This is a genomic window from Algibacter sp. (assembly GCF_039977455.1).
Classification (GTDB): Bacteria; Bacteroidota; Bacteroidia; order Flavobacteriales; family Flavobacteriaceae; genus Algibacter_B.
In genome coordinates, this window is sequence record NZ_JBDWDG010000006.1 from 1 (window position 1) to 57671 (window position 57671).

The following is a 57671-nucleotide window of genomic DNA, read 5'->3' on the forward strand; positions in this document are numbered from 1 at the left end:
CTACAGAACTTACAACTTTACTAGAGCTCTGAGTTCCGTAACCAACCACTACCACTTCGTCTAGTTGAGAGATGTCTTCTTCTAAAGAGACATTTAAAGTCGTTTGGTTAGTAATGGCAACTTCTTTGGTTTTAAAACCAACAAAAGAAAAAACCAAAGTTGTATTTTGGTTGGATGTGCTTATGGAATAAACACCATCAAAGTCGGTTTGAACGCCATTTGTTGTGCCTTTTTCTAAGACATTTACTCCTGGTATTGGTTGTCCGTTAACATCTGTTACAATACCGCTTACTGTTTGTTGTGATGTGTTATTGGTGTTTTCTTCAGTTATTACGGTTTTTGGTGTAAAACCAAAAGACGTTGTAAAGCACAAAAATACAAGAGCCCTCATAGTGGTAATAAGTAGCCTTTTATTTAAATGTGCAAAAAAGAAATAGAATTTAATTTTCATATTATGCGAGTTAAATAGTTGATTTTAAATTTAAATAATAAGATTTGTTGTTTTAGTTTACCGATTGAAGTGTTTATTTTTTTAGACCATATATATTGATTGCGTTTTAATGAAACTTTTTTAATTTATTTATTGACTTTAAAATTGTTTTTATGTTTTAAAAAAAAACGGATATTTTTTTTAAAGCATTCGGAATGTGTTGGTTCTTTTTTTTAAGAGGTCAATTCGAAGTTCTAAACTTAGATGTTTTTTATTCTAAAAATTTAGAAATTTCGACGAATAACCTCTGGTCTTCGTTAAAAAACTAAATAGTGTAGTGTTTGAAAATCTGTGGGTTGTAAGACAATTATAGCATGTCCTAATTCGAAAATATTTCTTTCGATATTTATAACGTCAGTATGTTCTTGTTCTTAAATAAAAACTAATACCAAGTTTTAGTTTTTATCTGTTCCGAATGGTTATTGGTCGAAATTTTAATAGGTAAACCTTGGCAATAACATAGTTTTACTTCTATAAATTTAAAGTATATATCATGAGTGCAAAACTTATTAAGTTTAAAGAGGCAGGTAAATTTGAGGATACACGTTTTGAGAAAATCCATAATGAGGTTTTCGATTCATCACAGGAGGCATCCATAATTGTGGCTCAAGAAATAGCAGATTTAATTAAGGGTAAACAAGCAAGTAACACGCATTGTGTGTTAGGATTAGCAACGGGATCATCTCCAATTAAAGTTTATGAGGAGTTGGTGAGAATGCATAAGGAAGACGGCTTAAGTTTTGCTAATGTGGTTACTTTTAATTTGGATGAGTATTACCCAATGGAAAAAGATAACATTCAAAGTTATTATTATTTCATGCATGAGCACCTTTTTAATCATGTAGATATTTTACCTGAACACATTAATATCCCAAATGGTTCTGTTAGTCATGATGATTTATATCAATATTGTATTGATTACGAAAATAAAATTAAAGCCTTAGGAGGTCTAGATTTTCAATTATTAGGTATTGGACGAACAGGGCATATTGGATTTAACGAACCTGGTTCTCATTTTAATTCGGCTACACGTAGTATAACTTTAGATCATATTACAAGAGTTGATGCAGCGCCATCATTTCTTGGTATTGATAATGTGCCTAGAAAAGCTATAACAATGGGTGTTGGTACCGTAAGAAGTGCTAAACGAATTGTTTTATTAGGTTGGGGAATTAGTAAGGCTGAAATTTTAAAGGAAACTATTGAAGGGGAAATTTCATCGCAAGTACCAGCTACGTATTTACAAGAACACGATAATACTACTTTTGTTTTAGATAAAGGAGCATCGTCTGAATTGACACGTATTAAAACGCCATGGTTAGTGGCCTCTTGCGAGTGGACTGACGAACTTAAGTTAAAAGCAGTTGTTTGGCTAAGCGAATTAACCAATAAGCCAATTCTTAAATTAACAGACAAAGATTATAACGATAATGGAATGTCTGATTTATTAGGTGTTGAAGGTACCGCTTACGATTTAAATATTAAAATGTTTAATACACTGCAACATACCATTACAGGTTGGCCAGGAGGTAAGCCAAATGCAGACGAAACCTACCGACCAGAACGTGCTAATCCCGAGAAAAAACGTGTTATTATTTTTAGTCCTCATCCGGATGATGATGTAATTTCTATGGGTGGTACTTTTGATAGGCTTGTGCAACAAGGTCACGAGGTGCATATTGCATATCAAACTTCTGGAAATATAGCTGTGTCCGATAGCGAAGCTTTAAAATTTGCAGAGATTACTAAAGCATTACATGCAGAGTCGGAAACTTCAGATAGCATTATTGAAGCCATTAATACTAAAACAGGAAACGAAGTAGACTCTATTGAAGTGCGTCGTTTAAAAGGATTAATTCGAAGAAGTGAGTCTCTTGGAGCAACCCGTTATTTAGGTTTAAATGATGTTAATGTTCATTTTCTTGATTTACCTTTTTATGAAACAGGTACCATTAAAAAGAATAATTTATCACAACCAGATATTGATATAATGTCTGCCTTAATAGAAGATATAAAACCACATCAAATTTATGCGGCAGGTGATTTAGCAGATCCACACGGTACACATAAAGTGTGTTTAGATGCTTTATTTGCTTCATTAGAAGAATTAAAACACAAGGATTATATGAACGAATGTTGGGTTTGGTTATACCGTGGAGCATGGCATGAGTGGGAATCTTACGAAATTGAAATGGCAGTTCCAATGAGCCCAGATCAAGTACTAAGAAAAAGACATGCAATATTTTATCATCAGTCACAAAAAGACGGTGTTATGTTTCAAGGTGATGACAGTAGAGAATTTTGGGTAAGAGTTGAGGATAGAAATAGGTTAACTGCAAAAAAATATAACGACCTTGGATTAGCTGATTATGCAGCAATAGAGGCCTTTAAACGATATCATTTTTAATTGATTTGATTAATAGCAGTATTAGGAAAGTGTCTTATATTGTCGAGTTTAATGTTTTTTATTTTACTTCTTCAATATAAGATCATCCTAGTACATTACGTAAAATGATGATTTTTTTTACGCTACCCTTCACATTTACAATTCATTACGGTTTATTGTTTGCACAAAGCAAGCAAAAATGAGTGGTTTCTTGACCAACTCCCTTGTATATTAGTTATTCGTCTAAAAATTAAGGTATTATCGGGTTTTATGGCTAAATTGTAGCTTAATCCCTTAAATTAATTTTATGATGAAAAAATTACTTAAAAAATTATCTTTTGTTACTCTAGTGTCTTTAACAGTTGCAACTGTACAAGCACAAGATCCTGCTGCTTTTTTGCATGTACAATTTGAAAATGATTTAACCGCTAGTACTACCGATCCTGCTGGTATCGAATTTGAGGTTGTTGGTAATGATGCCGCTGCGTCTGATGTTTTATTTAATAGTAGCACACCTAAAGAAGGTAGTTTTGCTTTAGACTTTTCTAGTTACCCTGTTGATAGTGGGGGCGCTTATACTGGCAATGAAGGTATAATTGACAACGCTGCTTCAGCTGAAATTAAAAGTACAACAGATTTGGCTATTCTAGGCAATGCTGCTCGTACTTTTGCAGCTTGGATAAGATTTGATAACATTTCTGGTGGCGGTGGGTCACATGTTATATTGAATATGGGAGACCCTAGTTCTTCCTCCCAAGGTAGAGTTACTTGGACACTTGCTGCCGCTCAAGATAGAATACAAATAGCTATTGGAGGTGGTAACGTTAACGGTAATTATGACTCTAGTGGTGTTAATACTCCAAATTTAGAAGAAGTAGGTGTTTGGCACCATGTAGCGTTTACTTATGCCGGTGGAACAACTTTGGAAGATATTATATTTTACATAGATGGTGTGGCTACTACCAACGATGGAGGTAATAGTGCTAATCCTTTCAATACAGTTAATGATAAACTTACTATTGGTAGTAGAGGTAATAATACTCTAAAATGGTTCGACGGTGGCGGTATCGACGATCTTAGAGTTTATGATTCTGCGCTTACTGCAGCAGAAATTACATCAATTTATGGTGGTGGTTACCTTAGTACAGCTGATGTAGCTTTTGGACAAAACGAACTTAAAGCTTATCCGAATGCCGTAGTAGACTTTTTAAATATTCAAACAGCAAGTAATAATTCATTACAAATTAGTGTCTTCGATATTACTGGAAAAAACATTATTAGAACCAGTGGTAATTCTGTAGACATGAGAGATTTAACTTCTGGAATGTATATTGTTAAGGTTAGAGAAGATAATAAAGTTGCTAACTTGAAAATTCTTAAAAAGTAATTATTCTGTAAAGTTTAATAATATTTTAATCCTGTTATATTTAAACGTGTAACAGGATTTTTTGTGAGCATTAATTAGAATTGCCATATTTAAGTAAAGGCCTGAGTTGGATTATTATTTACCTACATTATATTAATCATGAATTATAATATTGAGTGATTTGTCATTTCGAACGCTATGGAAAGCTATTATATTTAGTTTGAAGATGAAAAGCGCAGCTTAAGAGAACGAATCCTAATCTATATGAGATTTCTTGTGGCTCATTCTTAATCTGTACAAAGGACAAATAAACAGATTTAAATAGTTGCCTCTATAAATGGATTTTTGAATTCTTTTTTAATAGGAGTTTAGTAGAAAAAAAAGCAAGCCCGAAATTAAATTTAACGGGCTTGTTTTTATAATAGTGTAATCTCTTAATTAGTATCTTGCCTTATTTGATAATAAGTTTTAAATTACCTTGACCTGCATTATTTTCTATGCTTACAAAATAGAGTCCCTTAGCAAGAGATGATAAATTAAAGGATGTATTGTTTAATTCCTCAGAAGAATCAAAATAATAAGTCTTAATTATTTCACCAGAAACAGCTACTATATACATAACTGATTTGCCAATTGTTGTTTTGCTTGATATATGAAATATTCCATTTGATGGGTTCGGGTAAGCTAGTAATTCATAGTTTGCTGTATTATCAACTTCTTCAACATCTAACGTGCCTTGTATTAATGGCGAGTTGCTAAAGTTAATAAGTTGCCCATCTATATGGTAACGTGGATTAAATCCGTCGTTGCAATCGTCGCAGGTAACTCCAGTAACACAATCTGGATTGTTAGGACTGCAGTAATCAACATAAGTAGGGTCTAATCTATAACTAAAGTCAACCGTGCCTTTAGAAATTTGAGGTGTCATATCAATAATATCTGGAGGCGCTATTGTTCCAGGGCACCATCCGGCTCTACTATACTGCCAAGTACCTTGTTGTCCAGTACAGCTGTCAGGATTTGGATTACAATCGTTCCATAAATGTTGTGTGTAGTTTTCAACACCATCAACATCAATAAAATTTGTAGCTTCATAAAATTCTGCTGCATTTTCAGAATTATTACTCCCCCAACCATGGCCAGTATTAGATAAACGTAAATGAGAACTTACTACATTAAGATTGTAGGTGTAGTTGGCATCAGGAATAGGTTGTAGGTCACTTAGGTTTCCTAAATCCCAAGCACCGTCCCATAATTCATCAACACTAGAATATAAGTATTCGGGGGTGCCTTGTTGAAAATCAAAATCTAACGATATTTGCCATCCACCTGTTCCGTAAGTATCAATAAACATTCTAAATTCTACTTCTCCTTGAAGAAGGCTGGCATAATCGGTTAAGTCGATAGTGTGACTACAGCCCACCCCGTAAGGCGTAATGTAGCGAATAATTTGAATCCAATTGCCATCAGGTCCCAAAACATCAATATATGCTCTACGATCCCAATTATCACAATCTCCTGTTGCTGATGGACATTCTACTAATAAATTTGCAATAATTTTATTATAACTACCTACATGCTGTGGCATAGTGAATGTACCATAAAAATCACGACTATTTTCTGTTCCGAATTCAATCACATCTTGATCCATGGTTTTTACAGTTTGTGTCGAAATAGCATTAGTGACTTCTATAGTTTTTGTTATAGATGTATTGTTACCATTAGATCCACTAGCGGTAATATTAATAGTATGCATTCCGTAGGTGTTTGGAGTCCATAATGCATAATATAAATTGTTTTCGCCAATTACTGTAATTGGTGTATCATCAACGGTAATTTCTATAGTGTCGATACTAACCAAATCAGCTTCCTCAATAGAGGATGTTACGTAAATAGGGTAGGCGTAAAATGAAGGCATTTCTATTGGGTAATCTTCTGTAAGTCGAGTTGAAATAGTAGGGGAAAAAGTACTAACATCAATAACCTCAAATTGAAGGAAGGTTTCTGCAGGATTAAAATCGTCATTACCTGCTTGTTCTGCTTTTAAGGTAACAATACCAGTATTACCATCCAATGTTACAGTATTCCCACTAATTGAAGCTGGTCCAGATTCTACAGTGTAAGTTATATCGGTTAAACCAGAAGTAGACGTCGCTAAAACATTAAAAGGATCTGCGCTAGTGCTTTTTTTTCCAACGGAATCAAAGGTTATAATTTGATTTTCTTTTCCAGAGCCATCTCCAGTACCAAGTAAATCTATGGAAGAGTTAGCAATAATATGTGGAAATTCACCATTACCTGTCGTGTTATTTTCTTCAGGAGGATAATACGAAAAAGCTAAATGTGATGCAATTTCATCTGGACTTTGGTCTAAAGTTGCTTGGTCTACAATAATTGGTTTATTACCATTACCTGTACCTTCCATTCCTGAATTATTTATTCTTGGTTGGCCGTTAGCATGAATTAATATGACTACAGGCGCGTAATACGCCCCATCATCTATACCACCATTTCTATAGGTATCACTAATACCATTGTTAGAAACATTAAAAATGGTATAGGTTTTTGTAAATGTTCCATCTTCATTATCTACAGTTTCAGTTCTATAAAACCCATTATTCACATCAGCATCATTTATAAGTCCCAAATAATAATTATCCTTATCATTGGTAGCGCTCCAACTAATACCATCATCAATAGCGCCACCATTAATATCAGTGGTCGCAATACCATTCGCATATAGATATAAACGTAAACGGATTATATTATCTGCATCATTAGGAACATTACTTAACACAAACGAAATAGGCGATGCTGTTGCTAAAGTTCCATTTGGGTGAAATTCTGTTGGCTTTCCTGTGAAATTAAAACTAGCTTGACCGAAAGTAATAGTTGTTACAATGAGTAGCACGGTGTGCAGTAGGCTTTTAAGTGATTTTGTCATCATTAAATTTTCTTATTAAAGTAGAAAGAATAAAAAAATGAATCTAATTTTTTCTCTAAAGGCGGTGAAAACTTAGACGGATAACAGAACAGGAGGGCTGGATAGTAATTTTTTGAAGAAAGGTAAATTAGTTTAATAAACTCACTTTAGGCTAATTACTAGCATAAATGGGTTTTTAAACAATAAAAAAGAAGTGATTTAGATTAAAAGGATATAAGTTAAAATGTGATATGTTATTATATTGAAGAATTTAATATTTTTTGTTTTACTTCTTCAATATAGGAGCGACCAATAACATACCTTAAACCTTCAATTTCAACGCTATTTCCTTCAACAGCATCTATTTTTTTTATGGCAATGGTATACGATCTATGTATCCTAATAAAATCGCTAGATGGTAATAAATTAGTAAAGTCAGATAGCGTGCTATGGATAATGTATTTGCCCGTTGTGGTATTGATTTTTAAATAGTCTTTCAAGGATTCAACTGTTAATATTTCGTCCAAAAATATCTTTTTCATTTTCTTTTTATCAATTTTAACAAAAAGATAAGGGCGATCTTGCGAGCTTTCTTGAAAAACTTTGTTTTTGTCTAGTCTTCTATTAACCTTGTTTAAGGCTTTCATAAACCTTGGGAATTCAATGGGTTTAATTAAGTAATCCAACACATCTAACTCATAAGTTTCTAAAGCAAACTCATCATAAGCACTAGTTATAATTAATAAAGGTGGGTTTTCTAAACTTTTAATGAAATTAATACCATCTAAAACAGGCATGTTTATGTCTAGAAATATAACATCTACGGTATTGCTTTTTAAAAAATTTAAACCGTCAATAGCGTTATTGAACGTTTCAGAAATTTCAAAATCATCAATTTGTTTTAAGTAATTCTTAATGACATTTATTGCTAAAGGCTCGTCATCAATAATTAAACATTTTATTTTCATTATACTTTTATTTTAAGCTTAACAATAAACATATTGTCTTTATTTCTTATAACTAACTTGTAATCATCTTTTTTATACCCAAGAGCAAGCCTTTTTTTTACGTTCTCTAAACCTATTCCACTCGATTGATTAATAGAGTCTTTGTGCATGGTTTCTTTCGGCATCGGGTTAGTAATGGTGAAGTAAAGAAAATCTTTTCTAATAGTAAAATCTATATCAATTTTTATTTCCCCAATATTTTTATTTACTCCGTGTTTAAAAGCATTTTCTATAAAAGATAATAATAAAATAGGTGCTATTTTTTTGTCTTGTATATCCCCAGAAATAGACATTTCTACTTCTAGGTCGTCGCTATGTCTTACGCGTTCTAAGTCTAGGTAATTTTGAATACAAAGTATTTCATTTTCTAATGATTGTTTTCTGCTCTTTGTGTCATATAGTAAATACCTCATAAGTTCAGATAACTTCAATATAATTTTAGGTGTTTTATTAGAGTTTTCAACGGCTAAAGAATAAATGTTATTTAATGTGTTGAAGAAGAAATGTGGCGAAATTTGTGTTTTTAAAAATAATAATTCAGTCTCTAATTGTGCTTTTTCAAGATTAGCTACGCGTTGATGTTCCTTTAAAAAATCTAACGTAATTTTAATAGCAGTAACAAAGGTGATTACATAAAGCTCACCAAACATCATTTGTATAGTGTAATTAAGTGTCATGGTATTAGTTGCTTCCGGACCCTCTGGCCATACATCTTGACTTACAAGAAGGTAGGTGAGGTTAAACTTTATAACAACCATTACAAATATGCTAGAAAGTATAATTAAAATATAAGGGAAGTAGCGTTTCTTTAAAACAAATTTGGGCATTAAGAAATAAATATTGAAATAACTTAATGCGATATGAATGGTAAAACCAAGTAAGTTCGTTTTTAAAGAGTATAAGTAAGGGTTTGTAAAATACCTTTCAAATGCCACATCGTCAAAATAGCTGCCCCAACGTAATGTGTTTAATGTAAAATAAATTAACCAGAAAAGTAAATGGTGTTTTAAAGATACACGATATAGTAGATTTGAGTTGAAATTCATTTTTTATAAAATATTAGGGTTGGTCTTTTTTTTTGATGTTTATCTACGTTAGTATGTCGTCTGTCTAAATTAGTTTTAAAACTTGCTAAATTTATGAATTTTTATATTGTTAACGCTATACTACTATTTATGAAGAACATTATACTTCTTTTTTTTATTTTAATTTTTACCGTTGCTTGCAATAAAGACAATAGAAATAAAAATCTCAAACAAGAGTCTCTAACGCAGTATGTAGACCCCTTTATTGGTACTGGTGGTCATGGGCATACCTACCCTGGAGCAACAGTACCTTTCGGAATGTTACAAGTAAGTCCTGTAAATGGAATAAGTAGTTGGGATTGGTGTTCGGGGTATCATTATTCCGATTCTATAGCCGTTGGGTTTAGTCATTTAAGTTTAAGTGGTACCGGAATAGGCGATTTGGCCGATATATTGGTTATGCCAATAAATAAAAAAGTAGATATTACAATAACTTCAAAATCCAGAGATTCCCTGGCTTATAAATCGGCTTACAGTCATGAAAATGAAACCGCAAGCCCTGGCTATTATCAAGTTTTTCTTGAAGACCATAATGTAAATGTAGAGTTAACCACATCATTAAGGACAGCATACCATAAGTATAAGTTTAAAGATAAGGATACCCAATCTGTAATTATCGACCTAGGTTTTGGTATAAATTGGGATAAAGCAACCCAAACACATTTACAAATTGAAGATGAGTTTACTGTTAGCGGTTTTCGTTTTAGCACCGGTTGGGCAAAAAATCAAAAGGTGTTTTTTGTAGCAAAATTTTCAAAACCTATTACTAATCACACATTAGTTTCGGATAACGAAATAGTTGAAGGAAATAATACAACAGGAACAAAAACAGCTACTCAATTATTTTTTGAAGACTTAAACAGTAATCAGTTATTAGCAAAAGTAGCCTTATCATCGGTTAGCGTTGAAAATGCAAAAGAAAATTTAGATGATAACGAATTTAATTTTGAAGTTATAAAGGCAGAGGCGAAAAAGACCTGGAATGACGCTTTAAATAAAATTAATGTTCAAACTCCGGTAGATTCTTTAAAAACTATTTTCTATACCGCCATGTATCATGCTCAAGTGGCACCAGTTACATTTAGTGATAAAAATGGACAATTTAGAAAAGAAAATGACAGTATTGTAACCGCTAATGGTTACACTGCGTATTCAACGCTTTCACTGTGGGATACATTTCGAGCAGAACACCCTTTACTTACGTTAATTGCGCCAGATAAAGTGTCTGATATTACAAATACCATGTTGGACTATTACGATACTAAAAAAATACTTCCTGTTTGGACGCTTTATGCAAACGAAACAAACACCATGACGGGTTATCATTCCATTCCAGTTATAGTTGAAGCCTATTTAAAAGGTATTAAAGGATTTGACGCCGAGGAGGTTTATGAAGCCATGAAAACGACAATGATGCAGGATGAACGTGGCTTAAATCATTATAAAAAGTACGGTTATATTCCATATAATTTGTTAGACGAGTCGGTTACTATAACTTTAGAATATGCGTATGATGATTGGTGCGTAGCACAAATGGCTAAGGCATTAGGAAAAGAAGAGGATTACAAGTTTTTTCTTCAACGTTCTAAGGCTTATGAGTTTTTATTTGATTCCAAAACAGGGTTTATGAGAGGTAAAGCAGAGGACGGAAAATCTTGGCATGAACCTTTCGATCCTAAATACTCAAACCATAGGGAGCATACAGATTATACCGAAGGAAACGCTTGGCAACACAGTTGGTTTGTGCCGCATAATGTCGAAAATTTAGCTAGCCTACATGGTGGAAATGATGTGTTTACTAGTCGATTAGAACAACTATTTACTGAAAGTTCTGAAATTACGGGGACTAATACATCCGCAGATATTTCTGGTTTAATAGGGCAATATGCTCATGGTAATGAGCCTAGTCATCATATTGCTTATATGTTTAATCATGCGGGTAAACCTTGGCGTACACAATATTGGTCCCGTCATATTATGGATACTCAATACAACACAACACCGAATGGCTTAAGCGGAAATGAGGATTGCGGACAAATGAGTGCTTGGTATGCCTTAAGTTCAATAGGATTATACCCAATGAATCCAGCATCAGCAGAATACGAAATAGGTACACCTATATTTGAGAAAGCAAGTATAAATATTTCAGAAAATAGGTCTTTTTCAATTGTAGCAGAAAATGTTTCAGATAAAAATATCTACATACAATCTGCTACACTTAATGGCGAGGTATTTAGTAAATCAACAATTTCACATAAAACAATTTTAAATGGTGGAACTCTTCATTTTATTATGGGAGATACACCTAATAAAAATTGGGGAACTAACATTAAAAACCAATAAATGAGTAGTATTGACATTTTAATAATAGTTCTATATATAGTAATAACACTGGGTGTTGGAATATGGGTATCTAAGCGTGCTTCTAAAGGATTAGACTCCTACTTTTTAGGAGGGAAAAGTATCAAATGGTATTTTTTAGGCTTAAGTAATGGGTCAGGCATGTTTGATGTTTCTGGTACCGCGTGGATGGTTGGGCTACTGTTTCTTTATGGAGCCAAAAGTTTTATGTTTATGTGGATGTGGCCCATTTGGAACCAGATTTTTATAATGGTGTTTCTTGCTATTTGGATAAGACGCTCAAATATTATGACGGGCTCCGAGTGGATTTTAACCCGTTTTGGTGATGATAAAGCTGGACGCGCATCACACCTTATTGTTGCTATTTTTGCTATTATTGCATCCATAGGTTTTATAGCCTACTTTTTTGAAGGTGTTGGCAAGTTTATGACCATCATTTTACCGTGGAATGCCGAATTGGTTTTGAATAACTCAGTTATATTAACCTCTAGCCAGAGTTATGCATTGCTCATTATATTTTTAACCACCATTTATACTATTAAAGGCGGTATGTTCTCGGTAGTAGCAACCGAAGTTTTACAATATGGCATTATGGTAATTGCAGGTATTTTAATTGCTATTTATGCTTTTGTAACCGTATCAGATGTAGAAATTAATAATATTATTTCAACTGAATGGAGTAATATTTTTTTCGGAACCACTTTGGAAGGGTCTTGGACAGGTAAACTCACAGCATTTAATAATCTAGTAGATACTCAAGGCTATAAAATGTTTGGCTCTTTTATAGGAATGTGTCTTTTTAAAGGTTTTTTTGCTAGTATCGCGGGGCCAACACCAAGTTACGATATGCAACGTATACTATCTACAAGGTCGGTTAAAGAAGCTGCATACATGAGTGGTTTTACCAATCTTATTTTATTTATACCGCGTTACTTACTTATTACGGGTATTGTGGTTTTAGCTTTAGTGTTTTTGGCGCCTTCTATGGCGGTTTCAGAAACCTTAAGTCTCAGTGATTTAGAAATTATTTTACCAAATGTTATAAATAATCATGTTCCAGTTGGTATAAAAGGTTTGTTGTTAGCAGGTTTACTAGCAGCCTTTATGTCTACCTTTTCTGCCTTTGTAAATTCTGGTCCTGCCTATGTGGTTAATGACATTTATAAAAAATACTTTAAAACAGATGCTGAGCCTAAACATTATATAAAAGCAAGCCATATTGCGTCGTTTGCTATTGTAATTTTAGGCGTTATAATGGGCTTTTTTGCCGATTCTATTAATGCGATTACCTTATGGATTACCAGTGCACTTTATGGAGGTTATGTTGCTTCAAATTTTTTAAAGTGGATTTGGTGGCGATTTAACGGTTGGGGGTATTTCTGGGGAATGACTTCCGGACTAATTATAGCTACATTTCAATTTTTAGTAGATACTAATAAGGCAAATTTCGAGATGGGTACTTGGTTGTATGACTATGCACACATACCGGTTATATATGTCTTTCCAATAATATTTATAGTATCTTTATTAGGGGCTTTTTTAGGAACCTTTTTAACACCAGCAACTAATATACAAACCTTAAAGGAGTTTTATTTTAATGTTCGTCCGTGGGGTTGGTGGGCACCAGTTTTAAAGGCGCTTAAGGAAGATGATAATAGCATCAATAAAAATTCGAATTTCGCAGAAGATATGCTAAATTGTGTTGTTGGTATTGTATGGCAATCTAGTATGATTTTGCTACCTATTTATTTTATGATAAGAGATTATCCTAAAACTTGGGTGTGCTTATTGGTTTTTATAATTACTACGGTAATTTTAAAATTCACTTGGTTAGATAAAGTTAAAAAACTTGAAGATTAACGGGCTGTTTCTGCTCAAATTTATAACAAAGAAATTAAAATAATGAAGAATATACCTTGGCAAGATAAACCAAAAGATTCTAACGATGTAATGTGGCGTTACGATGCTAACCCAATAATTAACAGGTACGATATACCATCGTCTAACAGTATTTTTAATAGCGCAGTTGTACCATTTGAAGATGGATTTGCAGGCGTATTTAGATGTGATAATAAAGCAGTTCAAATGAATATTTTTGCTGGCTTTAGTAAAGATGGTATTAATTGGGATATTAACCATGATCCCATAGAAATGAAAGCTGGTAATACTCAAATGATTGAATCTGATTATAAGTACGACCCAAGAGTTGTGTTTATTGAAGATCGTTATTGGATTACCTGGTGTAACGGTTACCATGGTCCAACTATAGGTATTGGTTATACATTCGATTTTAAAGAATTTTTTCAATGCGAAAATGCGTTTTTACCGTTTAATAGAAATGGTGTTTTATTTCCACAGAAAATAAACGGAAAATATGCTATGTTAAGCAGGCCAAGTGATAATGGGCATACGCCTTTTGGAGATATTTATATTAGTTATAGCCCAGACATGAAGTATTGGGGAGAGCATCGTTGTGTAATGAAAGCTTCAAATTTTGAAGATAGCGCTTGGCAATGCACAAAAATAGGTGCGGGGCCAATACCTATATTAACAGACGAAGGTTGGTTAATGATATATCATGGTGTTATAAACACTTGTAACGGATTTCGATATGCAATGGGGTCTGCTCTTTTAGATGAAAACGAACCGGATAAAGTAAAATATAGAACGCAGCCTTACCTTTTAGGGCCTGCCGAAACTTATGAACAGGTTGGCGATGTCCCTAATGTGGTATTTCCGTGTGCTGCTTTACATGATACCGAAGAAGATAAATTAGCCGTATATTATGGTGCAGCTGATACAGTAGTTGCTTTAGCATTTGGGAAACTTAGCGAAGTTGTCCAGTTTACAAAAAACAATAGTTTGTAATTTTTAGAAGCATGCAATTTAAATTTTTAATACTATTTCTTTTTATAACATCATTAAGTTGTGCACAGCGTAATGGGGTTGATGTGCCTAATAGTTATGTCGCTTATAAAACTAACGAAGCCATTGTAATTGATGGTGAAGATCTTGATTCCTCTTGGGCTAAAGTTAAGTGGTCAGAACCTTTTATTGATATTGAAGGCCAAAAAATACCCAAGTATAAAACCCAAGTAAAAATGCTATGGGATGACACTTATTTTTATATTATAGCTAAGCTTGAAGAGCCACATGTGTGGGGTAACATAACCGAAAGAGATCAGGTTATTTTTCATAATAACGATTTTGAAGTTTTTGTAGATCCTGATGGGGATTCTCATAATTATTACGAACTAGAAATTAATGCTTTAAATACGGCTTGGGATTTATTCGTCTCCAAACCCTATAGAGACACTAATGTAGTTTTAAATGATTGGAATATTACAGGGCTTAAATCGGCAGTAAAAGTAAATGGAACATTAAATAACCCAAATGATACCGATAAAGGTTGGGTTTTAGAAATAGCTATCCCTTGGGCGGCTTATAAAACCGGATACTATCAAAAAAATGTACCTGCAGACAAGTTTTGGAGAGTCAATTTTTCAAGAGTTAATTGGGATTATCAGTTAACGAACGGAAAGTACGAAAGAAAAAAAGATGCTAACGGTAAACGATTACTCGAATACAATTGGGTGTGGTCACCTATGGGTGTTATAAATATGCACGAGCCAGAAAAGTGGGGTTATGTCTATTTTACCTCAAAGGAGGCAGGAGAAATGGTTGATTTTGAGGTGTCAAACGACGAAAAAATAAAATGGAAATTATTCGAATTATATAGAAGTCAAAAAGCATATTTTGAAAAAAATAAAAAGTGGGCCACCTCTATACATAATTTGACAACCGAAGCAATAAAAATTGAAAATACAATAATAAATCCTATACTTGAAAATCATAGTCAAGGGTGGAGTATAGTGGTGGTAAGTCCGTTTTCGGGGCAACAATTAATTATAAAAGAAGATAGTAAATTTACAGTTAAATAGAATGCATATGAGAGTGTTTAAAGTATTGTTTTTTGTGGTTTTAGTTCAATTGGTATCTTGTAATACCAAGGATAAATCTCAATTACAACCAACAGCTAAAGAAATAGATAACAAGCAAACCAATTTTAAATATTGGAGTTGGATGACGGTGGGTCATAAAAAATCAGATTCCGCTTATTCAGCACATTTTAATAAATTAAAAAGCAATGGTTTCGATGCTGTTCTTTTAAACACAGGGGCCGATCCTGGTTTGTTAAAACGACTTACACCTTTAGCAAAAAAATCTGGATTAGAAGTTCATGCTTGGATGTTTACTACCAATAGACCAGGGGATACTGTGGCTTTAAAACACCCAGAATGGTATATGGTTAGCCGTAGTGGGAAATCCTGTTTTAACAAAGACGAAAGACCTTATGTTGGTTATTATCAATGGTTATCACCAAGCCATCCAGATGCTAGAAAGCATATTTTAAGTCTAGTAGAAGGTTTAGCAAAAGTAGAAGGTGTTGCAAGTGTACATTTAGATTATATACGTTATCCAGATGTGTATTTACCAATAGGATTACTTCCTAAATATAATTTAAAACAAGAAGAAGAATTGCCAGATTACGATTTCGATTATTCTGATGCTAGTGTCGAAAAATTTATAGCACTTCATCATAAGGATCCTAGAGAAATGGAAAATCCAGCTATAGATATCGAATGGAAAAATTTTCGTTTAAATGAAATTAAATCATTGGTTAATGAAGCTTACAGTGTCGTGCATAAGCACAATAAAAAATTAAGTGCGGCCGTATTTCCCTATCCAGAAATGGCAGATCATATGGTGCGCCAGCGTTGGGATAAATGGAATGTAGATATCGTATTACCCATGATTTATTATAATTTTTATAATGAAGAATTAGATTGGATAGGCTATGCAACAAAACAAGGTGTCGAAGATTTAGAAGGGAAACCAACAGAATTACATACCGGATTATTTACACCTAAATTAACTCCTAACGATTTAAAGTTGGCCATTCAATTAGCTAAAGACAATGGCGCGAAAGGTGTGGCGTTTTTTGATGATTATGCTATGACAGATGAGCAATTTAAGGTAATTAAGAATTCAAAAAAATAAAAAGATGTCTAGTAGAAGAAGGTTTTTAAAAAAAGCGGCAATAGGTACAGTTGGAATAACAACTGTGTTTAATTGCGATCAATCTTCTAAAACAAATAAAACACCATTAGCAACAGTCACTTCCCCCAAAAAACCATTAATTATTTCTACATGGCGCCACGGGTTAGCGGCAAATGAAGAAGCTTGGAGGCAATTAAAAAAAGGAACTTCAGCTTTAAATGCCATTGTATCTGGTGTTGGAATATCCGAAGCCGATCCAAATGTGGCAAGTGTTGGCTATGGTGGATTACCAGATAGAGAAGGTAAAGTAACGCTAGATGCCTGTATCATGAATCACCATAGCGATTGTGGTGCTGTATCCTTTTTACAAAGTATTAAGCACCCTATTGCGGTTGCACAAAAGGTTTTAGAAAACACACCTCATGTGATGCTTACAGGAAAAGGAGCCTTGCAATTTGCATTATCAGAAGGCTTTAAAGAAGAGAATTTATTAACTGAAAAGGCCGAAAAACGTTGGCGAAAATGGTTAGAAGATTCAAAATATAAACCCGTAATAAATATAGAAAACCACGATACTATTAGTATGTTGGTTTTAGATAAAGAAGGAAATTTGTCTGGCGGATGTACCACTAGCGGAGCTGCATGGAAAATGCATGGTCGTGTAGGAGATTCTCCAATTATTGGAGCTGGTCTTTTTTTAGATAACGAGGTAGGTGCAGCGGCAGCAACCGGACTTGGTGAGGCTGTTGTAAGAACAGCAGGAAGCGCTATGGTGGTCGAGTTAATGCGACAAGGAAAATCGCCAAATGAGGCCTGTAAAGAAATTACAGAGCGTATTTACAATAAGCATAAAAACCATAAGGATATGGAATATCTTCAAGTTGGTTTCATTGCGGTAAATAAGCAAGGAGAACATGGCGGTTATAGTGTAAGGCCTGGTTTTAATTATGCTGTTTTCGATGATGAAAAGGGCAATCGAATGGAAAAAGCGGCATCTAAATTGTAAAGCTTTTTTATAATAGCTTTAAATTTTTTCAACACTAAGAATTTAAGAGAAAGAATATTATATAATTATGACAAATAGATTTATACCATATATCATTTTATTAGGATTTGTTTTTTTTCTGAATTCATGTGCAGTAAAAGCTGATAAGATTTATAAGGAATCGGACATTAAAATTATCCCGAAGGTTGAAAAATTACAATTAAATTCTGGTGCTTTTAAATTTAATGAAGATACTAAGTTTGTTGTTTCAAATGAAGCTGAAAAAGTAGTAGCAAATATATTAATTGAAAAGTTTAAAACGGTTGCAAATTGGGATTTACAGTTTACCACCAAGTCACCTAAAAACAATTATTTAGAGTTTAAATTTAATAAAGCTTTAAAAGCGGAATCTTACCTGTTAAACGTTAGTAAAACAGCTATTAATATTGAAGCTTCAGACAATTCGGGATTCCTATATGCTGTGCAATCTCTTCGTCAACTATTACCTCCAGCAATTGAAAGTAAAGAAAAGGTAACACAAGTAATTTGGGAAATTCCTAGTGTGCAAATAGAAGACGGTCCGCGTTTTAAATGGCGTGGATTAATGCTAGATTTATCGAGACATTTTTTCGATAAAAATTACGTTTTAGAAACCATTGATGCCATTGCTTTACTTAAAATGAATGTATTGCATCTTCATTTGGTGGATGATCATGGGTGGCGCATTGAAATAAAAAAATACCCAAAGCTAACCGAGGTGGGCGCATGGCGAGTGGACCAAGAGGACGTACCTTGGGCTTCTAGAACAAAAAATAATCCTGATGAAAAAGGAACTTATGGTGGTTTTTTGACCCAAGAAGAATTAAAAGAAATAGTAGCTCATGCACAGTCTAGAGGTGTTGATGTTGTTCCAGAAATTGAAATGCCAGCCCATGTTTCAAGTGCTATTGCCGCTTATCCGGAATTGTCATGTTTCGAAAAACCAATTGGCATACCGTCTGGGGCTTTGTGGCCCATAACAGATATTTATTGCGCTGGTAAAGAACATACGTTTCATTTTTTAGAAGATGTTTTAAGCGAAGTTATGGATATATTTCCTTCCAAATATATTCATATTGGTGGAGATGAAGCCACAAAAACCAATTGGGAAACTTGCAAGCATTGCGCAAAACGAATTAAGGATGAAGGGCTTCATGATGTGGAAGAATTACAAAGCTATTTTGTAAAACGAATAGAGAAATTTATTAATTCTAAAGGGAAAAAGCTTATTGGTTGGGATGAAATTTTAGAAGGTGGCCTTGCTCCAGATGCTACAGTTATGAGTTGGCGTGGTTTTAAGGGTGGTCTTGAGGCGGCAGCACAAGGTCATGATGTTATTATGACCCCTACTGGCTTTTGCTATTTTGATTATTATCAAGGAACACCAAAATACGAACCAGTTGCAGCAGGACCAGTTACAACCCTAAGTAAGGTGTATCAATTTGATCCCGTGGTTGATACCATGACAGAGGCTGAAGCAAACCATGTATTGGGAGGGCAAGCAAACGTATGGGCAGAACATATTCCCACCGAATCACATTCACAGTATATGATATTTCCTAGGTTAACAGCTCTAGCAGAAACTGTTTGGAGCACTAAAAAATCAAGGAATTGGAACGATTTTTCAAATCGTATACCTAGTATGTTTAAGCGTTTTGAATACCTTGGTGTTAATTATGCTAAAAGTGCTTATTTAGTTACATCTAAAGTAAAATCTAATCCTGAAAATAAAACAGTGTCATTAGTTTTATACAATGAGTTTCCAGAATCTGATATTAGATATACTTTAAATGGAGAAGATTTAAATACTAATGCAGTACCATTTTTATCACCTATCGTTATTGATAAAACTACAACTGTTAATGCCTCATTGTTTAAAAATGATAAACCTGTGGGTATTATTTTTAAGGATACCATTAAGTTTCATAATGCAGTATCTAGTAGAGTCCATTATGCATCTAATTATCATGATAGATATCAAGGTTCGGGAGCATTTAATTTAGTCAATACGCTGCGGGGATCTAAGAATTTTCGAGACGGCAGATGGCAGGCTTGGTTAAATAAAAATGCAGAAATTACTATCGATTTGGAGACCGAAAAAACTATTAATCTAGTGACTATTGGTAGTATGGAAAACCAAGGTAATGCAATTTTTTATCCTACAAAAATAGAAGTATGGACTTCCACAAACGGAAAGGATTTTACAATTCAAAACACAATTAATAGAGCTTACTTACCAAATACAGAATCAGAACTTAAGTCGTTTGTCATAGACCTTGAATCTCATAATGCAAGGTTTGTAAAAGTAAAAATTAGCTTAAACGAAAAGGTTAGAGAACGTGGCGAAGGATGGATTTTTGTAGATGAAATTTTAATAGATTAACCTTAAATTAAGCACTAACTTTATATAATGAAAATCAAGTTTTTTTTAATATGCTTATTATCTAGCCAATTAATTAGTCAGGCTCAAGAACTAACTAAATTTGTAAACCCATTTATTGGTACTTCAAATTTTGGAGCTACCAATCCTGGAGCTATTGCACCTAGAGGCATGGTAAGTGTATCGCCGTTTAATGTTGCAGGCAAACAAAATACATTAGAGAAGGATAGTCGATGGTTATCCAACCCGTATGTTAAAGAAAATACATTTTTAACGGGCTTTTCTCATGTTAATTTAAGTGGTGTAGGTTGTCCAGATTTAGGAGTTATTTTATTAATGCCAACTACGGGCGAATTAGAAACTAATCATTTAAAATATGGGAGTACTTATACCAATGAAGTCGCTAAGGCTGGTTATTATAGTACCAAATTAGAAAAGTATAATATAAACGTGGAAACTACAGCATCACTAAGAACTGGAGTTTCGCGATATACTTTTCCTAAAGGAAAATCTAATATTTTATTAAACCTAGGTTTAGGGTTAACTAATGAGGAAGGCGCTTCGTTAAAAATTGTGTCGCCAACCGAAATCGAAGGTATGCGAAGTGTAGGGTCGTTTTGCTATTATAAACCAGAAGAAGCTTATCCTGTATATTTTGTGGCTAAATTTAGTGAACCTGCTGCTCGTTTTGGAGTTTGGAAAAAACCAAAAGCTTATACCGGTGAAGAAGCAAAATGGATGCCATACAATGGTGAAACCCGAATAATGGAAGGCTATAGAAAAGACGTTGTAGGCGATAGTATTGGGAGCTATTTTAGTTATGATTTTGAAAAGCAAACTGCTGTAGAAGTTAAAATTGGTGTCTCTTACGTAAGTATTGAAAATGCAAGAGAGAATTTAGAAAAAGAGACCTTGAATGCTTCCTTTGAAGACGTATATAATAAAACCAAATTGGATTGGAATAATCAATTGTCTAAAATTAAGGTTGAAGGAGGATCAGAAGATCATAAAACCATTTTTTATACCGCTTTGTATCATACGTTAATTCATCCAAATACTTTAAATGATTTCAATGGGGAATATCCAAGTATGGCAACACGAGAAACTTTAAAAACAGATGGTACCCGGTTTACTGTTTTTTCATTTTGGGATACCTACAGAAACTTACATGCCTTAATGTCTCTAGTGTACCCAAAACAACAATCTAACATGGTAAAAAGCATGTTAAGTATTTACAATGAAAGTGGTTGGTTACCAAAATGGGAATTAAATGCTACCGAAACCACAACTATGGTAGGAGACCCAGCAGGAATTGTTTTAGCAGATACTTATTTAAAAGGGATTCACGATTTCGATATTGAAAAGGCTTATGAAGCTATGCGAAAAAGTGCTACACAATTAGAAAATAACCCTTTACGCCCAGGAATAAAAGAGTATGTGTCTAATGGATATTTAACAACTAAAAATAGCGGTTCGGTTTCAACCACACAAGAGTATAATATTAGCGATTACGCCATAGCGTTGTTAGCAAAACGATTGGGTAAGAAAGCCGATTATAAACGCTTTATTAAACAATCCATAACCTATAGAAATTTATACGATAACAATTTAAAACTATTAAGGCCTAAAAAACCCGATGGCTCTTGGTATGAACCTTTCGATCCCTTGGCTGGTGCAAATTTCACCAAAAATATTGGTTTTATAGAGGGTAATGCATGGCAATATGCTTTTATGGTTACGCATGATACTAAAGGTTTAATGAAGTTAATGGGCGGTAGTAGTAGCTTTACCAAGCAACTTCAGCAAGTATTTGATTCGAATCAATTTGACATGGCAAACGAACCAGATATTGGCTATCCTTATTTGTTTAATTATGCAAAGGGAGAAGAATGGAGGAGTCAAAATATGGTGAGAAAATTAGTTGCAGAATATTTTAAAAACACACCCGATGGATTGCCAGGGAATGATGATACCGGAACCATGTCTGCTTGGTTAATTTATAGTATGATGGGGATTTACCCTATTTCTCCAGGCGAGCCTTTTTATACAATTACGGCACCCATGTTTGACAAAGTGACTATTCAGTTAGATAAAACTTATTATAAAGGAACTCAATTAATTATTACCAAAACTGGTAATGTGGACGGTAAAATAAATAATATTCAGCTAAACGGTAAAACTCATAAAAGTTACTTTGTAGATCATTCCGACTTAGTAAAAGGAGCAGTATTAAATATAAATTTGAAATGAAAAGAAGCCTATTAATTTTATTAATATTGGCAATTAGCCAATCTTCTTTATGTGCTCAAACGGGGCTAGAGAAAAAAGTATTTACAGATCAGTTAATTAATTTTGGCAAACCTGATAGTACAAATATAGATCCCGAGGTCATAAGGCTTCAGGGCGGTAGGGTAGTTTTAAAAAAAGTTACTGTTCCTGTTTTTTCTGAAGGTACCGATGTTAATTTGAAACTCATATTAAAATCTAATGGTGATAAATGGGATAAATCAGGATCTTGTTTTGTAATAACCAATCCAGAACTAATATCAATTATTGACGCTTCAAAAGGGGCTGCAAAATTCCCTAAAGGCTCTTATATGAGTGAAAAACACGGTGGTGTTTTATCAACGGAAAATTATAAAGCTCCTTTAGAGTTATTACGTTTTATGACGCCATTTGGAGTAGGTCACTATAGTGATAATAAAGTAAAATATAGAAGGCCTGTATACATTCCAAAATGGGAAAAAGAAGTAGTTTGGAATCAGGATATTTCGCATTTAGAAGACGTAACTACTGGAACCTTTTATATAGGTGTTTTCATCGATTGTTGGGTTAAGGAAGGCTATAAAATAGATTTAAGCTTAAGTTATTCCGGACGCGCAAAAAAGAAACAAAAAGCAATGCCTTTAGTAAACGCCTTAAACTATGTTAAAGGGCAAGGCTTACCTCACTTTTTTGCTGAAAAACCTTTAAATTATGAGTTTAGTGTGGATAAAAACATCAAAAATGTCAAGTTACACTACATCACAACTGGACATGGCGGACATAGTGGTGGCGATGAGTTTATTAAAATTAAGAATAGTGTTTATTTTAATAATGAATTAGTTATAGATACTATTCCTTGGCGCGATGATTGTGCTTCTTTTAGAAGATTTAATCCACATTCTGGCGTTTGGATACGTAAAGATTCAACGTATACAAGGAATAGGGAAACCAAACAAAGAGAGTTAATCGAAATTAAAGAACGTTTAGCGTCTTCCGATCTTTCAAGATCTAATTGGTGTCCAGGTTCTAAAGTAGAGCCTTTTGAAGTAACATTAGGTAATTTGGTTGCTGGTAAACACCACTTAAAAATAAGTATTCCTGCAACTAAAGCAGAGGAAGGTAAAGCAAATCATTGGTTGGTTTCTGCATATATTACTTACGAAGAAGAATAATACCATACCAACACCTTTTCAGATTTGTTATTGGTCGAACTAATTTTTGTTAAAAAGATTTTGTTATTTAATTTATCTTTTCATTTATAGTTAGTTTTGTTTTAATAAATAGTTATCTGAAAGGAGTTTTTTTAACAGATTTCTCCTTTCATAACTATTTAGAATTCATTTCTAAACCAATAAAAATATCAAGCCTATGGTGTCCTTAAGTACTTTAGATTACTTCTTAATAATTTTATTTTTTACCATAACATTATCCATCGGAATAATTGTTTCAAAAAAAGCTGGTAAAAATTCATCTGAGTTTTTTTTATCAGGTAAAACAATGCCCTGGTGGTTATTAGGGGTATCGATGGTAGCAACAACCTTTTCTACCGATACACCAAATTTAGTAACCGACATTGTAAGAACAAACGGCGTATCTGGAAACTGGGTATGGTGGGCATTCTTAATAACCGGACTTCTTACCGTATTTGTGTATGCTAAACTTTGGAGAAAATCTAATGTAAATACCGATATAGAGTTTTACGAATTTAGATACGGAGGTAAACCAGCGAGCTTTTTAAGAAAGTTTAGAGCTATTTATTTAGGGGTTATTTTTAATATAATAACCATGTCGGCTGTAACCTTAGCAGCCATAAAAATAGGTGGTATTATGTTGGGTTTAGAGCCTTGGCAAACTGTAATTAGCGCAGGAGTTATTACGGTGGCTTTTAGTGCCCTTGGTGGTTTTAAGGGAGTTGTTTATACCGATTTTATTTTATTTTTCGTGGCTATGGGTGGTGCAATAGGCGCTGCTTATTATTTGGTAAACCTTCCTGAGGTTGGTGGAATTCAAGCAGTAATGGCAAACGAAAATGTAGCTGATAAACTCTCAATCTTACCAGATTTTAGTAATAAAAACGCCTTAATAACGTTATTTATTATTCCTTTGGCAGTGCAGTGGTGGAGCTCATGGTATCCAGGAGCAGAACCTGGCGGTGGTGGTTATATTGCGCAACGTATGTTAGCTGCTAAAGATGAAAATCATGCTATTGGAGCCACGTTCTTTTTTAATATTATGCACTATGCTTTACGTCCTTGGCCATGGATTTTGGTAGCTTTGGCATCTTTAGTTGTTTTTCCAGATTTAGCAAGTATACAAGAAGCGTTTCCTAATATTGCAGATGATAAGCTAGGGCACGATTTAGCATACTCAGCAATGTTAACTAAATTACCAAGCGGATTATTAGGCTTAGTATTAGCATCTTTAATTGCGGCTTATATGAGTACGATTTCAACACAATTAAATTGGGGATCATCCTATATTGTTTTCGATTTCTACAAACAACAAATAAACCCAAATGCATCAGAAAAAAAGTTAGTAGCAGTAGGTAGGCTTTCAACCATCGTACTTATGGTTTTTAGTGCCGTTTTAGCATTGTTGTTACAAAATGCGTTACAATTATTTGAATTGCTATTAGTATTTGGAGCGGGAACAGGCCTTATATTTATTTTACGTTGGTTCTGGTGGAGAATTAATGCTTGGAGTGAAATAACAGCCATGTTTGCTTCAGGTATAATTTCAATATTATTGAAACTTACACCATTAGGCGCTTTCTTATTCGATTCAGAAACTGGTGTGTTTGAAGATTATTTACAGTATCCATTTGTGGTGTTGGTCACTACAATTATATGGTTGGCAGCCACGTTTATGACAGCTCCAGAAAGCAAAACTGTTTTACAAGGTTTTTATAAAAAGATTCAACCAGGTGGTCCAGGTTGGGAAAAGATAGTAAAGGAAGCCGAAGCCGAAAATATCAATATAAAAGATACAAATGAATCTTGGAGTGTGCCTTCAGGGATTTTGGCTATGCTTTTAGGATGTGTATTAATTTATAGCTGCATGTTTGCAACAGGATATTGGATTTATGGCGATTATACTTATGCTATAGCTATTACCATTTTAGCAATAGTATCAGGACTGCTGTTAAAACAAACTTGGAAGAAAATTAAAACAAACATTCTATAAAACTATAATGATGCAAATTCTTAATCAAAATAAAGGAACTTTTTTAAGCGCATTGCTTTGTGTGGTATTGCTTTTTAATGGTTGTAAAAATGAAACTAAAGAAGAAGTAGAAGTTGCTAAAAAACCAAATATTGTTTTTATAATGAGCGACGATCATGCTTACCAAGCTATTAGTGCTTATGGTCATGGTTTAAATAACACACCAAACATTGATAGAATAGCAAAAGAAGGCGCAATTTTTAATCGAGGTTTCGTAAACAACTCAATATGCGCACCAAGTAGAGCCGCAATGCTTACCGGTAAACATAGTTTTAAAAATGGTAAAGTAGATAATATTCATGCTTTTAACTGGGATCAAGATAATTTTGCTAAAGCCTTGCAAAAAAACGGATATGAAACAGCATTAGTAGGTAAAATACATTTAGATGGGTTACCACAAGGTTTTAATTATTCAAATGTACTTCCTGGACAAGGGCAATACTATTCTCCAGAATTTATTGAAAATGGTGAGAAGAAAACCTATCCAGGTTACATAACACATGTAACTACAGATCTTGCTTTAAACTGGTTAGACTCTAAGCGAGATAAAGACAAGCCGTTTATGCTAATGTATCATCAAAAAGCACCTCATAGAACATGGATGCCAGAAGAGAAATATTTAACTTTAATGGATAGTGTAACTTTTAATCCTCCGTCAAATTTCTTTGATGATTATAAAGGTAGGCCAGCAGCAGCAGGTCAAGAAATGAGCATCTATAAGGACATGGACTTGGTTTACGATTTAAAAATGTTGGATAAAGAAGGTGAGCTTAAAACGCAATATAGAGGAATGTTCCAAAAGAAATATGATAGGATGACCAATGAGCAAAAAGCCGCTTGGGATGCTTATTATGAACCTATTATTGCTGATTTTAAATCGAAAAATTTAAAAGGTAAAGATTTAGCCATTTGGAAATATAATAGATACATGCACGATTATCTAAGAACAATTCAATCTGTAGATGATGGTGTTGGGCAAGTTTTAGATTACTTAAAAGAAAATGGTTTAGAAGAAAACACGATTGTTGTTTATACTTCAGATCAAGGTTTTTACCTAGGAGAACATGGTTGGTTCGATAAACGCTTCATGTATGAAGAATCTTTTAGAACACCAATTTTAATGAAATATCCTAAAGAAATTAAACCAGGAACAGTAATTGATGAGTTAGTTCAAAATATTGACTTTGCACCAACATTTTTAGATTATGCAGGTGTAGAAATAGATGAATCCATTCAAGGAGAATCGTTAAGAAAATTGGTAAATGGAGAAGCTAGCGAATGGCGAGATGCTATTTATTATACCTTTTACGAATATCCTGCAGAACACAAAGTAAAACGTCACTACGGTGTTAGAACCGATAAGTATAAGTTAATTCATTTTTATTATGATATTGATCAATGGGAATTATACGATTTAGAAAAAGACCCTACAGAAATGAATAACGTATACGAGGCTTCGGAATATGCTTCAGTAAAAGAAGAGATGCATAAGCAACTTGAAAAGATGAGAACAAAGTATGGTGATAGCGATGCTTTAAACCAAGAAAATTTAGATAAGTACTTGTCTAAAAAAGGAATTAAAAAACACTAAAAATAAAATAAAGCTAAAAACGTAAGACTACTCGATATGAAATTAAAATTAACAGGTGTTTTCGTAGGTATATTTTTAATATCAATAAAACTATACAGTCAAGATATATCTGTAAATCAGTATAATGTTTCATGGACCGAGAAGAGTAAAATAGCATCAGATGCGATGCCTCTAGGTAACGGGACAACCGGAGCTTTAATTTCTGTTCTAGAAAACGGTAATATCTGGATTTCTGTTAGACATATTGATGCGTGGTCTGAGGCTCACCGACTATTAAAATTAGGAGATGTCGAAATTAAGGTATCTCCAAATCCATTTAATACGACATTCAAACAGGATTTAATTTTAAGCGAAGCAGCAATTTACTTAGAGGGTGAAAATGGGTTTAAATCTAAAATATGGATTGACAAAAATAACAATGTTATTCATGTTGAAAATGATTCTGATTCAAAATTTAAGCTCGATGTAAAACTTCATAATTGGAGAGATGAAGCTAAAATTATTAATGAAACCAACCTAAAAGGTATTCCTGATGGTATTACGGAATCTCCCGATGTTATTGTTGATAATAATGAAAAGGCTATTACATGGTATCATAGAAACGAATCGACTAAAGCTTTTGATTGGACCATTAAAGCTTTAGAAATTCCAAAGACTGAAAATCTAGATAATGTTTTAGAAAATCGAACTTTTGGTGCTATGGTAGTAGGCGATAAAATGTCGAATACATCAGATACAACAATGATGTCAAAAGCAGGAAAGTGTAATCATTTAAAAATTTATACACTTAATAAACGTACCGAAACTGCTGATAATTGGATTCAAGAAATAAAAAAATCATCTTTAACAAAAGAAAACCTAAATGCCAATTGGAAAGCCCATACCACTTGGTGGAATAACTTCTGGAAAAGTAGTTACATTCAGCTAACAGGGTTTAAAGAAGCGAAACAAACAAGTGCTGGCTATGCTTATACCATGTACCTAAATGCTATGGCAGGAGAAGGTGAATTTCCAATAATATGGAACGGCTCTATGTTTGCTCCAGATTTAAATGAAGTTCTACAACGTAATCATACAGGTATAAAACATTTTAAAGATAAAGACCACCGTTCTTGGGGTAATTTAATGCTGCATCAAAATGTGCGTTTGCCGTTTTACTCTATGAATGCAGCGGGACAGTTTAAATATACAGATCCTTTTATAAATACTTACATGAGAGGTTTTGATTTAATGAAAGAACATTCTAATACCGTTTTTGGTCACGAAGGAACTGTAATAAGAGAGTCTACAACACTTTGGGGAGTTATAGCTCCAGGGGTTTATGGTGTAGATAGAAAAGGGTTAGAGCCAGGGCAACAACAATCGCAATGGCACCGAACACATTGGAATGCAGGTTTAGAAGTGGCTTGGTATTTATCGGAGCGTTATGATTATACGTTAGATGAAGATTTTGCTAAAAAAGAATTTATACCATTTGCCTCAGAAATAGTTAAGTTTTTCGACGTGCATTGGCCACATAAAGATGGCAAATTATATTTCCCAGATGTGCATGTTTTAGAATCATTTAGAAAGGCAGATAATCCTATGCCATTTATAGCAGGATTAAAATCTGTATTACAACGTTTATTAAAACTACCGGAGCATTTAACAACAGAAGTAGATAGAACGTATTGGAAGGCATTATTAACACGAGTTCCAGAAATTCCAACAAGAGATAGGAATGGTATTAAAATTTTAGCTAATGCGGAAGTTATAAAATCTAAAAAAGCAAATGTAGAAGTAGCCGAATTATATGCTGTATTTCCATATCATTTATATGGTGTTGGTTTGCCCGATTTAAAAATGGCGCAAGACACTTATAAAAATAGAACCACTTTGGTTGATGATGTTGGAGGCGAAAATCCAAAATGGGCACCAGGTTATATTCGTGGTGGTTGGCATCCAGAAGCCATTATGGCAGCCATGGTTGGTTTAACGGATTCAGTTCAAAAAGAGGTAACATGGGCGTTATATAGACCAGTTCCAGAACAACGTTATCCTGGTTTTTTTATGTCTACGCATGATGGGACTCCCGATGTTCAACATTCATCGGTTGCTGCAACAGCATTACAGCGTATGATTTTACAAAATGTAGAAGATAAAATAGTGTTGCTGCCTGCTTTTCCAAAAAATTGGGGCGGCGAGTTTAAACTTTATGCTAAAAGAAATACGCTTGTTGAAGGTGAAATAATTAATGGTGAAATTAAAAGCTTAAAGGTAACGCCTGCAAGTCGTAAGAAAGATGTTTTTATAGGCCAGAAATTAGAAGTTCCAAAGCCTGAAATTTGGAAAACAAAGTAATTATAGATTAGCCTTATTATAAACAATATAAAAGATCAAATTAATAAACATGAGTAATACTAAAAGCCTAATTAAATTTGTTTTATTAATACTTTTTGTAAGTATTAATGCGTGTAAGGAGGAGGCAAAAAAAGAAACGGCACACGAAGAAATTAAAAAACCAAATATACTTTTCTTATTTACAGACGATCAAAGAGGTGGTACTATTGGTGCGATGGACAAATACAACGTTCAAACTCCAAATATGGATCAACTTGTTGAAAACGGAACCTCGTTTACAAATTCATATATTTTAGGAGCTACTACGGCGGCTGTATGTTCACCAAGTAGAGCAATGTTAATGACGGGGCGTCATTATTTTAACATAGAGCCTAACGTATATGCACAATTTGCTTTTCCAAAAGATGAAAAAGGTAAAAGTGATAAACTAACGTTTCCAGAATATTTTAAATCTAATGGGTACACAACCTTTGCAACAGGAAAACAACATAATGGCGAACCATGGATAGAGCGTGGATTTAGTTTTGTTAAGTCTGCTTTTTTAGGAGGAATGACAAGGCATTTTGGTACAAAAGTAAAAGATTATACTCCTGAAACAGGATGGTCTGAAGGATATAAAGATGATAATAAATTTAGTAGTGAAGTTTTTGCAGATGCTGCGGTTGGTTTTATCGATTCTTATAAAAAGGAAGATCCATTTTTAATGTATGTTGCATTTACAGCACCACACGATCCTCGTACAGCACCACAAGAATTTCATGATATGTATCCTGCAGAGAATATAGCATTACCAGAAAATTTTATGGCTCAGCATCCATTTGAAATTGCCGACGATCATATTAGAGATGAGGTGTTAGCTCCGTTTCCAAGAACTGAAGCTATTGTTCAAAAAGAAATTTCAGATTATTATGCGATGATAACTGCTACCGATGTACAAATTGGCAGGGTGTTGAAAGCATTAAAAGATTCTGGGAAAGCAGATAATACTATTATTGTTTTAGCTGGAGATAATGGTTTAGCATTAGGTCAGCATGGTTTATTAGGAAAACAAAATGTTTACGAGCATAGTGTAAGCGTACCAATGGTTTTTGTTGGGCCAAATATTCCTAAAAATCAAAAAAATAGTGCGTTTGCTTATTTACACGATATTTTCCCTACGCTTTGTGGTTTAACAGGATTAGATATTCCTGAATCTATCCAAACAGAAGATTTAACACCAGTAATTAAAGGTGAAAAAGACCAAGTCAGAGAAAGTATGCTTTATGCCTATAATTCTTGGCCAGGAGAAGATTATAAGCCAAAAGTTAATAATTACGGTGGGCACAGAGCAGTGCGTAAAGGTGATTTTAAACTAATTGTGAGTGCTAAGCATGATGATTATAAATATCAATTATTCAATTTAAAAAATGATCCTTGGGAGCTTGTAAATCTTATTGAAGATGAAAATTATAATAATATTAAAGAAGAATTAAAATTAGAATTACAAAAACTGATTAAGGAAAGTGGTGATAAAGCAGATTTATCTAAAAGAGAATTCGGACTTTTTGATAACCAAGAGGCTTATAATTTCAAAACTAAAAAATAACAAAAACACCTTTTATCAACATGAAAATAAGACCATCGCTTAGCCATTTAATACTTTACACATTTCTTACTGTAATGTGTACTGCGCCGCTAACTGCTCAAGAAAAAACATTTACCTGGGATCAATTAGCAGATCAATATGAATGTCCAGAATGGTTTAGAGATGCTAAGTTTGGTATTTGGTTTCATTGGGGGCCACAAGCTGCACCAGAACAAGGTGGTGGTTGGTATGCTCGTCACATGTATATGCAAGATGTTGGTCGTCAAAAATTTGGTAAAATGGCATATCCATACCATTTACAAACTTATGGACATCCATCAGAATTTGGTTTTAAAGATGTTATTAATTCATGGAAAGCCGAAAAATTTGATGCTCAAGCTTTAATAGATTTTTCAAAAGAAAACGGAGCCAAATACATTATGGCTTTAGCGAATCATCACGATCATTTTGATTTGTTTGATTCTTCATACCACCCATGGAACTCGGTAGATGTAGGTCCTAAAAAAGATATTATTGGTGAGTTTGCAACAGCGAGTCGTAATGCAGGTTTAAAATTTGGAGTTACCAGTCACGACGATCGTTTTTTAAACTGGTGGCAACCTGCTTTTGGATCGGATAAAGATGGTGTTTATAAAGGTGTTCCTTATGATGCGCGTTTAACTAAAGCCGATGGAAAAGATAAATGGTGGGAAGGGTTAGATCCTAAAGATTTATATGGTCCTGCACCAGAAGATCGTACACCAGAAATTATTGAAGATATTAAGAAAAACTGGTTAAAACGTCACATTGAATTGGTTGATAAATACAAGCCAGATGTTTTATATAATGATGGTTTTAATTTTACCTATGGCGAGTATGGTAAAGAGGTAGCAAGAAAATTATATAACAATAGTTTAAACGAAAAAGGAGCTATTGATGCTGTAATGTTATTAAAAAGGAAAGCTAAAGGGACTGTAAACGAAGTAGAATCTGGAGGAAGTAATACGTTACGTGAAGAACCATGGCAATCTGAAATTACTTTTACAGATTGGTTTTATAAAAAAGACCGCCACCTAACTCACAATGCACGTACTATTTTAGAAATGCTCATAGAGGCCGTTAGTAAAAACGGAAACTTATTACTTAGTATGGAGTTAAATCCTGATGGAACCATTCCTCACGAAATAAAAAAGAGTGTAAAAATTGTTGGCGATTGGTTAAAAATTAACGGAGAGGCTATTTACGAAACACGACCTTGGACTATTTATGGAGATGGTAGAAGTGTAAGAGGTGAAGTTGTTGAAACTGTAGATGGTGAGTTAAGAAATGCCACAGCAAACCAAAAACATGGCGAGCATTTCAATCAACGTACCACAGCAACACCTGCCTTTTCTCATGACGAAGTACGTTACACGACAAAAGGTGACGATTTCTATATTATTGTTATGAACCCTAAAGGAGGCGATTTTCTTATGCCATCGTTCGCAAAATCTAGCGATAATAATCCGGGAACTTTAAAAGGTTTAACCCAATTGTATGATGGTAGAAAATTAGCATTCAAACAAAATAATAAAGGATTAACGGTTACTATGCCTGCTGTAAATGGCGATAGCTATCCTGTGGTATTAAAAGCAAAATTCAATAAGTAAGAGCATCATGAAAAAGAACATTGTTTTAATCTGTTTTGTATCGTTGCAATGTTTTTTCTGTATTGCGCAAGAAAATGTACCATATTTAAACCCATCATTATCTTTCGATGAGCGTGTAGACGATTTAGTATCACGAATGACCTTGGAAGAAAAAGTTGGACAAATGATGAATGATGCGCCAGCAATACCAAGATTAAAAATTCTTGCTCATGAGTACTGGAACGAATGTTTACATGGTGTTGCTCGTGCAGGTAAAGCCACGGTGTTTCCACAAGCTATAGGTTTAGCAGCAACTTTTGATGAAGCATTAATTTATAACGATGCTGTTGTAATTTCAGATGAAGCTCGTGCAAAACATCATGAAGCACAGCGTAATCAATCATACAAACGTTACGAAGGTTTAACCTATTGGACACCAAACGTTAATATTTTTCGTGATCCACGTTGGGGACGTGGACAAGAAACTTACGGTGAAGATCCTTATTTAACTTCTAGAATGGGCGTTAATTTTGTGAAAGGTTTACAAGGTGACGATGATAAATATTTAAAACTAGTAGCAACTCCAAAACATTTTGCAGTACATAGTGGTCCAGAACCTGAAAGACATTTTTTTGATGCGACAACCACAGAACGTGATTTATACGATACGTATCTACCAGCTTTTGAGGCCACAATTGTAGAAGGTCAGGCGTATTCCTTAATGGCTGCCTACAACAGATATATGGGAAAACCATGTTGCGCTAGTCACCAGTTGTTAGATGAAATTTTACGTAAAGATTGGGGATTCGAAGGTTTTGTAGTGTCAGATTGTAATGCTATTCGAGACATTCACGATTATCATAACTATGTAGATTCTAAAGAAGAAGCCGCAGCTGTTGCTGTTTTGGCTGGTACAGATTTAAATTGTGGTTCGCGCTATGAGTATTTAATAAGTGCGGTTAAAGCTGGTTTAATCAATGAAGATGAAATTGATGTGTCTTTAAAACGAATTTTTAAAGCGCGTTTTAAGTTAGGTATGTTCGACCCTACAGAAATGGTGCCTTATGCAAGTAATCCCATGGATGTTGTGAGTTCTGAAAAACACAGAGCGTTAGCACTTGAAACAGCTCAAAAGTCAATGGTTTTATTAAAGAATGAAAATAAAACATTACCCTTAAAAAAAGATGTAAAGGCTATTACCGTTGTTGGTCCAAATGCTAACGAATTAGAAGTGCTTTTAGGAAACTATAACGGATTTCCATCACAATACTTCACGCCTTTAGATGGTATTAAAAATAAAGTTTCAGAACAAACTAAAGTCTATTATGAAGCGGGTAGCGAATTAATTTCAAAAGAACCTACTTTATCATTAGTACCTACCGAATTTTTAAGTTTCAATAATAAAAAAGGATTACAGGCTAAATACTATAACAATCATGATTTTAGTGGAACACCTGTTGAAACCAGAATGGAAGAGGTTATAAATTCTAACTGGAATTTAAAACCTATTGAAGGGTTAAACGAAGCTAAGTTTGCTGTAGAATACAACGGAACGCTTAAAGTTGATGCTTCAGGCAACTATCAATTAGGATTGCAAAGTCATCATAGAGGTTACACTTTAGCTATTGATGGTAAGGTGATTGTTGATAATACAAACAAACCTAAAAGTCGTGTTATAGCAGAATCAATTCAACTAGAAGAAGGAAAATCATATGCTGTAAACATTAAATATTATCATGAAGGATATCCTGCTAAATTAAAATTCATGTGGGCTTCAGAAAATAAAACATCTTATGAGAGAGCTATAGAATTAGCTAAAAAATCAGATGTGGTTGTTTTTGTTGGTGGTATTTCACCAGGTGTCGAGGGCGAACAAATGCCAATAAATTCCAAAGGTTTTGATGGTGGTGATAAAACTAATATAGATTTACCCGAGGTACAAACCGAATTACTAAAAGCATTACATGCAACAGGAACACCTATAGTGCTCGTGCTATTAAACGGTAGTGCCTTAGCAGTAAATTGGGAAAACGATAATCTTCCAGCAATTTTAGAAGCTTGGTATCCAGGAGAACTTGGTGGACATGCTATAGCCGATGTTTTATTTGGAGATGTTAACCCTTCGGGCCGATTGCCTGTTACCTTTTATAAATCGCATAAAGACTTATCTCCTTTTGTAAATTATAGTATGAAAGGCAGAACGTATAGATATTTTGAAGGTGAAGCTTTGTATCCTTTTGGGTACGGATTAAGCTACACAAATTTTAAATATGAAGATTTGAAATTATCTAAAAATAAGATTAAAACTATAGGTGCAACCAAAGTATCTGTTAAGGTCAAAAATGTAGGTGATTTGAAAGGTGAAGAAGTTGTACAATTGTACATAAAAGATGTAGAGAGCTCCGTTAAACGACCTTTAAAAGATTTAAGAGGAATTGAAAGAGTTTCTTTAAATTCAGGAAAATCAACAACCGTAACTTTTGAGATCACAACAGAAGATTTACAGTTTTTTGATACTGAGCAACGTAAAAAAGTTGTTGAGCCAGGAATGTTCGAAATAGGTATTGGAGGGGTTTCTAATAGTTTTGAAACAGTTAATCTAGAAGTTATAAATTAAATTACGATATAATGAAAAAGTTACTTCAATTAGGTACAATAGTATTGCTTACTGCTTTATCAGTTATTAGCTGTAAGGATAAACCAAAAGAAGAAAAAGTAGAAGCTAAGCCAGAAAAACCAAATATTCTATTCATCATGTCTGATGATAATACGGCACAAGCTTGGGGTGTTTATGGAGGTATTTTAGAAAATTATGTACATACACCAAATATTAAGCGTTTAGCAAACGAAGGAACAATTCTAGAAAACTGTTTGGTTTCTAATTCTATTTGTACACCAAGTAGAGCTACAATTTTAACAGGCCAATACAGTCATGTTAACGGTGTAAAAATTCTAGATGCTGGACTTTCTCCGGCATACAATAACATTGCAAAAGAAATGCAAAAAGGAGGATACCAAACGTCTATAATTGGTAAATGGCATTTAAAGCAAGAGCCTGCAGGTTTCAATCACTATGCAGTTCTTCCTGGTCAGGGTGAATATCATGACCCAATAATAAAAACAGCTGATAATTGGGAAGATTATTACGAAGGCGGAAAACAATATAAAGGCTATAGTACAGATGTTATAACTGATATGGCAATTGATTGGATTGAAAATCGTGATAAAGACAAACCCTTCATTACCATGTGTCATTTTAAAGCTACACATGAACCTTACGATTATCCAGAGCGTTTTGCGCATTTATACAAAGATCAAGAAATTCCTGTTCCAGATTCGTTTTACGATAGTAGCGCTTCTAACACAGGACGTTCATTTTTAGGTCAATCAATGGATAACTTAAAACAACGTTATTTAGATGCTACAGCAAACCCAGAATTACGTAAAGATTTTATGAATTATCCGGGTTTACCGTTTTCTGTAGATGGTTTAACTAACGAGGAAGCAAGATACAAAACGTATCAAAAAATGATAAAAGATTTTATGCGTTCTACTGCAGCTGTAGATGATAATATTGGTAAACTTTTAGATTATTTAGAAGCCTCTGGTTTAGCAGAAAATACGGTGGTTATTTACACCGCAGATCAAGGTTACTTTTTAGGTGAGCACGGTTGGTTCGATAAGCGTTTAATTTTCGAAGAGTCTATGCACATGCCATTTGTAATTCGTTACCCAAAAGAAGTTGTAGCAGGTGCAAGAAATAAAGATTTAATTGAGAATGTAGATTTTTCAGCCTTATTTGCAGATTATGCAGGTATCGATTATCCATCTGATATGCAAGGCCGTAGTTTCCGTGAAAACTTAATGGGAAATACACCAAACGATTGGAGAGGTTATGCGTATTACAGATACTGGGACCATTCTAAAGATAGACCGGGTCATTTCGGAATTCGAGGGAAACGTTATAAGCTTGCGTTTTTCTATGGAAACGGGTTTGAAGGTGCTGCACAAGAGCAGTTTTGGGATTTTTACGATTTAGAAGAAGATCCAAAAGAGCAACATAATGCATACAATGATCCTAAATATCAAGAAATTATTAAAGAGTTAAAAGTCGAAATTTTAAAGAAAAAAGAAGCTGTTTTAGATACAGATAGTGATACACCTGAAGTTCTAGAAATTATTAAAGCGCATTGGAACGATTAAAAACTTAATTCATGATTAATAAACTTCTGAGCATCTTTCTTGTTGCGATTTCAACCTTAGGTTGCAAGGCACAAAAGCAAGATAAACCTAATATCATCATTATTATGGCTGATGATATGGGGTATGGCGATTTATCAACCTATGGCAGTACATTAATTAATACGCCTAACCTAGATAAAATGGCAGCAGAAGGTATTAAGTTTACAGATTTTCATGCAAATGGTCCTGTTTGTAGCCCAACAAGAGCGGCAATTTTAACAGGGAAATATCAACAACGTGTGGGTATTGATGGTGTGGTAACAGCAAAACACCATAGAGATAAAGGTCTAGAAACAAGCGAGCAAACATTTGCAGAAGCAATTAAAGATGCCGGTTATGTTACAGGTATGTTTGGTAAGTGGCACGTTGGGTACAAAACAGAATTTAACCCCATAAACCAAGGTTTTGATGAGTATATTGGTTATGTTTCTGGAAATGTAGATTACCATTCACATATCGATCAAGAAGGTTTTGAAGATTGGTGGGATGGTGATAAAATTAAAAATGAAGAAGGCTATTCTACAGATTTAATTACAAAACATTCAGTCGATTTTATAAAGCGTCATAAAGATGAACCTTTTTTACTTTACATTCCTCATGAAGCACCACACGGTCCATTTCAAGGTCGTAAATCTGCTGCCGAAAGAGAAATAGGTTGGAAAAACGGATCGAAGCAAAAGAATAAAATGACTGAAGAAGAGCTGAACAACATTTATAAAGAAATGGTTGAAGTTATGGATGAAGGCGTTGGCGAAGTCATGAAAACGTTAAAAGAACTTAAACTTGATAAAAATACTTTAATCTTCTTTTGTTCAGATAATGGAGCTTCAAGAAAAGTCGGTAGTAATGGCGGTTTAAGAGGTTATAAGTCTACCTTATGGGAAGGTGGTCATCGTGTTTCGGCTATGGCTTGGTATCCAGGAAGAATTCAACCCAACCAAATAAATAATGAGACCATTTTAACTATGGATTTGTTCCCAACTATATTAGATTTTGCAGGTGGGAAACAGCCCGAAAATTTAGATGGTGTTAATTTAAAATCTAATTTACTTGAAGGTAAAGCTTTAGAAAAACGCGATTTATTTTGGGGTTATACCGGTAGAAAAGCCATTCGTCAAGGGGATTATAAATTAATTTTAAGAAATAAAGACGCAGAACCTTTACTATTCAATTTAAAGAAGGATTTATCCGAATCGAATAACATAGCAAATAAGCATCCAGAACTAGTTAAATCTATGCTTAAAGAATTAGAAACGTGGAGTGATGATGTCTATTCAAATTCAAATAACAAGCAATAAAAATTATTTTATGATTAAAAAAACAGCCATATTATCTCTTTGTTTAATATTTGTATTTTGTACAAATCCAAAAGATAACACGCAGGAAAAAGCAGAATTTAAACTGCAGTATGACGAGGCTGCTGAAAAATGGACAGAAGCGTTGCCAATTGGAAATGGTAGCTTAGGCGCCATGGTTTTTGGAGATGTAACTCAAGAACATATTCAGTTTAATGAAGAAACGCTTTGGCGCGGACAACCACACGATTATTCTCACGAAGGTGCTGGCAAATATTTAGATGAAATAAGACAATTGTTGACGGAGGGTAAAAGTAGAGAAGCACATAAATTAGCTCAAGATCATTTTATGAGCGACCCTATAAAGCAAATACATTATCAACCTTTCGGTGATTTATATATCGATTTTAAAAACCATGATACTTTTACAAATTACCACCGAGAGTTAAATTTAAATGAAGCCATTTGTTCGGTGTCTTATACTGTTGAAGGTGTAGATTATCAACGTGAAGTATTAACTAGTTTTCCAGACCAAATAATAGCTGTTAACTTAACATCTAGTAAAGATGGTGCTCTTAATTTCGATTTATGGTTGGATGCTATTCATGAAGATAAATCGGTAATCACTAACAACGATACACAAACACTAGTAGTAAAAGTAAAAGATGGTGTATTACGCGGCGTATCAACATTAAAATTAGAAACCAACGGAGATATAAAAAATGAAGACGGTAAATTAAAAGTAACTAAAGCTTCCAAAGCTAGTATTTACCTAACAGCAGCTACAAATTATATCGATTTTGAAGATGTGTCAGGAAAGCCAGAAAAAATAGTAAAAGAAACTATGGCCCAAGTTGTAACTAAAAATTACGACGCTATTAAAACGAATCATATTACAGATTATCAAGCATTATTTAATCGTTTTGATATTAATTTTGGAGATAATGGGAAATCTAATAACACAACCGATAATCGTATTTCAGACTTTAGTGAAACTCCAAACGATCCACAATTGGTAGCATTGTATGTTCAATATGCTCGATTTTTAACCATAACAAGTAGCAGGCCAGGAACAAAACCAGGAACCTTACAAGGTATTTGGAACGATAAATTAACACCGCCTTGGTTTAGTAGTTATACTACCAATATTAATTTAGAAATGAATTATTGGCCGGTAGAAATGTACAATCTTAGTGAATGCCATGAGCCGTTGTTCGATTTAATAGAAGATTTATCAATTACAGGTGCAAAAGTTGCTAAAACTCATTATAATGCCGATGGTTGGATTGTACACCATAACGTTGATATTTGGCGTGGTGCTGCTCCAGTAAATGCGTCACATCATGGTATTTGGTTAGGTGGAGCAGCTTGGTTATCATCTCATATCTGGGAACATTATTTGTTTACTCAAGATATGGCATTTTTAGAAAAGCGTTATCCACTTATGCGAAATGCAGCGTTGTTTTATAGCCAGTTTTTATATGAAGATCCAAACACAGGCTATTTAATTAGTTCACCGTCAAATTCACCAGAAATTGGAGGTTTAGTTGCAGGACCAACCATGGATCATCAATTAATAAGAGCCTTGTTTAGAAGTACAATTGAAGCTTCAAATATTTTAAATGTTGATGCAGAGTTTACGTCAACTTTAAAACCATTGTTAGCTAAAATTGCTCCAAACCAAATTGGTAAACATGGGCAATTACAGGAATGGTTAGAAGATAAAGATAATCCGGAAAGTCATCACAGGCATGTATCGCACCTATGGGCAGTACACCCTGGAAATGAAATAAATTACGAGGATACTCCAGACTTAATGCAAGCTGCAAAACAATCTTTATTATTTAGAGGCGATAACGGTACGGGTTGGAGTTTAGCTTGGAAAATTAATTTCTGGTCAAGGTTTAGAGATGGTGATCATGCATATAAGTTATTACATAAATTATTAAGTCCTGCTGTAAAACCTAACGGAAAAGTAGGTGGCGGATCGTACCCTAACCTTTTCGATGCGCATCCTCCGTTTCAAATAGATGGAAACTTTGGAGGTGCTTCAGGAATTTTAGAAATGCTATTACAAAGTCAATTAGGGAAAATAGAACTATTGCCTGCATTACCAACAGCATTACCAGAAGGACATGTTTCGGGAATTGTTGCTAGAGGTGGTTTTGAGCTGTCTTTTTCTTGGGAAAACGGACAGTTAAAAGACGTTTCTATACTTTCAAAAGCAGGAAAAACTTGTGTTTTAACTTATAATGATAAAACCATCGAGTTTGAAACAGAAGCAGGAAAGACTTATAATTTTGATGGCTTGTTAAATAAAAAGTAAAAAGAATAATGCAAAGATTAACCTTTATAGCGTTTGTGTTTTCGGCTTTTTTAAGTTGTAAAATGGCATTAATAGCACAAAACATCACCGATAAACCCAATATTATTATCGTGTTTACAGACGATCAAGGGTATCAAGATGTTGGTGTTTTCGGTTCGCCATTAATAAAAACACCAAACCTAGATAACATGGCAAGTAACGGTATAATGTTTACCGATTTTTATGCTGCGTCATCAGTTTGTTCACCATCTAGAGCAGCTTTACTAACGGGGTCTTATCCAAACCGTGTAGGTGTACCTCAGGTATTATGGCCTAATCTTCCTGGAGGTTTATCAAATGAAGAGCAAACCATTGCCGATATGCTAAAAAAACAAAATTATGCTACAGGATGTATTGGTAAATGGCATTTGGGAGACCAACAACAATACTTACCGACTTCGCAGGGTTTTGATAGGTATTATGGTATTCCATTTAGTAACGATATGTCGGTAAACCCAAAGTCTAAAGTTTCTAAAAAGGCCGTGTTTAGAGAAGGGATGACTATGGATAGTCTGCGTGAAATAAAATGGCGAGGTAGCAGAGTGCCTTTGTTTAAACAAGATGAAGTTGTTGAATATCCAGTAGATCAATCTACTATTACCAAACGCTATACAGAACAAGCTATTCAGTTTATAGAAGAAAATAAAGAGGAACCATTCTTTTTATACTTGGCTCATTCCATGCCACATGTGCCATTGTATGCGTCTTCACAATTTAAAGGTAAAAGTGCTAGAGGCTTGTATGGGGATGCTGTAGAAGAGATAGATTGGAGTGTGGGCGAAATTTTAAAAACGTTAAAAGCACAAGGTATCGATGAAAATACACTAGTCATTTTTACTTCAGATAACGGACCTTGGACATCAAAAGGGGATGAAGGTGGAAGCGCCTTGCCTTTAAGAGGACAAAAGCATGAAACTTTTGAAGGCGGATTTCGTGTACCAATGATAGCACAATGGACAGGTAAAATACAACCTTCTAAAGTAACAAGTCAAGTCGCTTCAACCATGGATATTTTGCCAACGGTAGCTTATTTAACAGGAGCAGATTTACCAGAAAAAAAGATTGATGGTAAAAATATTTGGCCATTATTATCAGGGAAAAACAATAAAAAATCACCTTATAACAAAGAAGGATTTTACTATTATCTAGATTTCACACTTGAAGCGGTAAGAAAAGGCGATTGGAAATTAAGAATTATGGACGATAATGTGGCTCTTTATAATTTAAAGGACGATATCGCAGAACAAGATAATTTAGCTTTAGCACATCCTAAAAAAGTTAAAAAACTAAAAAAAATGATGTTAAAGTTTGATGAAGAATTACAAGAAAATAAAAGAAATCAGCAACATTTACGAACCAAATAATGTCGATAAAAACCATTTTAAAAGTTGTTTTAGTTAGCGTTGTTTTCTTTTCTTGCAATAAAAAAGAAGAGAAAAAAAGCATTACTAAACCAAACATCATTTACATTCTAGCTGATGATTTGGGGATTGGTGATGTCTCTATTTACAATCAAAACTCAAAAATACAAACCCCAAATATCGATCAATTAGCATCAAATGGTGTAATGTACACCGATGCTCACACAAGTTCTGCTGTTTGCACACCAACACGCTATAGTATTTTAACTGGGCGTTATAATTGGCGAACAAGCCTTAAACAAGGAGTGGTTAGTGGTTATTCAAAATCTTTAATTCAACCAGAACGTTCTACGGTTGCCGATTTATTAAAAACCAACGGTTACCAAACGGCTTTTATTGGCAAATGGCACTTGGGCTGGGATTGGAACATTACAATGCCAGATTCTCTTGGTTTAGATATAGATAATTTAAAAGCCAGACCAGAAGTCGATTTTACAACACCAATTAAAAATGGTCCTAATACTCATGGTTTCGATTATAGCTATGGTTTTTGTGGCTCTTTAGATATGCCTCCTTATGTTTGGGTTGAAAATGATACGCCAACTAGCGTACCAACAAAATACACAAAAGGGAAAACCAAACAAGGCACTTGGCGTTATGGTTTAACGGCCGATAATTTTGAACACGAACAGGCATTGCCTGAAATTACAAAACGCACGGTAAATTATATAAATGAAAAGGCCAATGCCGATAAACCATTTTTTGTTTACATGCCATTACCTGCACCACATACACCAATTTTACCTACTACAGAATTTCAAGGAAAAAGTAATTTAGATAACCCGTATGCCGATTTTGTAATTATGGTCGATTGGGTTGTAGGTGAAGTTACAAAAGCATTAGAAACTAAAGGTATTTCAGAAAACACGCTTATTGTTTTTACAAGTGATAATGGGTGTTCGCCAACGGCAAACTTTAAACAATTAAAAACCAAAGACCATAACCCAAGTTATGAGTATAGAGGAACAAAATCTGATATTTTTGAAGGCGGTCATCGTGTGCCATACATCATGTCTTGGAAAAATAAAATAACGCCATTAAAATCAAACTTATTACTTTGTTCAACAGATTTTTATGCCACGGTCGCAGATATGTTAGGTGTTGATTTAGCCGATAATGTTGCAGAAGACAGTTTTAGCCATTTGCCTAATTCTGAAAACCCTAAGCGAGAAAGCATCATTCACCATTCCGTTCGTGGTGAGTTTGCATACCGAAAAGGCGATTGGAAAGTAAACTTTTGTAAAGGTTCTGGCGGATGGAGTTACCCAAATACCAACACAAAAAAAGCAATTTACGATACATTACCTGCGTTTCAACTTTACAATATAAAGGAAGATGTTGCTGAAACACATAATTTACAAGCAGAACATCCAGAAATTATTAGTGAATTTAAAGCGGATTTATTAAAAATTATAAACGACGGACGAAGTACTGTTGGAGAAAAACAGCCTAATGATAAAGCTGGCTCATGGCCACAATTAGAAAATTTAAACGATAATAAAATTTAGTTAGCATAGCATGAAGAAGAAAATGAGTATAAAACAGGTTTTAACTTTTGTAGTTTTAGGAGGAATTATTTCAATTTCATTAGCCTTTACTACTAAAAAAGATCCACCGTATAAAAATCCAAAACTTCCTGTAGAAGAGCGTGTGCAAGATTTATTGGGTAGAATGACTTTAGAAGAAAAATTCTGGCAAATGTTTATGATTCCTGGTGATTTAAGTATCGGGAAAGATAAATTGAAGCACGGTATTTTTGGTTTTCAAATTTCTTCAAAAGGAAAAAATGATAATGCTGCAGAGCAAATTATGGACTACGGAACTGCAGGAACAGCAGAAACCATGGCAAATGAAATTAACGCCCTTCAAAAATACTTTTTAGAAGAAACGCGTTTGGGTATTCCAATTATTCCATTTAATGAAGCTTTACATGGTTTAGCGCGTGGTGGTGCCACTACATTTCCACAGGCAATTGCATTAGCATCTACTTGGGATACCGAGTTGGTTGGCGATGTTGCAGGAGCCATTACAAAAGAAACAAAAACAAGAGGTATTCGTCAAATTCTTTCTCCGGTTTTAAACATTGCTCGCGATGTACGTTGGGGACGTGTTGAGGAAACCTATGGTGAAGATCCGTATTTAACAACTCAAATGGGAGTGTCTTTTATCAGTCAGTTTGAAAATGCAGGCGTGATTACAACACCAAAACACTTTGTTGCCAATGTTGGCGCTGGTGGTCGCGATAGTTACCCAATTAGTTTCAACGAGCGTTTGTTAGAGGAAATTTACTTTCCTGCTTTTAAAGCTGTATTTAAAGAAGCAGGAGCACGTTCGGTAATGACGGCTTATAACTCTTTAGATGGTACACCATGTACATCAAACTCTTGGTTATTACGTGATAAATTAAAAGACGAATGGGGTTTTGATGGTTTTGTAATTTCAGATGCTGGTGCAACTGGTGGTGCAAACGTATTACATTTTACGGCTGCAAATTATGCCGAAGCTACAGAAGATGCTGTAGAAGGCGGATTGGATGTTATGTTTCAAACCAATTACAATCATTATCCATTATTCTGGGAAGCTTACGAAAAAGGTATGGTTGATATTGATGCGATTGACGAAGCTGTAAGCCGAATATTAAAAGCGAAATTCGAATTAGGTTTATTTGAAGATCCTTATGTTGATGCTAAAGAAGCTGATAAATGGAACGGCCATAAAACACACCGTGAGTTGGCAAGAAAAGCGGCTTCAAAATCTATGGTGCTGTTAAAAAATAAAAACAATACCCTTCCTGTAAAAAAAGAATCTCAAAAAGTAGCCATGATTGGTCAGGATGTTAAAAACGTAAGACTTGGGGGTTATAGCGGACCAGGAAACGATTTAGTATCAATGTATAAAGGTGTTGCTAGCAAAATAGGCGAAGGAAATATCAATTATGCGGAAGGTGTTTCAATGAAAGAAGAAACGCATAAAGTGATTGCTTCAAAATATTTATCGACTACAAAAGACGGAAAAGTTGTAGAAGGTTTAAAAGGTGATTATTTCGATAATATTACTCTACACGGTTCACCAAAAGTGAAAAGAGTAGATAAGAGAATTAGTTTTGGATGGACACTTTTCTCTCCTCATGAAGATTTACCTTACGATTGGTATTCTGTACGTTGGACAGGAAAAGTGAAAGCGCCAAAAACAGGTGTTTATAATATTGGTATTGAAGGTAACGATGGTTACCGCATGTATTTAGATGGTAAATTGCTAATTGATAACTGGCAAAAACAATCATACAATACTATTTTAAAAGAATTTTCTTTTGTTGAAGGAAAAGAATACGATGTAAAAGTTGAATTTTACGAATCTGCTGGAAATGCAAAATTCAAACTTGTTTGGGATGCTGAGATTAACGATGCCTGGGAACAACAAATTAAAGATGCTGTTTCTGCTGCCGAAAAAAGTGATGTAGCTGTAGTTTTTGCAGGTATTCATGAGGGGGAATTTAGAGACCGTGCGTTATTGGCTTTACCTGGTCATCAAGAAGAACTTATTAAATCGGTTGCTGCAACAGGAAAACCAACTGTAGTTGTTTTAGTTGGTGGTAGTGCTATTACTATGGCAAACTGGATTAATGATGTAGATAGTATTATCATGGCATGGTATTCTGGTGAAAATGGTGGAAATGGTTTTGCCGATGTACTTTTTGGAGATGAAAATCCTGCTGGTCGTTTACCAATTACTTTTCCGGTAGATGAAGCTCAATGTCCGTTATACTACAACAACAAACCAACTGGTCGTGGCGATAATTACCATAATTTAACAGGGCAACCTTTATTTCCTTTTGGTTATGGATTAAGTTATACGTCTTTTGATTATTCTAACATCACATTTAGTAAAAATAATATAGCACCAAACGAAGCTATAGAAGTAAATTGTAACATTACAAACTCTGGAACGTTAGTTGGTGAAGAAGTTGTACAGCTGTACATTCGTGATGAGTTATCATCAGTAGCACAACCAATTAAATCTCTTAAAGGTTTTCAGCGTATAGCTTTAAAAGCAGGTGAATCTAAAACAGTGACTTTCACCTTGGATGCTGATGCTTTATCTATGTTAGATATCGATTTAAAACGTGTTGTAGAACCAGGTGATTTTAGAATCATGATTGGCGCTTCATCTAAAGATATTCGTTTAAGAAAAATTTTAACTGTAAAATAACCACCATATGATGAAGTATATAAAATCACTTGTATTGGTAGCACTAGTTACTTTATCTGCTTGTAAAGAAAAGGCTGAAAAGCAAGAAGAAAAAGGATTGAAAGTAACATGGAAAAGTAGTTCTGAAAAAACCATTTGGTCTGATAAGACCTATGAAGAAAGAACAGATGCGCTACAACCGGAAGCAACTATAGTTGTAGATACAGAGAAGCAACAACAAGAAATTGATGGTTTTGGTGGCTGTTTTAACGAGTTAGGTTGGGATGCACTAGCTATGGTAACTCCTGAGGAAAAGCAACAAATACTTAACGATTTGTTCGATACTAAAGACGGATGTAAATTCAATTTATGTAGAATGCCAATTGGTGCTAACGATTATGCTGTAGATTGGTATAGCCATAACGAAACCGAAGGTGATTTTGCTATGGGAAATTTCTCGATAGATAGAGATAAAAAACGATTGGTTCCTTATATAAAAGAAGCACAAAAAATTAATCCAGAAGTACAAGTTTGGGCGTCACCTTGGTGTCCACCATCATGGATGAAACAAAGTAAACACTACGCGTGTAAATCAAATCCAAAGTTTAACGATTTACCAGAAAAATGGAGTAATACCGAAGAATTGGTGTCTCGTTTTATTACAGAGCCTAAGTATTTTGAAGCTTACGCTTTGTATTTTGCAAAATTTGTAAAAGCTTATCAAGCAGAAGGTATAGATATTAGCGCAGTGCACGTACAAAATGAGTACAATTCAGCTCAAAATTTCCCGTCTTGTGTATGGGATCCTAAAGATTTAGGCGTGTTAATTTCAGATTATTTAGGACCTAAATTTGAAGCAGAGAACATCGATGCCGAAATTTGGTTAGGTACTGTTGAGCGTCCGCAATTAGAGCGTGTAACAGATGTTGTTGAATACGGAGATGCTAAAAAATATGTTGATGGAGTTGGATTTCAGTGGGCAGGTAAAGGTGCTATAGAATCTGTTCATACTACGTATCCGGATATGCGTTTAATGCAAACAGAAACCGAATGTGGTGATGGATCTAACGATTGGAAAGCTGCCGAATACACCTTCAATTTAATGAAACATTATTTTGAAAACGGTGCTAATTCATACATGTACTGGAATATGGTTTTAGATGAAACAGGAAAAAGTCAATGGGGTTGGAAACAAAACTCAATGATTTCTATCGATAGCAATACAAAGGCTATTACTTACAACCCTGAGTTTTATTTAATGAAACACCTAAGTGCTTTTGTAGCTCCAGGATCTGTTAAAATAGATACTACTGGAGATGATGAAAATGCTATTGTTTTTTATAACAAAGCCGACAATAAAGTGGTTGTTTTAGCATATAATGATGCCACTGATAATAAAGAATTTCAATTTAATATTAACGGAAAAGAAGTTAAAACGTTGTTAGATGCCAAGTCGTTTAACACCTTAACAGTTACTTTATAATAAACGTTTTTATGAACAGAAGAAAATTTGTAAAATATTTAGGCGCTTCTACACTTTTTGTAAGTGCATCTTCATGTGCATCTTTAAACCTTTTTGGAGATAAATACGATGAAGAAATAGCGCGAGAAGCTTGGAAAAATTTAGCAAACAAAGGCGAAGCTTTTAAATATGTAAGTCCTAATAAAAAATTACCTAATGTTTTTATTTATGGCGATTCTATTTCAATAGGTTATACACCTACGGTTAGAAAAGAATTAGAAGGAAAAGCCAATGTGTTTCGTTTCCATAAAAATGGACAGTCGAGTAATAAATTTATTCCTTTTGTTGAAAAAATGAAAACCACCATGTTTCAACCGTATTTAAAAGGTGGTTGGGATTTAACTTGGGATGTTATTCATTTTAATGTTGGCTTGCACGATTTAAAATACTTAAAAGACGGTAAGCTAGATTTAGAGAATGGAAAGCAAGTAAACAGTACAGAAAAGTACAAGGAAAACTTGCATAACATTTGTAAATACTTAATTAAAGAATACCCAAAAGCTAAATTAATTTTTGCAACTACTACAGCAGTTCCGCAAGAAGGTGCCGATGGAAGAATTGCAGGAGATAGTGTAAAATACAACAAAGCAGCATTAGAAGTTTTGGCTAATTATCCATCCATTCAAATTAACAATTTGTATGCCTTTACAAAACCGAACGAAAAAGCGTGGTATATAAAACCACACAATGTACATTATAACGAATTAGGAAAAACTGCACAGGGTAAGCACGTAGCTAAATTAATAGCTGAAAATTTATAATTATATGAATAAAATATTAATTGTTATATCAATAATTCTTTTCTCCATAACGGGGAAAGCTCAGGAAAATACTTTCATTCCGCAACCAGAATCTGTTGTTTTTAACACGGGCGGATTTCAATTAAATAGTGAAACAAAAGTATATATTCCTTCAAAACATTATACCGATTTACAGCCTATTGTAGCTTCAAAATTAAAGCAAGATACAGATTTAAGTATATCTATAAATAAAGGAAAAGTAAGAGTAAGTTCAAACTACATTGTTTTTCAAAAAGTAAAAGATGCTTCGATTGATAGCGAAGGTTATATTTTAGAGATTACAGATAAAAAGGTTGTTATCAAAGCTAAAGATTATGCAGGTATGTTTAATGGTTTTCAAACCCTGAGACAAGCTATACCTGTTGGCATAAAAGGAACAACGGTTGTCCCAAATATGTTGATTACGGATAACCCAAGATTTCATTGGCGTGGTGTTTTGTTAGATGTATCTCGTCATTTTCAAACGAAGGAATTTGTGATGAAACAGATAGATGTTTTATCAGCTTATAAAATAAATATTTTTCACCTGCATTTAACCGACGACCAAGGTTGGAGAATAGAAATAAAAAAGTATCCTAAACTAACAGAAAAAGGAGCTTGGAGAGCGGAGCGCGAAGGTATTGCATGGTGGAGTAGAGAAGCTGCAACAGCAGATGAACCTAAAACAGTAGGAGGTTTTTACACCCAAGATGATATTCGAGAAATAATAGCATTTGCTAAAACTAGAAATGTAGAAATTATTCCAGAAATAGATGTTCCTGGTCATAGTAAAGCCTTAGTAGCTTCGTACCCAGAATTATTTTGTTCAGATATTGATACTACAGATGTGAGTTTTGAAGTCGCAGTAGGAGGAAAAGCACCTAATAATACCGTGTGTCCTGCTAGTGAATTTACTTATGAATTTTTAGAAGGTGTTATTGAAGAAATAGCCGCATTATTTCCATCTAAATATTTACATATTGGTGGCGATGAGTGTAGTAAAAAAGATTGGAAAAAGAGCGCCATGTGCAAGCAACTCATGGACGAAAACGGATTAGAAGATTACGAAGAACTTCAAAGTTACTTCATTCAGCGCATTCATAAAATTGTAGAAAAACAAAATAAAACCATGATTGGTTGGGATGAGGTTTTAAGTGGTAATGGGGTTCCTGGAGCAACTATTATGGCATGGCGTAGAGGAAAATATGCGCCAGAAGTCCAAGCACCAAAGGCAGGTTACCCAACGATAATGTCCTCTTATTTACATTCGTATATCAGTAGGGTTCAAGGCCCGACATCTATGGAGCCAGAAGGTCCAAATTCTGTTTTGCCATTATCTGTAGTCTATAACCATGAGCCTGTACCATCAGAATTAACTGAAGAAGAAGCGGCTAGGGTTTTAGGAAACCAAGCAAGTTTGTGGGGCGAGTTTACACCAACAGAATCTCATTTTGAATATATGCTATATCCAAGAACATTGGCAAGTGCAGAAGTGTCATGGAGCGACCCAAAAACTAAAGATTGGATACGCTTTCAAAACGCATTAGAGACGTCGCATTTTAAACGCTTAGAACGTGAAAATGTAAATGTTTCAAAAAGTGTTTTTACAGTGTATCCTGTTTTCGGAATCGATCAATTGCACAATAAAGCCATTGTCTATTTAGAAACCGAAGCTGTAGGTTACGATATTTATTATACTACTAACGGAGAGGATCCAACAATAGAATCAAACAAGTATAGTGGTAATTTTAAAGCCACACCAAAATCGCTTTTAAAAGCAGGTTTGTTTAATAAAGCAGGAGATTTAATTGGAGAAATAACAGAAATAAGATTAAAGTAATTATACATGAAATCATTAAAATTAGTATTAGCATTAATGCTATGCGTTAGTTACGCTTCAGCACAAAACAAACCAAATATCGTTTATATTATTGCAGACGATTTAGGATATGGAGATGTACAGGCGTTAAACCCTGAAAAAGGAAAAATTTTAACACCACAAATTGATGCTTTCGCGAAAGAATCGATGACGTTTACCGATGCACACTCGGCTTCTGCCGTGTGTACGCCATCGCGTTATGCTATATTAACTGGGCGTTACTCTTGGCGTTCTAGATTGCAACAAGGTGTTCTTGGCACTGGTGATGAGTTAGAACCACTTATTGCGGAAAATATCACTACAGTCCCTAAAATGTTAAAAAGTGCAGGTTATAAAACAACTGCTATAGGGAAATGGCATCTTGGTTTTAAGTTTGTTGACGATAATGGAAACCCTGTTCAAGTTTATGATGGTAAAAAAGTTGTTGGCCCAGCCATTGGCTCAACAGTACCAAACGGTCCTATTACACGTGGTTTCGATTCTTACATTGGTTTTCACCATTCTAGAGTTATGAAAACCGTTATAAAAGATGATAAGGTGGTCGATAAAATGCCTCCAATAGAAATGTTACAGTTTTTAAGAGGTCATGCAGAAGATTATATAGAGAAAGCATCTAAAAGCGAAGAGCCTTTCTTTATGTATTTAGCATTAAACTCACCACATAGTCCGGTTGTACCTTCTAAAGATTGGCAAGGGAAAAGTGGCATGGGAGCTTATGCAGATTTTGTAATGGAAACCGATGATGTTGTTGGTCGTGTGTTTGACGCTCTAGAAAAAAATGGAATTGCAGATAATACTTTAGTTTTCTTTACAAGTGATAATGGATGCTCATACCCTGTAGCTAAAGTAGGAAAATTAGAAAAAGAATTTGGTCATTATCCAAGTGCCGATTTTCGAGGTTATAAATCGGATATTTGGGAAGGTGGACATCGTATTCCTTTTATTGTAAGATGGCCAGGGCAAATTGAAGCAGGTTCGGAAAATGATAAATTAATTTGTCAGACGAGTTTAATGGCTACATGTGCTGAAATTACAGGAGTTACATTGGATGATAACACAGGTGTCGATTCTTATAGTATTTTGCCAATGTTAGAAAACAAAAAAGCGAAGACAGATTATAATGTTGTTATTCATCATTCTATAAACGGAAAATTTTCTTTAAGAAATAAAAAATGGAAGTTAGAGTTAACATCAGGTTCTGGAGGTTGGTCTAACCCAACAGATAATAAGGCGATTAAAGAAAATTATCCTGATATTCAACTGTATAATATGAAAAAGGATGTTGAAGAAACAACAAATGTATATGATAAACATCCGAAGCTTGTTAAAAAAATGACAGCACAATTAATTGAAATTGTAGAAAATGGAAGAACAACCGAGGGAGAATTAAAAGAAAATGATGTTGAGGTTGATGTTTTTAAAACAGGAGTTACTAAGAAAGCTGCGGCGCATTAATTATAATTAAGATTACAACGAAAAATATGAGAATTAGAAAAATGAGAATATTGGTTTATTCTAGCCTAATACTAAGTGTGTTATTTGTTGTAGCTTGTTCGTCTTCAAAAACAAAAGATGCTCTTGCTGTAGAAGAGGCTAAACAACCTGTAGATTATATAGATCCTATTATTGGAGCGGTAACTTATGGGAAAAAATCAAAAGATGCTCATGGTTTTGGAAAAACATTTCCAGGTTCGGCAACACCTTTTGGTCTGGTTCAGCTAAGTCCAGATACAGTTTCTGATGGCGATAATGGTCCTGGATATTCATACGAGCACTCAACGATGGAAGGTTTCAGTTTTACACACATGAGTGGTATTGGCTGGTTTGGTGATTTGGGTAATTTTTTGGTTACGCCAACCGTTGGTAAACTACAAACTAACCGTGGTGTAGCTAAAGCACCAGAAAGCGGGTATCGTTCACGTTATTCTCATGATACAGAAACTACAGAAGCCGGTTATTATGCGGTTACTTTAGACGATTATAAAGTTAAGGCCGAATTAACCTCTGCGCCAAGAGCAGGAATTATTCGTTTTACATATCCAGAAAGTGATAGTTCTCGTGTTCAAATCGACTTAGCACGTCGTGTTGGTGGAACTTCAACAGAGCAGTATATAAAGATCGTAAACGAAAACACCATTGAAGGTTGGATGAAATGTCCGCCAGAAGGTGGAGGTTGGGGAGCTGGTGCTGGTAATGCCGATTATGTTGTGTATTTCTACTGCCAGTTTAGTAAGCCGTTAAAAGATTATGGTATCTGGAGTGCCGATTTACCAGATGTAAAACGAAAAATGCGTTGGATAAGAAAAGATAATTATCAAGATGCTATTAAAAATGCAAAAATTTATACAGATAAAACTGAAATGCAAGGCGAACACCTTGGATTTTATACCAATTTTAGCACTAAAGTAGGTGAAGAGGTTTTAGTAAAAAGTGGTATTTCTTTCGTTAGTATTGCAGGTGCCAAAGAAAACCTAGAACACGATATTAACCATTGGGATTTCGATAAAACACGGCAAGAGGCTCGCGATTTATGGAGTAATGCTATAGATAATATTGCTGTTGAAGGTGCTACCGATACCGAAAAAACCATTTTTTACACCTCGTTGTATCATACGTTAATCGACCCTCGTGCATTTTCTGATGTTAACGGGAATTATATTGGTGCCGATAAAAAAGTGCATCAAACAGATGATTTTACATACCGTACTATTTTTAGTGGTTGGGATGTATTTCGTTCACAATTTCCATTACAAACCATAATTAATCCTAGTTTGGTTAACGATGAAATTAATTCGTTGATACAAATGGCAGAATTAAGCGGACGTGGTTATTTACCACGTTGGGAAATGTTAAACTCCTATTCTGGCGTCATGTTAGGTAATCCGGCTGTTTCGGTTATTAACGATGCGTACCAAAAAGGGATTCGTAATTACGATGTTGAAAAGGCGTTTCAATATTCGTTAAATACGGTAAACAATACAGGTAATGGCGAATTAGGGTATTCGAATAAGCATATTTCTAAAACCCTTGAATACTCGTATTCCGATTGGGCTTTGGCAACAATGGCGAAATCCTTAGATAAAAATAATATTGCAGAAACTTACTTCGAAAAAAGTAAAAACTATAAAAATATTTGGAACGAAGAAGTCAATTGGTTTAGAGCTAAAGATAGTTCTGGTACTTGGTTACCTTGGGAAGGAAAAACGAAACATGGTCAAGGTTGTATAGAGAGTAATCCTTATCAGCAGGGGTGGTTTGTACCTCATGATATAGATGGTTTAAAGGAACTAATGGGAGGCGAAGACGCTTTTAAAAATGAATTGATGTCTTTCTTTGAAAACACACCAGAAGATTTCCTTTGGAACAATTATTATAACCATCCTAACGAGCCAGTGCATCACGTACCGTTTATGTTAAATGAAGCGGGGGCTCCTCATTTAACGCAGAAATATACACGTAAAATTTGTGAAAAGGCTTATGGTATAGATGCTTTTGGTTTATGTGGTAATGAAGATGTTGGGCAAATGTCTGCTTGGTACGTTTTAGCTTCAATAGGTATTCATCCCATAAATCCTGGTGATAATAAATACCAAATAACGAGTCCCGTTTTTAACGAAGTTGAAATAAAATTAGATAGCAATTATTACTCCGGTAAAACTTTTAAAATTGTAGCTCATAATAATTCAAAAGAGAACATTTATATCCAGTCTTTAAAATTAAACGGAAAGGCTTTAGATAGATATTATATAACCCATGAAGAAATCGTTTCTGGCGGTGTTTTAGAAATGGACATGGGTATAGAACCTAAAATATAAAAATTAAAAGGGATGAAAGAGGCATTAAAGTTTAAATTAACAAAAAGTATATTAACTGTATTATGCCTCTGCTTATTCATTTCCTGTTCTCAAAATGAAAAGAAAGAAACCAGCATAAATATCTCATCATTATTAAACGAAATGGTAGATCGTGATGCCATTTCTCGCTTTCCAGAAAACAACTTTCGCTTAAAACAAGAAAGTAGTTATAACAGAGCATCAAAAACACCTAATGATACTGTAGGGTGGTTTATAAACCAAGATTTCAACAGAAAAGAAAAAGAAGAGGATGTCAATTTTATTAGAGTTGAAGATATTAACGGTCAAAAAGAATGGGTAATGATGGATCATCAAGGTCCGGGAGCTATTGTACGTACTTGGATGCCATTTTTAAATGCCAAAAAACCAAATACTACTAGTATTATTAAAATATATTTAGACGGTGCCAAAGAACCAACTTTGCAGGGTAATATGCTTGGGCTTTTAAACGGTACAGGTTTGTTTCCTTTTCCGTTTGCGCATAAATCTTTAAGATCGGCAGTATCGTTTTTTCCTATTCCGTATGCTAAAAGCTGTAAAATTACAGTAACAGAGAAGCCTTTCTTCTATCAATTTACCTATCGTGAATACGATGCAGGAACGAACATTAAAACTTTCAGTTTAGAAGAATTTAAAAAAGAAACTGCTTTAATAAAAACAGTAGGAGAAACTTTGTTAACGCCTAAAAACACTTCAGAAGGAAACACATTAAAGTTGGTAGAAACTTTAAATAAAGGTGAAGAAAAATCAGTTTCATTAACTGAAGGTACAAACGCAGTTCGCAATTTATCTTTAAAATTGGAAGACTATAAAGATTCTACCGTTACACGCTCGGTAGTTTTAAAAATGGAGTTTGATGATAAACAAACGGTTTGGTGCCCAATCGGTGATTTTTTTGGAAGCGGTATTGGTTTAAATCCATTTCAAGGTTGGTACAGAACAGTTGCTAGTGACGGTACAATGTCTAGCAGATGGATTATGCCTTATCAAAAATCAGGAAAAATTTCAGTAGTTAATTTAGGTGAGCAACCAGTAAACGTAGAACTTAATGCTACGGTTTCTAATTATACATGGGAGCAAAATAGTATGTATTTCAATGCGGCTTTTAAAGGTGAATATCCGGTTGCAACAAGACCGTTTTCAGATTGGAATTATGTAACCTTAAAAGGTAAAGGTGTTTATGTTGGTGATGCATTAACCATTTGGAACCCTGTAAAAAGATGGTGGGGTGAAGGCGATGAAAAAATTTGGGTTGATGGTGAAGATTTTCCATCGATATTTGGAACAGGAACCGAAGATTACTACGGTTATTCTTGGGGAGGAATGAGTAACGATTTTTATGAACACCCGTTTCATGCGCAACCAAACTCTAACAAATACAATAAAAATAATAGAAAAACTGAAGCTGAATATGGCGACAGAAATACACAAAAATACAGTACAGAAACGCGTACACGTGCTTTAGATGGTATGCCTTTTGGTAGTTCACTTCAATTAGATATGGAAATTTGGAGTTGGACCAAATGCGATATGGAATACGGTGTAGGCGTGTATTGGTATGGTGATTCAAATACAACATCTAACAGAAAAGCAGATTCAGAAGCTATTTTAAAACTTATAAAAACAGAAAAAGTACTAATTAATTAATAATGAAAACAAAAAGCCTCTCAACCCTATTAATAGCATTATTTTCAACCTTCATTTCATTAGCACAAGACACTATTCTTTTAACAAAAGGTTTAATAGTTGGATCTACAGAACAATCTAGACGAAGTATTATTTATAAAGACCCTGTCTTTTACGATTTTATTACACTTAAAAATTATACACCAAAAGAAAACGATAGTATTGGGGTTAATCGAAGAGGTGAAACCGAAAAATGGGAAAAAGCATCAGCCGATGAAAAAGGTGTTTTTAAGAGTAGAAAACTAAGAGGAGGTTATCTGTATGTAACCTACAACTCTCCAGTAGAGGAACTCCGAATTTTAGAAATATCTGGTCATAATGAAGTTTTTGTAAACGGAATTCCTCGTGGTGGTGATGTTTATAATAAACACTTAATATTTCACCCTATTGAAGTTAAAAAAGGTGAAAATACGTTTTTAGTAAAGGGTGGTCGCGGACAGGTTAATATGCAACTATTACCAATTGTAAAACCTGTTTACTTTCTAAAAAGAGACATGACCATTCCAGATTTTTTAACTACGGAAAATGATACAAAAATTGGATCGGTTAGAATATTAAATACCTCAAAAAAAGCATTGAAAAACCTTAAAATTGTAGCTGAAGCTAACGGAAAGGTATTAGAAACAAAAACATCTTCAATTATACCTCTAGCGATGCGTAAGGTGGCTTATAATGTAAAAGATTCGTACACAGAAAAAGATACCGTACGTGTACATTTAAAACTTTATGACAGTAACAAATTAATTGATGAAACATCAGTTTTATACCAGGTAAAAACACCACAAGACCGTTATTCTAGAACCTTTATTTCGGGTATTGATGGGAGTGTACAATATTTTTCGGTTAAAGAAGGCGATTTAAAAACAGATGAAAAACCAGCGATGTTTTTATCTGTTCATGGAGCAAGTGTTGAGGCTAGAAATCAAGCAGCATCTTATAAAGCAAAAGATTGGGGACATGTTTTTGCTCCAACAAACAGAAGACCTTTTGGATTCAATTGGGAAGATTGGGGACGTTGGGATGCTATGGAAGTTCAAAAAATTGCTGAAGATATGTATGGCACAGACCCAAAGCGTACGTATTTAACAGGACACTCAATGGGTGGCCACGGAACTTGGCATTTAGGAGCAACGTTTCCTAATAAATGGGCGGCTATTGCACCTATTTCAGGTTGGTACTCGTTGTTTTCTTATGCTGGTAAAGAAAAAAGAGATGAAGAATCTGCGTTAGAGCACATGTTTACACGATCTAATTATGCCAGTCATACTTTAGAGTTGTCGAGAAATTATTTACATCATGGTGTTTATATTCAGCATGGTGATGCCGATGATGTGGTTTCGGTAGACCAAGCACGTTTTATGAAAAAGCATTTGGCTGAGTTTCATCCTGACTTTGCATATTTAGAATATGAAGATAAAAAACACTGGTTTGGTATCGATTTTCATACCATTTTCGATTATTTCAAATGGCATACCAATCCAGAGAATGATGTGGTGAAAACCTTTGAATTCCGTACGGTTAATCCTGGCGTATCTTCAGAAAGTAGGTATGTCACCTTATATCAACAAGAAAAGTTATTTGAATTTTCAGGTGTTAAGGCCACTCAAAATATTAGAACAGAAAAACAAATTAAGAAAGATGAGTTTTTAAAAACGCGTCATATTTCTATTGAAACAGAAAACTTAAAGAAATTTAAAGTCGATTTAAAACATACGGCAACTTCCGATACATTAAATATAACTATTGA

At 34.3% G+C, this 57671-nt stretch carries 34 protein-coding genes (1 of these 34 running past the window's edge); 30 read left to right on the forward strand and 4 right to left on the reverse strand.

The genetic code is table 11. From position 1 onward, the window contains the following. A partial coding sequence (locus ABJM36_RS00850; protein ID WP_348448195.1) for a carboxypeptidase-like regulatory domain-containing protein occupies nucleotides 1-451 on the reverse strand: 451 nt, incomplete at its 3' end. Nucleotides 452-983: 532 nt separating this feature from the next. On the opposite strand from ABJM36_RS00850, the gene nagB reads away from it, so the two are divergent. Together nagB and ABJM36_RS00860 are read left to right on the forward strand one after the other, a co-directional pair. Continuing rightward, the gene (nagB, locus tag ABJM36_RS00855) at nucleotides 984-2897 is read left to right on the forward strand and encodes a glucosamine-6-phosphate deaminase (RefSeq protein ID WP_348448197.1); all 1914 of its coding nucleotides are present in this window, start codon (nucleotides 984-986) and stop codon (nucleotides 2895-2897) included. A 286-nt stretch (nucleotides 2898-3183) separates the two neighbouring features. Beyond that, on the forward strand, nucleotides 3184-4263 hold the full coding sequence (locus ABJM36_RS00860; protein WP_348448199.1) for a LamG-like jellyroll fold domain-containing protein: 1080 nt from the start codon (nucleotides 3184-3186) through the stop codon (nucleotides 4261-4263). A 430-nt stretch (nucleotides 4264-4693) separates the two neighbouring features. On the opposite strand, the gene ABJM36_RS00865 is transcribed toward ABJM36_RS00860, so the two are convergent. From ABJM36_RS00865 to ABJM36_RS00875, 3 genes are all read right to left on the reverse strand, one after another. Beyond that, the gene (locus tag ABJM36_RS00865; protein WP_348448201.1) at nucleotides 4694-7189 is read right to left on the reverse strand and encodes a peptide-N-glycosidase F-related protein; all 2496 of its coding nucleotides are present in this window, start codon (nucleotides 7187-7189) and stop codon (nucleotides 4694-4696) included. A gap of 233 nt (nucleotides 7190-7422) precedes the next feature. Then, the gene (locus ABJM36_RS00870) at nucleotides 7423-8133 is read right to left on the reverse strand and encodes a LytTR family DNA-binding domain-containing protein (RefSeq protein ID WP_348448203.1); all 711 of its coding nucleotides are present in this window, start codon (nucleotides 8131-8133) and stop codon (nucleotides 7423-7425) included. Then, on the reverse strand, nucleotides 8133-9218 hold the full coding sequence (locus tag ABJM36_RS00875) for a sensor histidine kinase (RefSeq protein ID WP_348448205.1): 1086 nt from the start codon (nucleotides 9216-9218) through the stop codon (nucleotides 8133-8135). The genes ABJM36_RS00870 and ABJM36_RS00875 overlap by 1 nt, the downstream gene beginning before the upstream one ends. 129 nt (nucleotides 9219-9347) lie before the next feature. Here ABJM36_RS00875 and ABJM36_RS00880 point away from each other — a divergent pair, with 129 nt between their 5' ends. The 28 genes from ABJM36_RS00880 to ABJM36_RS01015 all read left to right on the forward strand — a co-directional run. Beyond that, nucleotides 9348-11600, forward strand: coding sequence for a GH92 family glycosyl hydrolase (locus ABJM36_RS00880; protein WP_348448207.1), 2253 nt, complete (start codon nucleotides 9348-9350; stop codon nucleotides 11598-11600). Then, on the forward strand, nucleotides 11601-13478 hold the full coding sequence (locus ABJM36_RS00885) for a sodium:solute symporter family protein (protein ID WP_348448209.1): 1878 nt from the start codon (nucleotides 11601-11603) through the stop codon (nucleotides 13476-13478). 42 nt (nucleotides 13479-13520) lie between these two features. Beyond that, entirely contained in the window at nucleotides 13521-14486 is a 966-nt protein-coding gene (locus ABJM36_RS00890) for a glycoside hydrolase family 130 protein (protein WP_348448211.1), read from the forward strand. 11 nt (nucleotides 14487-14497) lie between these two features. Next, nucleotides 14498-15559 carry a carbohydrate-binding family 9-like protein gene (locus ABJM36_RS00895; RefSeq protein WP_348448213.1) on the forward strand — a complete coding sequence of 354 codons (1062 nt, stop codon included), beginning with the start codon at nucleotides 14498-14500 and terminating at the stop codon, nucleotides 15557-15559. A 7-nt stretch (nucleotides 15560-15566) separates the two neighbouring features. After that, nucleotides 15567-16679: a family 10 glycosylhydrolase gene (locus ABJM36_RS00900; RefSeq protein ID WP_348448215.1), complete on the forward strand. Its 1113-nt coding sequence runs from the start codon at nucleotides 15567-15569 to the stop codon at nucleotides 16677-16679. A 4-nt stretch (nucleotides 16680-16683) separates the two neighbouring features. Further along, on the forward strand, nucleotides 16684-17685 hold the full coding sequence (locus ABJM36_RS00905; protein ID WP_348448217.1) for a N(4)-(beta-N-acetylglucosaminyl)-L-asparaginase: 1002 nt from the start codon (nucleotides 16684-16686) through the stop codon (nucleotides 17683-17685). Nucleotides 17686-17752: 67 nt separating this feature from the next. Then, a complete protein-coding gene (locus tag ABJM36_RS00910; RefSeq protein WP_348448219.1) occupies nucleotides 17753-20086 on the forward strand; it encodes a family 20 glycosylhydrolase in 2334 nt (777 codons plus the stop codon). Between the two features lie 27 nt (nucleotides 20087-20113). After that, nucleotides 20114-22333 (forward strand): GH92 family glycosyl hydrolase, encoded by a 2220-nt coding sequence (locus ABJM36_RS00915; protein WP_348448221.1) that lies wholly within the window; start codon nucleotides 20114-20116, stop codon nucleotides 22331-22333. Beyond that, complete coding sequence (locus ABJM36_RS00920) at nucleotides 22330-23520, forward strand: PNGase F N-terminal domain-containing protein (protein WP_348448223.1); 1191 nt, start codon at nucleotides 22330-22332, stop codon at nucleotides 23518-23520. The genes ABJM36_RS00915 and ABJM36_RS00920 overlap by 4 nt, the downstream gene beginning before the upstream one ends. Before the next feature lie 196 nt (nucleotides 23521-23716). Further along, nucleotides 23717-25531 carry a sodium:solute symporter family protein gene (locus ABJM36_RS00925; RefSeq protein ID WP_348448225.1) on the forward strand — a complete coding sequence of 605 codons (1815 nt, stop codon included), beginning with the start codon at nucleotides 23717-23719 and terminating at the stop codon, nucleotides 25529-25531. A gap of 7 nt (nucleotides 25532-25538) precedes the next feature. Beyond that, nucleotides 25539-27161, forward strand: a complete 1623-nt coding sequence (locus ABJM36_RS00930) for a sulfatase (RefSeq protein WP_348448227.1) — start codon at nucleotides 25539-25541, stop codon at nucleotides 27159-27161. Nucleotides 27162-27197: 36 nt separating this feature from the next. Then, the gene (locus ABJM36_RS00935) at nucleotides 27198-29501 is read left to right on the forward strand and encodes a DUF5703 domain-containing protein (protein WP_348448229.1); all 2304 of its coding nucleotides are present in this window, start codon (nucleotides 27198-27200) and stop codon (nucleotides 29499-29501) included. A 49-nt stretch (nucleotides 29502-29550) separates the two neighbouring features. Then, a complete protein-coding gene (locus tag ABJM36_RS00940; RefSeq protein WP_348448231.1) occupies nucleotides 29551-31086 on the forward strand; it encodes a sulfatase-like hydrolase/transferase in 1536 nt (511 codons plus the stop codon). 20 nt (nucleotides 31087-31106) lie between these two features. After that, entirely contained in the window at nucleotides 31107-32714 is a 1608-nt protein-coding gene (locus ABJM36_RS00945) for an alpha-L-fucosidase (protein WP_348448233.1), read from the forward strand. 7 nt (nucleotides 32715-32721) lie between these two features. Beyond that, the gene (locus ABJM36_RS00950) at nucleotides 32722-35310 is read left to right on the forward strand and encodes a glycoside hydrolase family 3 C-terminal domain-containing protein (protein ID WP_348448235.1); all 2589 of its coding nucleotides are present in this window, start codon (nucleotides 32722-32724) and stop codon (nucleotides 35308-35310) included. 11 nt (nucleotides 35311-35321) lie between these two features. Then, on the forward strand, nucleotides 35322-36896 hold the full coding sequence (locus ABJM36_RS00955; RefSeq protein WP_348448237.1) for a sulfatase: 1575 nt from the start codon (nucleotides 35322-35324) through the stop codon (nucleotides 36894-36896). Between the two features lie 11 nt (nucleotides 36897-36907). Continuing rightward, nucleotides 36908-38233, forward strand: a complete 1326-nt coding sequence (locus ABJM36_RS00960; protein WP_348448239.1) for a sulfatase — start codon at nucleotides 36908-36910, stop codon at nucleotides 38231-38233. 10 nt (nucleotides 38234-38243) lie between these two features. Beyond that, on the forward strand, nucleotides 38244-40556 hold the full coding sequence (locus tag ABJM36_RS00965; protein ID WP_348448241.1) for a glycoside hydrolase family 95 protein: 2313 nt from the start codon (nucleotides 38244-38246) through the stop codon (nucleotides 40554-40556). 8 nt (nucleotides 40557-40564) lie between these two features. Continuing rightward, the gene (locus tag ABJM36_RS00970; protein WP_348448243.1) at nucleotides 40565-41959 is read left to right on the forward strand and encodes a sulfatase; all 1395 of its coding nucleotides are present in this window, start codon (nucleotides 40565-40567) and stop codon (nucleotides 41957-41959) included. Beyond that, the gene (locus ABJM36_RS00975) at nucleotides 41959-43524 is read left to right on the forward strand and encodes an arylsulfatase (RefSeq protein ID WP_348448245.1); all 1566 of its coding nucleotides are present in this window, start codon (nucleotides 41959-41961) and stop codon (nucleotides 43522-43524) included. The genes ABJM36_RS00970 and ABJM36_RS00975 overlap by 1 nt, the downstream gene beginning before the upstream one ends. Nucleotides 43525-43534: 10 nt before the next feature. After that, nucleotides 43535-46225, forward strand: coding sequence for a glycoside hydrolase family 3 N-terminal domain-containing protein (locus ABJM36_RS00980; protein ID WP_348448247.1), 2691 nt, complete (start codon nucleotides 43535-43537; stop codon nucleotides 46223-46225). A 7-nt stretch (nucleotides 46226-46232) separates the two neighbouring features. Beyond that, entirely contained in the window at nucleotides 46233-47687 is a 1455-nt protein-coding gene (locus tag ABJM36_RS00985) for a hypothetical protein (RefSeq protein WP_348448249.1), read from the forward strand. Between the two features lie 11 nt (nucleotides 47688-47698). Then, entirely contained in the window at nucleotides 47699-48487 is a 789-nt protein-coding gene (locus ABJM36_RS00990) for an SGNH/GDSL hydrolase family protein (protein WP_348448251.1), read from the forward strand. Nucleotides 48488-48491: 4 nt separating this feature from the next. Beyond that, nucleotides 48492-50345 carry a family 20 glycosylhydrolase gene (locus ABJM36_RS00995; protein ID WP_348448253.1) on the forward strand — a complete coding sequence of 618 codons (1854 nt, stop codon included), beginning with the start codon at nucleotides 48492-48494 and terminating at the stop codon, nucleotides 50343-50345. 6 nt (nucleotides 50346-50351) lie between these two features. Continuing rightward, nucleotides 50352-51839, forward strand: coding sequence for an arylsulfatase (locus tag ABJM36_RS01000; protein ID WP_348448255.1), 1488 nt, complete (start codon nucleotides 50352-50354; stop codon nucleotides 51837-51839). 26 nt (nucleotides 51840-51865) lie between these two features. Continuing rightward, the gene (locus tag ABJM36_RS01005) at nucleotides 51866-54199 is read left to right on the forward strand and encodes a GH92 family glycosyl hydrolase (protein WP_348448257.1); all 2334 of its coding nucleotides are present in this window, start codon (nucleotides 51866-51868) and stop codon (nucleotides 54197-54199) included. A 12-nt stretch (nucleotides 54200-54211) separates the two neighbouring features. Continuing rightward, nucleotides 54212-55885 (forward strand): glycoside hydrolase family 172 protein, encoded by a 1674-nt coding sequence (locus tag ABJM36_RS01010; protein ID WP_348448259.1) that lies wholly within the window; start codon nucleotides 54212-54214, stop codon nucleotides 55883-55885. 2 nt (nucleotides 55886-55887) lie between these two features. After that, nucleotides 55888-57671: the 5' portion of a prolyl oligopeptidase family serine peptidase gene (locus tag ABJM36_RS01015; protein WP_348448261.1), read on the forward strand. 682 nt of this gene lie beyond the right edge of the window; 1784 of the gene's 2466 nt are visible here — the first part of the coding sequence; its start codon is at nucleotides 55888-55890; the stop codon falls past the right edge of the window.

What these genes read in the sequence shown, in the direction of transcription:
- nagB (WP_348448197.1), top strand. Translation starts at nt 984, where the DNA reads ATGAGTGCAAAACTTATTAAGTTTAAAGAGGCAGGTAAATTTGAGGAT.
- ABJM36_RS00860 (WP_348448199.1), top strand. Translation starts at nt 3,184, where the DNA reads ATGATGAAAAAATTACTTAAAAAATTATCTTTTGTTACTCTAGTGTCT.
- ABJM36_RS00865 (WP_348448201.1), bottom strand. Translation starts at nt 7,189, where the DNA reads ATGATGACAAAATCACTTAAAAGCCTACTGCACACCGTGCTACTCATT.
- ABJM36_RS00870 (WP_348448203.1), bottom strand. Translation starts at nt 8,133, where the DNA reads ATGAAAATAAAATGTTTAATTATTGATGACGAGCCTTTAGCAATAAAT.
- ABJM36_RS00875 (WP_348448205.1), bottom strand. Translation starts at nt 9,218, where the DNA reads ATGAATTTCAACTCAAATCTACTATATCGTGTATCTTTAAAACACCAT.
- ABJM36_RS00880 (WP_348448207.1), top strand. Translation starts at nt 9,348, where the DNA reads ATGAAGAACATTATACTTCTTTTTTTTATTTTAATTTTTACCGTTGCT.
- ABJM36_RS00885 (WP_348448209.1), top strand. Translation starts at nt 11,601, where the DNA reads ATGAGTAGTATTGACATTTTAATAATAGTTCTATATATAGTAATAACA.
- ABJM36_RS00890 (WP_348448211.1), top strand. Translation starts at nt 13,521, where the DNA reads ATGAAGAATATACCTTGGCAAGATAAACCAAAAGATTCTAACGATGTA.
- ABJM36_RS00895 (WP_348448213.1), top strand. Translation starts at nt 14,498, where the DNA reads ATGCAATTTAAATTTTTAATACTATTTCTTTTTATAACATCATTAAGT.
- ABJM36_RS00900 (WP_348448215.1), top strand. Translation starts at nt 15,567, where the DNA reads ATGAGAGTGTTTAAAGTATTGTTTTTTGTGGTTTTAGTTCAATTGGTA.
- ABJM36_RS00905 (WP_348448217.1), top strand. Translation starts at nt 16,684, where the DNA reads ATGTCTAGTAGAAGAAGGTTTTTAAAAAAAGCGGCAATAGGTACAGTT.
- ABJM36_RS00910 (WP_348448219.1), top strand. Translation starts at nt 17,753, where the DNA reads ATGACAAATAGATTTATACCATATATCATTTTATTAGGATTTGTTTTT.
- ABJM36_RS00915 (WP_348448221.1), top strand. Translation starts at nt 20,114, where the DNA reads ATGAAAATCAAGTTTTTTTTAATATGCTTATTATCTAGCCAATTAATT.
- ABJM36_RS00920 (WP_348448223.1), top strand. Translation starts at nt 22,330, where the DNA reads ATGAAAAGAAGCCTATTAATTTTATTAATATTGGCAATTAGCCAATCT.
- ABJM36_RS00925 (WP_348448225.1), top strand. Translation starts at nt 23,717, where the DNA reads ATGGTGTCCTTAAGTACTTTAGATTACTTCTTAATAATTTTATTTTTT.
- ABJM36_RS00930 (WP_348448227.1), top strand. Translation starts at nt 25,539, where the DNA reads ATGATGCAAATTCTTAATCAAAATAAAGGAACTTTTTTAAGCGCATTG.
- ABJM36_RS00935 (WP_348448229.1), top strand. Translation starts at nt 27,198, where the DNA reads ATGAAATTAAAATTAACAGGTGTTTTCGTAGGTATATTTTTAATATCA.
- ABJM36_RS00940 (WP_348448231.1), top strand. Translation starts at nt 29,551, where the DNA reads ATGAGTAATACTAAAAGCCTAATTAAATTTGTTTTATTAATACTTTTT.
- ABJM36_RS00945 (WP_348448233.1), top strand. Translation starts at nt 31,107, where the DNA reads ATGAAAATAAGACCATCGCTTAGCCATTTAATACTTTACACATTTCTT.
- ABJM36_RS00950 (WP_348448235.1), top strand. Translation starts at nt 32,722, where the DNA reads ATGAAAAAGAACATTGTTTTAATCTGTTTTGTATCGTTGCAATGTTTT.
- ABJM36_RS00955 (WP_348448237.1), top strand. Translation starts at nt 35,322, where the DNA reads ATGAAAAAGTTACTTCAATTAGGTACAATAGTATTGCTTACTGCTTTA.
- ABJM36_RS00960 (WP_348448239.1), top strand. Translation starts at nt 36,908, where the DNA reads ATGATTAATAAACTTCTGAGCATCTTTCTTGTTGCGATTTCAACCTTA.
- ABJM36_RS00965 (WP_348448241.1), top strand. Translation starts at nt 38,244, where the DNA reads ATGATTAAAAAAACAGCCATATTATCTCTTTGTTTAATATTTGTATTT.
- ABJM36_RS00970 (WP_348448243.1), top strand. Translation starts at nt 40,565, where the DNA reads ATGCAAAGATTAACCTTTATAGCGTTTGTGTTTTCGGCTTTTTTAAGT.
- ABJM36_RS00975 (WP_348448245.1), top strand. Translation starts at nt 41,959, where the DNA reads ATGTCGATAAAAACCATTTTAAAAGTTGTTTTAGTTAGCGTTGTTTTC.
- ABJM36_RS00980 (WP_348448247.1), top strand. Translation starts at nt 43,535, where the DNA reads ATGAAGAAGAAAATGAGTATAAAACAGGTTTTAACTTTTGTAGTTTTA.
- ABJM36_RS00985 (WP_348448249.1), top strand. Translation starts at nt 46,233, where the DNA reads ATGATGAAGTATATAAAATCACTTGTATTGGTAGCACTAGTTACTTTA.
- ABJM36_RS00990 (WP_348448251.1), top strand. Translation starts at nt 47,699, where the DNA reads ATGAACAGAAGAAAATTTGTAAAATATTTAGGCGCTTCTACACTTTTT.
- ABJM36_RS00995 (WP_348448253.1), top strand. Translation starts at nt 48,492, where the DNA reads ATGAATAAAATATTAATTGTTATATCAATAATTCTTTTCTCCATAACG.
- ABJM36_RS01000 (WP_348448255.1), top strand. Translation starts at nt 50,352, where the DNA reads ATGAAATCATTAAAATTAGTATTAGCATTAATGCTATGCGTTAGTTAC.
- ABJM36_RS01005 (WP_348448257.1), top strand. Translation starts at nt 51,866, where the DNA reads ATGAGAATTAGAAAAATGAGAATATTGGTTTATTCTAGCCTAATACTA.
- ABJM36_RS01010 (WP_348448259.1), top strand. Translation starts at nt 54,212, where the DNA reads ATGAAAGAGGCATTAAAGTTTAAATTAACAAAAAGTATATTAACTGTA.